Origin of the sequence: Agromyces aerolatus (assembly GCF_031432255.1) — a bacterium.
Classification (GTDB): Bacteria; Actinomycetota; Actinomycetes; order Actinomycetales; family Microbacteriaceae; genus Agromyces.
Map to the genome: position 1 here is coordinate 264,003 of NZ_JAVKGQ010000002.1, position 56,365 is coordinate 320,367.

The 56,365-nt window shown below is 69.8% G+C and carries 54 protein-coding genes, 2 tRNA genes and 1 other RNA gene (1 of these 57 running past the window's edge); 27 read left to right on the top strand and 30 right to left on the bottom strand.

Annotated features, from left to right (window positions below):
* On the top strand, positions 1-574 hold a 574-nt coding region (locus RH864_RS04110), incomplete at its 5' end, for a DUF7507 domain-containing protein (RefSeq protein WP_449224126.1).
* Positions 575-680: 106 nt separating this feature from the next.
* On the opposite strand, the gene dhaK is transcribed toward RH864_RS04110, so the two are convergent.
* The 6 genes from dhaK to RH864_RS04140 all read right to left on the bottom strand — a co-directional run bounded on the left by dhaK (position 681) and on the right by RH864_RS04140 (position 5,550).
* On the bottom strand, positions 681-1,676 hold the full coding sequence (gene dhaK, locus RH864_RS04115) for a dihydroxyacetone kinase subunit DhaK (RefSeq protein ID WP_310516241.1): 996 nt from the start codon (positions 1,674-1,676) through the stop codon (positions 681-683).
* A 20-nt stretch (positions 1,677-1,696) separates the two neighbouring features.
* The gene (gene dhaL / locus RH864_RS04120) at positions 1,697-2,341 is read right to left on the bottom strand and encodes a dihydroxyacetone kinase subunit DhaL (RefSeq protein WP_310516242.1); all 645 of its coding nucleotides are present in this window, start codon (positions 2,339-2,341) and stop codon (positions 1,697-1,699) included.
* Positions 2,338-3,135 carry an HAD-IA family hydrolase gene (locus RH864_RS04125; protein ID WP_310516243.1) on the bottom strand — a complete coding sequence of 266 codons (798 nt, stop codon included), beginning with the start codon at positions 3,133-3,135 and terminating at the stop codon, positions 2,338-2,340. Before RH864_RS04125 ends, dhaL begins: the two co-directional genes overlap by 4 nt.
* 2 nt (positions 3,136-3,137) lie before the next feature.
* The gene (locus RH864_RS04130; protein WP_310516244.1) at positions 3,138-3,998 is read right to left on the bottom strand and encodes a class II fructose-bisphosphate aldolase; all 861 of its coding nucleotides are present in this window, start codon (positions 3,996-3,998) and stop codon (positions 3,138-3,140) included.
* Between the two features lie 102 nt (positions 3,999-4,100).
* Entirely contained in the window at positions 4,101-5,384 is a 1,284-nt protein-coding gene (locus RH864_RS04135) for a GAF domain-containing protein (RefSeq protein ID WP_310516245.1), read from the bottom strand.
* Positions 5,385-5,468: 84 nt separating this feature from the next.
* A tRNA-Leu gene (locus RH864_RS04140) sits at positions 5,469-5,550 on the bottom strand.
* A 128-nt stretch (positions 5,551-5,678) separates the two neighbouring features.
* Between RH864_RS04140 and RH864_RS04145 the strand changes: the two genes are divergently transcribed.
* Genes RH864_RS04145 through RH864_RS04155 form a run of 3 tightly spaced genes read left to right on the top strand, consistent with a single transcriptional unit; the run spans position 5,679 to position 8,699 of the window.
* On the top strand, positions 5,679-6,902 hold the full coding sequence (locus tag RH864_RS04145) for a CpaF family protein (RefSeq protein ID WP_310516246.1): 1,224 nt from the start codon (positions 5,679-5,681) through the stop codon (positions 6,900-6,902).
* The gene (locus RH864_RS04150; protein ID WP_310516247.1) at positions 6,899-7,768 is read left to right on the top strand and encodes a type II secretion system F family protein; all 870 of its coding nucleotides are present in this window, start codon (positions 6,899-6,901) and stop codon (positions 7,766-7,768) included. Before RH864_RS04145 ends, RH864_RS04150 begins: the two co-directional genes overlap by 4 nt.
* Positions 7,769-7,775: 7 nt before the next feature.
* The gene (locus RH864_RS04155; RefSeq protein WP_310516248.1) at positions 7,776-8,699 is read left to right on the top strand and encodes a type II secretion system F family protein; all 924 of its coding nucleotides are present in this window, start codon (positions 7,776-7,778) and stop codon (positions 8,697-8,699) included.
* A gap of 989 nt (positions 8,700-9,688) precedes the next feature.
* On the opposite strand, the gene RH864_RS04160 is transcribed toward RH864_RS04155, so the two are convergent.
* Entirely contained in the window at positions 9,689-10,090 is a 402-nt protein-coding gene (locus tag RH864_RS04160) for an arsenate reductase ArsC (protein WP_310516249.1), read from the bottom strand.
* Positions 10,091-10,303: 213 nt separating this feature from the next.
* On the opposite strand from RH864_RS04160, the gene RH864_RS04165 reads away from it, so the two are divergent.
* The gene (locus RH864_RS04165; protein WP_310516250.1) at positions 10,304-10,654 is read left to right on the top strand and encodes a metalloregulator ArsR/SmtB family transcription factor; all 351 of its coding nucleotides are present in this window, start codon (positions 10,304-10,306) and stop codon (positions 10,652-10,654) included.
* A 341-nt stretch (positions 10,655-10,995) separates the two neighbouring features.
* Here the strand turns inward: RH864_RS04165 and RH864_RS04170 are convergent, their stop codons facing one another.
* On the bottom strand, positions 10,996-11,241 hold the full coding sequence (locus tag RH864_RS04170) for a hypothetical protein (RefSeq protein ID WP_310516251.1): 246 nt from the start codon (positions 11,239-11,241) through the stop codon (positions 10,996-10,998).
* A gap of 105 nt (positions 11,242-11,346) precedes the next feature.
* Positions 11,347-11,631 (bottom strand): hypothetical protein, encoded by a 285-nt coding sequence (locus RH864_RS04175; protein ID WP_310516252.1) that lies wholly within the window; start codon positions 11,629-11,631, stop codon positions 11,347-11,349.
* 208 nt (positions 11,632-11,839) lie between these two features.
* Between RH864_RS04175 and RH864_RS04180 the strand changes: the two genes are divergently transcribed.
* The 3 genes from RH864_RS04180 to RH864_RS04190 all read left to right on the top strand — a co-directional run bounded on the left by RH864_RS04180 (position 11,840) and on the right by RH864_RS04190 (position 13,719).
* The gene (locus RH864_RS04180; RefSeq protein ID WP_310516253.1) at positions 11,840-12,328 is read left to right on the top strand and encodes a hypothetical protein; all 489 of its coding nucleotides are present in this window, start codon (positions 11,840-11,842) and stop codon (positions 12,326-12,328) included.
* 91 nt (positions 12,329-12,419) lie between these two features.
* Entirely contained in the window at positions 12,420-12,584 is a 165-nt protein-coding gene (locus tag RH864_RS04185) for a hypothetical protein (RefSeq protein ID WP_310516254.1), read from the top strand.
* A gap of 46 nt (positions 12,585-12,630) precedes the next feature.
* Complete coding sequence (locus RH864_RS04190) at positions 12,631-13,719, top strand: fatty acid desaturase family protein (protein WP_310516255.1); 1,089 nt, start codon at positions 12,631-12,633, stop codon at positions 13,717-13,719.
* Between the two features lie 128 nt (positions 13,720-13,847).
* On the opposite strand, the gene RH864_RS04195 is transcribed toward RH864_RS04190, so the two are convergent.
* On the bottom strand, positions 13,848-14,084 hold the full coding sequence (locus tag RH864_RS04195; protein ID WP_310516256.1) for a hypothetical protein: 237 nt from the start codon (positions 14,082-14,084) through the stop codon (positions 13,848-13,850).
* Between the two features lie 199 nt (positions 14,085-14,283).
* Between RH864_RS04195 and RH864_RS04200 the strand changes: the two genes are divergently transcribed.
* Genes RH864_RS04200 through RH864_RS04215 form a run of 4 tightly spaced genes read left to right on the top strand, consistent with a single transcriptional unit; the run spans position 14,284 to position 15,812 of the window.
* Positions 14,284-14,460, top strand: a complete 177-nt coding sequence (locus RH864_RS04200; RefSeq protein ID WP_310516257.1) for a hypothetical protein — start codon at positions 14,284-14,286, stop codon at positions 14,458-14,460.
* Positions 14,379-14,852: a TadE/TadG family type IV pilus assembly protein gene (locus tag RH864_RS04205; protein ID WP_310516393.1), complete on the top strand. Its 474-nt coding sequence runs from the start codon at positions 14,379-14,381 to the stop codon at positions 14,850-14,852. The genes RH864_RS04200 and RH864_RS04205 overlap by 82 nt, the downstream gene beginning before the upstream one ends.
* Entirely contained in the window at positions 14,827-15,297 is a 471-nt protein-coding gene (locus RH864_RS04210; RefSeq protein ID WP_310516258.1) for a TadE family protein, read from the top strand. Before RH864_RS04205 ends, RH864_RS04210 begins: the two co-directional genes overlap by 26 nt.
* On the top strand, positions 15,294-15,812 hold the full coding sequence (locus tag RH864_RS04215; RefSeq protein ID WP_310516259.1) for a pilus assembly protein TadG-related protein: 519 nt from the start codon (positions 15,294-15,296) through the stop codon (positions 15,810-15,812). Before RH864_RS04210 ends, RH864_RS04215 begins: the two co-directional genes overlap by 4 nt.
* Before the next feature lie 12 nt (positions 15,813-15,824).
* On the opposite strand, the gene RH864_RS04220 is transcribed toward RH864_RS04215, so the two are convergent.
* The 10 genes from RH864_RS04220 to RH864_RS04265 form a co-directional block, all read right to left on the bottom strand.
* On the bottom strand, positions 15,825-16,667 hold the full coding sequence (locus RH864_RS04220; RefSeq protein WP_310516260.1) for an ATP-binding cassette domain-containing protein: 843 nt from the start codon (positions 16,665-16,667) through the stop codon (positions 15,825-15,827).
* On the bottom strand, positions 16,664-17,509 hold the full coding sequence (locus tag RH864_RS04225; protein WP_310516261.1) for an ABC transporter ATP-binding protein: 846 nt from the start codon (positions 17,507-17,509) through the stop codon (positions 16,664-16,666). Before RH864_RS04225 ends, RH864_RS04220 begins: the two co-directional genes overlap by 4 nt.
* Positions 17,506-18,369 (bottom strand): ABC transporter permease, encoded by an 864-nt coding sequence (locus RH864_RS04230; protein WP_310516262.1) that lies wholly within the window; start codon positions 18,367-18,369, stop codon positions 17,506-17,508. The genes RH864_RS04225 and RH864_RS04230 overlap by 4 nt, the downstream gene beginning before the upstream one ends.
* The gene (locus RH864_RS04235; protein WP_310516263.1) at positions 18,366-19,448 is read right to left on the bottom strand and encodes an ABC transporter permease; all 1,083 of its coding nucleotides are present in this window, start codon (positions 19,446-19,448) and stop codon (positions 18,366-18,368) included. Before RH864_RS04235 ends, RH864_RS04230 begins: the two co-directional genes overlap by 4 nt.
* Positions 19,449-19,537: 89 nt before the next feature.
* On the bottom strand, positions 19,538-21,127 hold the full coding sequence (locus RH864_RS04240; RefSeq protein WP_310516264.1) for an ABC transporter substrate-binding protein: 1,590 nt from the start codon (positions 21,125-21,127) through the stop codon (positions 19,538-19,540).
* 64 nt (positions 21,128-21,191) lie between these two features.
* Complete coding sequence (locus tag RH864_RS04245; RefSeq protein ID WP_310516265.1) at positions 21,192-22,916, bottom strand: hydantoinase B/oxoprolinase family protein; 1,725 nt, start codon at positions 22,914-22,916, stop codon at positions 21,192-21,194.
* Positions 22,913-25,030, bottom strand: coding sequence for a hydantoinase/oxoprolinase family protein (locus RH864_RS04250; protein ID WP_310516267.1), 2,118 nt, complete (start codon positions 25,028-25,030; stop codon positions 22,913-22,915). The genes RH864_RS04245 and RH864_RS04250 overlap by 4 nt, the downstream gene beginning before the upstream one ends.
* Positions 25,027-26,331: a metal-dependent hydrolase family protein gene (locus RH864_RS04255; protein WP_310516268.1), complete on the bottom strand. Its 1,305-nt coding sequence runs from the start codon at positions 26,329-26,331 to the stop codon at positions 25,027-25,029. The genes RH864_RS04250 and RH864_RS04255 overlap by 4 nt, the downstream gene beginning before the upstream one ends.
* Positions 26,331-27,536 (bottom strand): NAD(P)/FAD-dependent oxidoreductase, encoded by a 1,206-nt coding sequence (locus tag RH864_RS04260; RefSeq protein WP_310516269.1) that lies wholly within the window; start codon positions 27,534-27,536, stop codon positions 26,331-26,333. The genes RH864_RS04255 and RH864_RS04260 overlap by 1 nt, the downstream gene beginning before the upstream one ends.
* Positions 27,533-28,507: a dihydrodipicolinate synthase family protein gene (locus RH864_RS04265; protein ID WP_310516270.1), complete on the bottom strand. Its 975-nt coding sequence runs from the start codon at positions 28,505-28,507 to the stop codon at positions 27,533-27,535. Before RH864_RS04265 ends, RH864_RS04260 begins: the two co-directional genes overlap by 4 nt.
* 264 nt (positions 28,508-28,771) lie before the next feature.
* On the opposite strand from RH864_RS04265, the gene RH864_RS04270 reads away from it, so the two are divergent.
* The gene (locus tag RH864_RS04270; protein ID WP_310516271.1) at positions 28,772-29,809 is read left to right on the top strand and encodes a LacI family DNA-binding transcriptional regulator; all 1,038 of its coding nucleotides are present in this window, start codon (positions 28,772-28,774) and stop codon (positions 29,807-29,809) included.
* 45 nt (positions 29,810-29,854) lie between these two features.
* On the opposite strand, the gene RH864_RS04275 is transcribed toward RH864_RS04270, so the two are convergent.
* The gene (locus RH864_RS04275; RefSeq protein WP_310516272.1) at positions 29,855-31,150 is read right to left on the bottom strand and encodes an MFS transporter; all 1,296 of its coding nucleotides are present in this window, start codon (positions 31,148-31,150) and stop codon (positions 29,855-29,857) included.
* A 116-nt stretch (positions 31,151-31,266) separates the two neighbouring features.
* Between RH864_RS04275 and prfB the strand changes: the two genes are divergently transcribed.
* The 5 genes from prfB to RH864_RS04300 all read left to right on the top strand — a co-directional run bounded on the left by prfB (position 31,267) and on the right by RH864_RS04300 (position 35,764).
* Entirely contained in the window at positions 31,267-32,376 is a 1,110-nt protein-coding gene (prfB, locus tag RH864_RS04280; protein ID WP_310516273.1) for a peptide chain release factor 2, read from the top strand.
* A gap of 84 nt (positions 32,377-32,460) precedes the next feature.
* Complete coding sequence (gene ftsE, locus RH864_RS04285) at positions 32,461-33,471, top strand: cell division ATP-binding protein FtsE (protein ID WP_310516274.1); 1,011 nt, start codon at positions 32,461-32,463, stop codon at positions 33,469-33,471.
* Positions 33,468-34,379 carry a permease-like cell division protein FtsX gene (ftsX, locus tag RH864_RS04290; protein WP_310516275.1) on the top strand — a complete coding sequence of 304 codons (912 nt, stop codon included), beginning with the start codon at positions 33,468-33,470 and terminating at the stop codon, positions 34,377-34,379. The genes ftsE and ftsX overlap by 4 nt, the downstream gene beginning before the upstream one ends.
* Before the next feature lie 129 nt (positions 34,380-34,508).
* On the top strand, positions 34,509-34,985 hold the full coding sequence (gene smpB, locus RH864_RS04295) for an SsrA-binding protein SmpB (protein WP_310516276.1): 477 nt from the start codon (positions 34,509-34,511) through the stop codon (positions 34,983-34,985).
* 44 nt (positions 34,986-35,029) lie between these two features.
* Positions 35,030-35,764, top strand: a complete 735-nt coding sequence (locus tag RH864_RS04300) for a tyrosine-protein phosphatase (protein WP_310516277.1) — start codon at positions 35,030-35,032, stop codon at positions 35,762-35,764.
* A gap of 33 nt (positions 35,765-35,797) precedes the next feature.
* Here RH864_RS04300 and RH864_RS04305 read toward each other — a convergent pair whose 3' ends face one another.
* Entirely contained in the window at positions 35,798-36,454 is a 657-nt protein-coding gene (locus tag RH864_RS04305; protein ID WP_310516278.1) for an SIMPL domain-containing protein, read from the bottom strand.
* A gap of 159 nt (positions 36,455-36,613) precedes the next feature.
* On the opposite strand from RH864_RS04305, the gene ssrA reads away from it, so the two are divergent.
* Positions 36,614-36,982: a transfer-messenger RNA gene (gene ssrA, locus RH864_RS04310) on the top strand.
* A gap of 126 nt (positions 36,983-37,108) precedes the next feature.
* Complete coding sequence (gene mgrA / locus RH864_RS04315) at positions 37,109-38,161, top strand: L-glyceraldehyde 3-phosphate reductase (protein WP_310516279.1); 1,053 nt, start codon at positions 37,109-37,111, stop codon at positions 38,159-38,161.
* A 21-nt stretch (positions 38,162-38,182) separates the two neighbouring features.
* Here mgrA and hisN read toward each other — a convergent pair whose 3' ends face one another.
* The gene (hisN, locus tag RH864_RS04320; protein WP_310516280.1) at positions 38,183-38,998 is read right to left on the bottom strand and encodes a histidinol-phosphatase; all 816 of its coding nucleotides are present in this window, start codon (positions 38,996-38,998) and stop codon (positions 38,183-38,185) included.
* 103 nt (positions 38,999-39,101) lie between these two features.
* Between hisN and RH864_RS04325 the strand changes: the two genes are divergently transcribed.
* The 4 genes from RH864_RS04325 to RH864_RS04340 all read left to right on the top strand — a co-directional run bounded on the left by RH864_RS04325 (position 39,102) and on the right by RH864_RS04340 (position 46,433).
* Entirely contained in the window at positions 39,102-39,467 is a 366-nt protein-coding gene (locus RH864_RS04325) for a hypothetical protein (protein ID WP_310516282.1), read from the top strand.
* Positions 39,468-39,681: 214 nt separating this feature from the next.
* Positions 39,682-45,342, top strand: coding sequence for a peroxidase family protein (locus RH864_RS04330; RefSeq protein ID WP_310516283.1), 5,661 nt, complete (start codon positions 39,682-39,684; stop codon positions 45,340-45,342).
* Between the two features lie 304 nt (positions 45,343-45,646).
* A tRNA-Lys gene (locus RH864_RS04335) sits at positions 45,647-45,722 on the top strand.
* Between the two features lie 453 nt (positions 45,723-46,175).
* Positions 46,176-46,433: a hypothetical protein gene (locus RH864_RS04340; RefSeq protein WP_310516394.1), complete on the top strand. Its 258-nt coding sequence runs from the start codon at positions 46,176-46,178 to the stop codon at positions 46,431-46,433.
* Positions 46,434-46,939: 506 nt separating this feature from the next.
* Here the strand turns inward: RH864_RS04340 and RH864_RS04345 are convergent.
* The 6 genes from RH864_RS04345 to RH864_RS04370 all read right to left on the bottom strand — a co-directional run bounded on the left by RH864_RS04345 (position 46,940) and on the right by RH864_RS04370 (position 50,246).
* On the bottom strand, positions 46,940-47,206 hold the full coding sequence (locus tag RH864_RS04345; RefSeq protein WP_310516284.1) for a hypothetical protein: 267 nt from the start codon (positions 47,204-47,206) through the stop codon (positions 46,940-46,942).
* 145 nt (positions 47,207-47,351) lie between these two features.
* Complete coding sequence (locus tag RH864_RS04350) at positions 47,352-47,945, bottom strand: energy-coupling factor transporter transmembrane component T family protein (protein WP_310516285.1); 594 nt, start codon at positions 47,943-47,945, stop codon at positions 47,352-47,354.
* A 10-nt stretch (positions 47,946-47,955) separates the two neighbouring features.
* Positions 47,956-48,636 (bottom strand): energy-coupling factor ABC transporter ATP-binding protein, encoded by a 681-nt coding sequence (locus RH864_RS04355; RefSeq protein ID WP_310516286.1) that lies wholly within the window; start codon positions 48,634-48,636, stop codon positions 47,956-47,958.
* Positions 48,636-49,271 (bottom strand): biotin transporter BioY, encoded by a 636-nt coding sequence (locus RH864_RS04360; RefSeq protein WP_310516287.1) that lies wholly within the window; start codon positions 49,269-49,271, stop codon positions 48,636-48,638. Before RH864_RS04360 ends, RH864_RS04355 begins: the two co-directional genes overlap by 1 nt.
* Before the next feature lie 145 nt (positions 49,272-49,416).
* Positions 49,417-49,893 (bottom strand): hypothetical protein, encoded by a 477-nt coding sequence (locus tag RH864_RS04365; RefSeq protein ID WP_310516288.1) that lies wholly within the window; start codon positions 49,891-49,893, stop codon positions 49,417-49,419.
* 164 nt (positions 49,894-50,057) lie between these two features.
* Positions 50,058-50,246: a hypothetical protein gene (locus tag RH864_RS04370; protein ID WP_310516289.1), complete on the bottom strand. Its 189-nt coding sequence runs from the start codon at positions 50,244-50,246 to the stop codon at positions 50,058-50,060.
* 97 nt (positions 50,247-50,343) lie between these two features.
* On the opposite strand from RH864_RS04370, the gene RH864_RS04375 reads away from it, so the two are divergent.
* From RH864_RS04375 to RH864_RS04385, 3 genes are read left to right on the top strand one after another with little or no spacing between them, the layout of a single operon-like run.
* On the top strand, positions 50,344-50,934 hold the full coding sequence (locus RH864_RS04375; RefSeq protein WP_310516290.1) for a TetR/AcrR family transcriptional regulator: 591 nt from the start codon (positions 50,344-50,346) through the stop codon (positions 50,932-50,934).
* Between the two features lie 37 nt (positions 50,935-50,971).
* Positions 50,972-53,833 carry an MMPL family transporter gene (locus RH864_RS04380; RefSeq protein WP_310516291.1) on the top strand — a complete coding sequence of 954 codons (2,862 nt, stop codon included), beginning with the start codon at positions 50,972-50,974 and terminating at the stop codon, positions 53,831-53,833.
* Positions 53,830-55,827: a YhgE/Pip domain-containing protein gene (locus RH864_RS04385; protein WP_310516292.1), complete on the top strand. Its 1,998-nt coding sequence runs from the start codon at positions 53,830-53,832 to the stop codon at positions 55,825-55,827. Before RH864_RS04380 ends, RH864_RS04385 begins: the two co-directional genes overlap by 4 nt.
* A 106-nt stretch (positions 55,828-55,933) precedes the next feature.
* Here RH864_RS04385 and RH864_RS04390 read toward each other — a convergent pair whose 3' ends face one another.
* Positions 55,934-56,365, bottom strand: the 3' portion of a protein-coding gene (locus RH864_RS04390) for a sugar phosphate isomerase/epimerase family protein (RefSeq protein WP_310516294.1). Its footprint extends 429 nt past the window's final position; 432 of the gene's 861 nt are visible here — the last part of the coding sequence; its start codon lies beyond the right edge, outside the window; the stop codon is at positions 55,934-55,936.

Consider the following 56,365-nt stretch of genomic DNA (forward strand, 5'->3'; position numbering starts at 1 on the left):
CGACCGCGACGCCGGTGAGGTCGTGAACACCGCGACCACCACGGGCACGCCGCCGAGGGGCCCGGACGTGACGGACGTCGACGACCACGAGCAGCCGGTGCCCCAGGCGCCCGGCATCCAGCTCGTCAAGACCGGTTCGCTGACCGACCGCGTGATCTCGTACGAGTTCACGGTCACGAACACCGGCGACGTGACGCTCACCGAGGTCTCGATCTCGGACGAGCTCGCAGGCCTGTCGGAGATCGTGTTCGGTGAGTGGCCGGCCGAGGCCGGTGTGCTCGCGCCGGGCGAGTCGGTGACCGCGACGGCGACCTACCGGGTCACCGACGCGGACCGCGCGACCGGTTCCGTCACCAACTCCGCGACCGCCACCGGCCTCCCCCCGGCCGGCCCCGCGGTCACGGACGGCGACGACGTGACGGTGTCGACCCCGGCACCGCCGGCGAAGCCTGCGGCGCCCCTCGCCGACACGGGCTTCGACGGTGAGCGTCTCATCGGCGTCGGCGTGCTCGCCGCGCTGACGCTGCTCGCCGGAGCCGGTGCGCTGGTGCTCCAGCGTCGCGCTCGCGCCTGACGCGCCTGCGCCTGACGCGCCTGCGCCTGACGCACACGCGCTGAAGACGGAGACCCCCGCGGCTGATGCCGCGGGGGTCTTCGTCTGCCGTCGCGACCGCGCCGCCTCAGAAGATGCGCACGCCCGCCTCGGCCGGAGCCTCGAGCAGGCGCTCGATCTCGTCGTCGAGCTTGACGAGCGTGAGTGACGCGCCGGCCATGTCCAGCGACGTGCAGTACTCGCCGACGTAGCTGCGCGCCACCGTGATGCCGCGGCGCTCGAGCTCCTCGTGCGCGTGTCCATAGGCGACGTAGAGCTCGCTGATCGGCGTGCCGCCGAGCCCGTTGATCATGAGCGCGACCCGGTCGCCCTGCTCGTACGGCAGGTCGGCCACGACCGGTTCGAGCAGGATGTCGACGAGCTCGTCCGAGGGCACGATCTTGGCGCGCCTGCGGCCGGGCTCGCCGTGGATGCCCACGCCGATCTCGATCTCGTCGTCGCCGAGCTCGAACAGGGGCGAGCCCTTCGCGGGCGGGGTGCACGCGGTCAGCGCGAGTCCCATCGTGCGCGTCACCGAGTTCACCTTCTCGCCGATGCGGATGAGCTCGTCGAGGTCCGCGCCGGCCTCCGCGGCCGCGCCGACGGCCTTGATCACGAAGAAGTTGCCCGCCACGCCGCGGCGGCCGACGGTGTACGTCGAGTCCTGCACGGCGACGTCGTCGTCGATGAACAGCGTCCTGACCTTCACGCCGTCGGCCTCGCTCATCTCCTGCGCCATGTCGAACGCCATGCGGTCGCCCGTGTAGTTGTTCACGAGCAGCAGCACACCTTTGGGCGAGTTCAGGAGCTTCGTCGACTCGTACACATAGTCCATGGGCGGCGCTGAGAACACGTCGCCCGGACACGCGCCATCGAGCATCCCCTTGCCGACCGCCATGACGTGCGCGGGCTCGTGACCCGATCCCGAGCCCTGGATGATCGAGACCTTGTCGTCGCGCGGGGCATCCGATCGCATGATGAGGTTGTACGCGGGAACGTAGGTGAGCGTGTCCGGGTTCGCGAGCGCGAGTCCCTTGAGCATCTCGGGCACGAACTGCTGCGGGTCGTTGACGAACTTCTTCATGTGACTGTCCTCCACTGGTCTCAGGCGTTCGGGTTCCTGGCAGGCCATTCCGCGGCGATCGCCTCGGCGATCACGGCGATCGCGACCGCGCCGGCATCGGGCGACCCGATGCTGCGCTCGCCCGTGTACGCGGCGCGGCCTCGTCTGGCGATCATGGGCGTCGTCGCGTCGGCCGCACGTCGTGCGGCCTCGGCCGCCGCGACGAGCACGGCGCCGGACTCCTCCTCGGCGGCCAGGGCCGCCTCGATCGCGTCGGTCATCGGGGCGAGCGCGTCGAGCAGCGTCTTGTCGCCGAGCTCCGCGTTGCCGCGCGCCTTGATGCCCTCGATCGACGCCCGGAGCATCGCGACCGCGTCGGCGCCGGAGAGGTCGGTCCTGCCCTTCGCGACCGAGGCCGCCCTGAGGAACGCCGTCCCCCAGATGGGGCCCGACGTGCCGCCGATCCGGCTGCTGATCGCGATGCCGATCTTCTGCAGGAACGTGCCGATGTCGGTGCGGTCGTAGCCGTCCCAGTCCTTCAGCACGATCTCGAACCCGCGCGCGAGCGAGTAGCCGAAGTCGCCGTCGCCCACGACCGAGTCCAGGTCGCCGAAGTACTTCTCGTTGTCCACCGCGGTCTGCGCGATGGTCCGGACGACGAACTCGGTGTCGTCGACGCTCGTCATGGGTGCTCCTTGCCGGGCTGTGGGCGCTCGCGCGCGAGGATCCGTTCGAGGTCGGCGAGGCCCAGCTCGGGCCCAGGGACGAGGTCGAGCGGATCGGCGATGACCTCGGCGATCTCGGTGTCGTCGCCGAGCGACGACACCACGAGCGATGCGCCCGTGAAATCCTCGTCGCGCGTGTAGCTGCTGACGGTCACGAGCGTCCGGAGCCCGGCCGCGACGGCCGCCTCGACGCCGTTGCCGCTGTCCTCGATCACCACGGTCGTGTCGGGATCGGCGCCGAGCTCGTGAAGCGCGAGCAGGTAGATGTCGGGGGCGGGCTTCTTGCGCGGCACGATGTCGCCCGCGAACACCCGGAACCTGGCCGCGAGCTCGCGGCCGACCGCGTGTTCGAGCACGGCTTTCACGGATGCCTCGGCCGAGGTCGAGGCGACGGCGAGGCGCCACCCCGCGGCATCCGCCTGGCCCGCGAGACGTGCGATGCCGGGCCGCGCCGGGAGCGCGCCCGATTCGACCAGCTCGGTGTAGACGGCCGTCTTGCGGCGGTGCCACTGCGCGAGGACGTCGCGCTGACCGTCCTCGTCGGCCGGCAGGCCGTTCGCGGCGACGAACTCGGGCGTCAGCAGACTCGCCATACGCTCCTTGCCGCCGCCGATGCGGAGCTTCACCGCGTATTCGTCGTCGCTCCAGTGCACCGGCAGGCCGAACTCGGCGAACGTCTCGTTGAACGCGGGCAGGTGCCCCGTGCGCTCGGTGTCGGCGAGCACGCCGTCGCAGTCGAAGATGAGGGTCGGCATGATCACCAGGCCTTGCCCGCGCTGCCGAACGTTCCGGCCAGCGCCGTGGTCAGCGCGACGATGTGCGAACGCACATCGGCGAACAGCGACGGCGGATCCCACTTGTCCGCGGCCTCGGCGCCCTTGAGGAAGGCGAGGCTCGACCGCATGAACTCGATCTTCAGCGCGGTCGAGATGTTGACCTTGGCGCAGCCGCGCGAGATCAGGTCGTGGAACTGCGCGTCGGTCATGCCGCTGCCGCCGTGCAGGGCGATCGGCGTGCCGGTCGCCTCGACGAGCGCCGTCACCCGCTCGAAGTCGAGGTCGGGCGATGACGAGTAGACGCCGTGCGCGTTGCCGATCGAGGGTGCGAAGACGTCGACGCCGGTCTCCCGGATGAACGTGATCGCGGTGTCGAGACTCTGCCGCCGGGTCTCGGTGTCGCTGCCGATGCCGTCCTCGACGCCTCTGATCGTCTCGATCTCGCCCTCGACGTGTGCGCCGTGCCGGCGGGCCTCGGCGACGACCTCGATCGTCTGCCGCTGATTCTCCTCGACCGGGAGCGTCGACGCGTCGAACAGCACCGAGTTCCAGCCGCGCTCGAGACAGTCGGTGATGACCTGCCGCTCGGGGCAATGATCGAGGTGGAGGGTCACCGGCACGTCGATGCCGGCGGTCATCGACTCCCACATGCCGAACAGCACGTTCAAGCCGATGGACTTCACGGTCTTGACCGAGGTCTGCACGATCACGGGCGAACGGGCCTCGACCGCGCCCGCGAGCACCGCCTCGAGCGTGAGATCGTTCACGATGTTGATGGCGGGAACCCCGTACCGGCCCTCGAAGGCCCGGTCCACGATCTCGCGCAGTGAGACGACAGCCATGCGAACGCCCTCCTCGCCGTCGGGCTCAGGCTACGAGCGGGGCGCCGCCGCCGACAGGCGTGGTTTCCCCCACGCGGGATGGGGAGTTCCACGCCGGTGCGGTCAGTGCTGGTGCGCGTGCGACGCGGACCGGCTCGCGAGCATGGTGCGGTTCGCCGCGCCGGTCTTCCGCAGGATGGCGCCCACGTGCTTCTCGACGGTCCGCACCGAGATCCGCAGGTCGGCCGCGATGCGCTTGTCGGGCATGCCGCGTTCGACGAGCGCGCGGACCTGTTGCTCGCGAGGAGTCAGATGGTCGGCGTGCAGCTCGTCGGGGCCGTGCGCCGCCGCGAGCCGGCTGAGGACCTCGGCCGACATGAGGGACTCGCCGCGGGCCGCGGCGAGCACGGCGCGTGCGAGCTCACCGGGATCGGCTCCGTACTCGACGAACGCCACGGCGCCGATACGCGCCGCGCCGCGCACGCGCTCGTCGTCGAGGTCGTGGATGAGGAGCACGACGGCGGCGCGCGCGTCGGCGGCTCGCAGATACGACGTGAGCTGCAGTCCGTCGATGTGCGGCAGGTCGAGGTGGGCGAGCACGACGTGCGGGCGCAGGAGCGTGTACGCCTCGAGCGCCTGCGCCGCGTCACCGGCCTCGCCGACGACCTGGACACCGGGTTCGAGGCTGCCGAGCAGTCGCACGAGGCCGGCCCGGACGAGCGGGCTCTCGTGGACGACGAGCACGCGCCAGCGCAGGCGGGTCGCGATCGCCGCGGTCGCTGGCGGGAGGTGGAGCGCCGCTGCCTGCCCGAGGCCGAGCACCTCGCGCACGACCCGTTCGCGTTCGGCGAGCACGGCCGCCTCGCGCTCGCGGCGATTGACGAGCGCGTGCAACCGGGCGTTCGTGATGGCGATCGCGGCGTGTGTAGCGAACAACTCCACCAGCGTGACATCCGCCTCGGTGAACCGGCGACCGGGTTCGCGGCTGAACACGACGCAGCTGCCGATGATGGCCTCGCCCCAGCGGATGGGGACGCCGATCACGCCGTGCAGCGACGCGCGGTCGCGCGCGGCGATGTGTCCGCCGCTGACGTCGGCGTACTCGTCGAAGACCACCGAGCCCCGCGCACGCACGATCGCGCCGGTCACACCCTCATCGAGGGGGAACGTCTGCCCTGAGAGGCAGCCGACACCGAGGTCGACCTCCTTGCGGTACGTCCCGGCCACCTCGTCGACCGTGCAGATCGAGCCGCTGTCGCAGCCCAGGAGCTCCATGGTGTGCCTGAGGATGCGCTCGAGCAGCGGCTCGAGCGCGAACTGGCCGGCGAGGTCGGTCGCGAGCGCGGCGAGCGCCTCGAAGCGTGCGTCGTCGCCGGGGGACGGACGGGTACGTTCCAGGTGGGCCATTGCGACGATCCTCATCGATGGTCGGCACGGCGATTCGCCTGATCACATCATGCGCCACCGAGCGGCGCGCGCACCACCGAAGAGTGCGGAAGGAGGGACTTGAACCCTCACGCCCGAAGGCACAGGAACCTAAATCCTGCGTGTCTGCCGATTTCACCACTCCCGCGAGTGCCCGCCCAGTCTAGGCGGCGCGGCGCCACGCGACAGGCGGCAGCCCGACACGGTCGGCGCGGTCGGGCGCCCATTGTGGATAACTTCGGGGCGAGGCATCCGCTTCTCGGCATCATGGGGCGCATGTCCGATCCGGTCCGCAGCATCGCCGAGCAGGTGCGCACCCGCGTGCTGCGCGAGGGCGTCGACCTCGGCGGTGACGAGGCGCTCGCGGCGGACTACGCGCGTGACGAGGTGCGCCGGTACAACGAGCTCGCGCTCGGCGGCCGGCACGACGCGTTGGGCGACGAGGTCGCGGCCGAGCGCGAGGTCGTCGCGGAGCTCGCGGGCTACGGCGCACTCCAGCCGTTCTTCGACGACCCGAACGTCGAAGAGCTCTGGATCAACGGTCCCCGGCGCGTATTCGTCGCGCGCGAGGGCGTGCCCGAGCTCACGAACGTCATGCTCTCCGAGCACGAGGTGCGCGAGCTGGTCGAGCGGATGCTGCAGCACTCCGGCCGGCGGGTGGATCTCTCGTCGCCGTTCGTGGACGCGTCGCTGCCCGACGGCTCCCGCCTGCACGTCGCCATCCCCGACGTGACCAGGGAATGGGCCGTCAACGTGCGGAAGTTCCAGCAGCGCATCCGCACCCTGTCCCAACTCGTCGAACGCGAGGCGCTCAGCCGTGAGGCCGCCGAGTTCCTGCGCATGTGCGTGCTGGCCGGCGCCAACGTGCTCGTCTCCGGCGCGACGCACACCGGCAAGACCACCATGCTCAACGCGCTCATGTCGTCGATCAGGAGCCACGAGCGCGTGATCACCGTCGAGGAGACGTTCGAGCTCGACCTCGACGTGCGCGACCTCGTCGCCATGCAGTGCCGCCAGCCGAGCCTGGAGGGCACCGGAGAGATCACGCTCCGCCGGCTCATCAAGGAGGCGCTGCGCATGCGGCCCGACCGTCTGCTCGTGGGCGAGGTGCGTGAGGCCGAGAGCCTCGACCTGCTCATCGCGCTGAACTCCGGCCTGCCCGGCATGTGCACCATCCACGCCAACACGGCCGCCGACGCGCTCGCCAAGCTGTGCACGCTCCCGCTGCTCGCGGGCCGCAACATCGATGCCGCGTTCGTCGTCCCGACCGTCGCGAGCTGCATCGACGTCGTCGTCCATCTCGCGATCGACCGGCACGGGGTGCGCCGGGTCGAGGAGATCGCGGTGACCACGGGCAAGGTCGACGACGGCACGGTCGTGGCGGGCACAGTGTTCATGCGCCGGGGGCGCCGGCTCCGCGCGACGGGTGCGAGGCCCGAGCGGCTCAGCAAGCTCCGATTGGCCGGGTTCGACCCGGAGATCGTGCTGGCCCGTTCGTGAGCCTCATCCTCGGTGCCGCGCTGGGCCTCGGACTGCTGCTCACGGTCTCGCCCCTCGTCTGGCCGGCCTCACGCGCCGCGCCCCGTCGGCATCGGCTGCGCGTCCGATGGGAGGCGATGCGCGACGAGTTGCGACTCGCGGGGCTCGGGTCGGTTCCGGTCGTCGTGGTCGGCACCGTCGCCATCATCTTCGGTGCGGTCTCCGCCGCGATCGTGCACGCGGTGCTCGGCCTGTCCGCGCTCACGTTCGTCGGGGGCATCCTGGGCCTCGCGATCGTGCCGGCCGCGGTGCACGTGCGAGCACGAGCGCGTCGCGCGGCGAACCGCGCCGTCTGGCCCGAGGTCGTCGACCATCTCGTCGCCGGGGTGCGTGCCGGCATGTCGCTGCCCGACGCGATCGGCTCGCTCGCGACACTCGGGCCTGCGGCGACGCGCGCACCGTTCGCGGCGTTCGACGAGGAGTACCGGCGCAGCGGGGTGTTCGCGCCCGCCCTCGACGCGCTCAAGTCGCGGCTCGCCGACCCGGTCGCCGATCGCATCCTCGAGACGCTGCGCATGGCGCGCGAGGTGGGCGGCACCGAGATCGTCCACGTGCTGCGGAACCTGTCGACGTATCTGCGGGAGGATGCGGCGGTGCGGGCCGAGGTCCGTGCCCGCCAGTCGTGGACCAGGAACGCCGCGAAGCTCGGCGTCGCCGCGCCCTGGATCCTGCTCGTGCTGCTCGCGACGAAGCCGGAGACGTTGCAGGCGTACGAGACTCCCGCCGGCTCGGCCCTGCTGCTCGTCGGACTCGTGGTGAGTGTCATCGCCTACCGGGCCATGATCGCGCTCGGTCGCATCCCGGGGGAGCGGCGGTGGTTCCAGTGATGCGGCGGTGGTCCCGGTGAACAGCGCGGCCGCGCTCGCGATCGTCGCGGGTGCCGCACTCGGGCTCGGACTCTGGTTGGTCGTCGCGTCGGTCCCGCGATTCGGGCGGCCTCGGCTGATGCAGCGCGTCGCGCCCTACCTGGCGGATGTCTCGGACGTGGCCCGCGAGAGTCTCATCCGCCGCACGACCGACCCCGCGCCCGTGCTCGGGGTCGTCGCCGTTCCGCTCGTGCGGGGTGCACGCGGGCTGCTCGCTCAGCTGCTCGGCGGCGACGAGCTCGTGCGCCGGCGGTTGCGGCAGGCCGGGTCCGCCGCGGACGCGGACCGCTTCCGCGGCGAGCAGCTCGCGTGGGCGGCCGGCGCCTTCTGCGTGGCCTCCGCGGTCGTGCTCATGGCACCGTCCGCGCAGACCCTCCCCGCGCTCGCGCGCGTCATGGTGCCGTTCATCGCGGCCGCGTTCGGCGCCGCGTTCCGCGACTGGCTGCTGCAGCGTGCCGTCAGTCGGCGCCTCGCACGGATCAGCTCCGAACTGCCGACCGTGCTCGAGCTCCTGACCCTGAGCCTGACCGCGGGCGAGAACATCCTCGACGCGATCCGGCGGATCGCCCGCGCCGGCAACGGCGAGCTCTCCCGCGAGCTCGGCGACGTGGTGGCCGCGGTCGGCGCCGGTGTCCCTCTCCCGGTGGCGCTGCGTTCGCTCCGCGACGACCTGGGGCATCCGGCCCTCTCGCGCGCGCTCGACCAGGTCCTCGGCGCGCTCGAGCGGGGCGCGCCGCTCGCCTCGGTGCTGGCCGCGCAGGCCGGCGATGCACGGGCCGAGGCCAAGCGCACGGTCATCGAGCTCGCCGGGCGCAAAGAGATCGCGATGCTGCTTGCTACTCGTTTGGTTTCCGCTCTGCGCTTCGAAGAGTCTCGGGTCGATGCTGCCTGAAATCTTGATGGTCTCGGGAGCGCCGTTGCGTACGGCGTCGATGTAGACGCGAACGTCGAGAAGCTCGATGATGTCGCGTCGTTGGGCAGGAGGCATGTCCGCGAGCCTTCCCTTGGCCCTCTCGGCAAGTCGCGCCAGGTCGGTGAGCCTCTGGGCGCTCTCCTGCCGTTGAGCCTTCACGGAGGTCATCGCGGCGAGTCGCTCACGCAGGTCGGCCAGCTCGCCCTTGAAGCGTTCAACGCGGGCGTGGTGGTCAGCAGGGTCGTCGGCCAGGTACATGTCGTCCATAGCGCGAGACAGCGCACGCTCGATCTTCGCGGCCTGGCGTTCAAGCGCTGCGATCATCGAGCTGTCGTCCGTGAGGTCGGAGTCGTCGGGAAGCTCAAGCCACTTCTTCGCCATCGCTTCAAGTCGGGCAGGGTCGCCGAGCAGCGCGGCGATCTCACTCCAGACGGGACCATCGATCAGCTCCGCGCGGACCTCGCTGCACGTGCACTTCTCTTGACGTCACCAGCCAGGCCGCGGCGTTTGGTACCGTCGCGATCCTCGGCGCCTCGACCGCTTCCGACGGGCGGCTGACGATTCAAACGTCCTCGGCTGGCATTCCCAATATGTCGCTACGGGCCGACACGGTGGGTGGGTCCTCGAATCTCACTCTGGGCAGGGTAGGCGCTCGTGAGAACGGCAGGCATCTTCTGTCGTGGCGGGCTCCGGACGGCATGAGGAACGTATACGGCCGCTTGGACGGCGGTGAGCTCTCGATCGCCACCCTCAACCCAGGCGGAGGCATCCCTCAGGGCCGCGTCTCCACATCTGGGACGGTCGCGGGAGCGATGCCTCTGTGGAGCTTCGGCTACCACCGAGAGATCGACGACACGACCGACCGTGCGATTCACCGCTGGGTCGCGAACGCCTACGGCGTCCCGCTCGCCGCATGACAGACAGAAGCGCCCCCTCTCACCTTCGGGTGGGAGGGGGCGCTTTCGTCGTCACGCGCGGACGAGGGCTGTGAGCAGTGCTTCGACTCGGCCACGGATATCGTCGCGGATAACTCGAACGGCTGCGAGATCCTTGCCGGCGGGATCGTCCAACTCCCAGTCTTCGTAGCGCTTGCCAGGGAACACTGGACACGCGTCACCGCAGCCCATGGTGATTACTGCATCGGACTCGCGCACGGCGTCAACGGTCAGCACCTTCGGCTGCTCAGCGGTGAGGTCGATGCCGACCTCCCGCATCGCGTCGATGGCGACGGGATTGATCTGGCCTGCGGGCTCCGATCCCGCCGAGAGGACTTCGACGCGGCCCTCTGCGAGCTCACGCATGTAGGCAGCTGCCATCTGAGAGCGTCCTGCGTTGTGGACGCAAACGAACAGCACGGTGGGAGTTTGCATAGTGGTCCTCCAGGGGCGGGCTGGTCGCCGCCTTCCGGCGGCGACCAGCTGATGATCAGCAGCAGCCGGGTCCGCAGTACTCCTCGGAGCCGGGCGGGCAGATCGTCGGGTCACAACATTCGTTCATGACGTTACCTCCTCCATCGACCAACGTCGATGAATGGAGTATGAACGCATGCATCGATGATTGTCAATGTATGCCAAACTTGCCGCATGCCGACCGTTGAGCTCATCCCGATTCGCGACCTGCAGGCGTGCTGTTCGCCGATCACTCGCGCGGCGATCAGTGAGGACAATGCGCTGTCCCTCGCGCACGCCCTAAAGGCTGTGGCTGACCCAGCGCGCCTTCGACTGCTGTCAATGGTTGCCGCTCATGCCGACGAAGAAGCGTGCGTATGCGACCTCACGGAACCGCTGGGACTGTCGCAGTCGACCGTGTCGCATCACCTCAAGATCCTTGTGGATGCCGGCCTGCTCAGTCGCTCGAAGCGTGGCACCTGGGCGTACTACCGTCTGGTGCCCGGAAGCCTCGACTCGATCGCCTCACTTCTCGTCACCGTCTGAATCAGCCGGGTCGGGAATCGCCGCAACCAGTCGTCCGCCGTTCTCGCCGGCGGCTCTCCGGCCTGACTAGCGCGTGGCGGGTAGCTCGCCGGTAAATGGTCCTAGGCTTCCTGGCTCACCCGAGGCGCATGGCTCGTCGAGGGCCTGCGGGCCAGATGTCGTAGAACGCCGCCGGGTGGATGTGACTCGGGGGGCTGGGTCACGATCACCCTTTTCACCGTTGAGCGAGAGGGGCTTTGTCGTGCGGCTAGGCAGTGAGAGCGGCGCAAATCTGGTCTCGGCCGAGGCGTCCTCGGCGTCCGCAACTACAGGGCCGCGGTGCCCGGGGCTGGGGTGGGGCGTTACTCTTCGCCCGAGCCGTGTTGCCGGTTCCAGATGCGGCCCGTGGCCTGTTGCCATCGCCCTATCCGGCCTTCGTGCTCTCGGTCTGCCTGGTCTGCTTCGGCGCGGTTGCCAGCCTCTTCGGCGCGGTTGCCAGCCTCTTCGGCGCGTGATGACGTCTCGGCTGTCGGGTCGGCGCCATGCCAGTGCTCGTGTCGCGCGGATTCCCAACCCCGATCGTCGTCGCGGGTGTGCTTGTCGTCCATGTTCGGGAGCCTAGCTGCGCAGGATGTGGGTGTTCCCAGGTCAGGCGATGTCAACCGCGCGCGTCGCGGCGTCGTTCCCGTGGGCGCCGCCGCTCACGATCCTGGTCACATGTCGAGTTCGAAGTCCCAGGTGAGGTCCAGGGAGCTGAGAGGTCTCGATGCGGCGTCTGCGCCATCGGCCCCTTCGTCGTCTCGTTCGTAGATATCGATTCGCATTCGGGTGGCCTCGCCGACGAACACGCTCGTGGTGTGTCCCGGCTGGTACGGGAGGTCGACGAAGCCTCCGCCTTCATGAGCCACCTCGGTGATCTTCGCCTTGAGTGCTTCGACGTCCGAGTCTTGCGGCAGGTGATGGTCTCGGCCATCGACGGTGAGCGTGGAGAACAGCATGGAAGCCAAGTGTCCATGTGCAAACCCGCGAGCGAAAGGCGGTTGACTTCGGAACTCCACGGGTTGCCCCTTTCGAGGATGGGCCGGCAACGCGGGTCGTCGAGGTCGGTCTCGTCGGCCACAGTCTCACCACGTCGAGCGATGCAACCTCACAGCCACACCGGTGGGAGCTGGGAGCGCCCACATGTTGCGGACCTACGATCCGGAAATGAGTACAGATCAGAACAACGATGCACCGGCAGGCCCCTTCGAACGGGGAAGCGACTCATTTGAGCCGTTCGCCGTAAGCCAGATTCTCCTGAACGACCTACCGTCCGTGTTGGGCACGATCGACGCGCCCGAGCGGTACACTGTTACAGCGGTCTTCACTCGCCGCCCTCTGCCGCTGGAACTCGAACTCCTCGCCAGCCCCGCGACGCAAGCGTTGCTCTCCGACGCAGGCTACCCCTCGGTAGGGCTCACGACCGCGGACCGCCGCCTTTTCATCACGAACACGAACTTGAGCGAGCTTCGGCAAGGGCTCGCTCTCGTCATCGGGCGCATCCTTGACGGGATCGGGGCGCGCGCAGCTGAGACTCGTCGCTCGCAAGCTCGCGAGGCGGCCGAGCTTGCGAAGCGTGCCGCTGAGCGGGTCGAGCGTGTCGTCGCCGAAGCATCACAGATCGATTTCTCGCCCCACAATCCACACTACAACTGAGCTCGTAGGGTCGCCGGGCGCGGTGCTGCACGCAACATCGAAAAAGTCAAGGCGCAAGTAGTTCCCTCCCGGCCGCCGTACGCTCCGAGCTATGTGGACGCTGATTATCGTTCTGCTCGTCGGTTGGGCGATCCTAACGGTCGTCGGGTTCGTCTTCGAGGGTCTTCTGTGGCTCGCCGTGATCGGCCTCATCCTGTTCATCGGCACCCTGATTATCGGCATCATTCGCCAGCGCGTACGGACACCTCCCGCGTAATCGCGTCGGGCGATCCTCACGCGACACCCGCCAGAGATTGGGCATCATGAACTCCGACATCGTCCCTGCGCGCCAGGTGAGCGACCGCCCGCGGGACCATGTGCAGGCTTCCGCCTTCACCGATCTCGCTCGCCTCGTCAAGGACGCCGGACTGATGCGACGCCGGTACGGCTACTACTGGACGAAACTCATCGGCGTTCCGATCATCCTGGCCGCTTCCATTGTGCTCTTCATCTGGATCGGGGACACCTGGTGGCAGATGTTCACCGCGGTAGGCTTCGCGGTCCTGTTCACGCAGATCGCGTTCCTCGGCCACGACGCCGCTCACCGGCAGATCTTCCGGTCAGGCAAGTGGAACGATTGGACCAGCCTCGTTCTCGGTGGGTTCGTCGGGATGAGCTATGGCTGGTGGCAGCACAAGCACACCCGTCATCACGCCAATCCGAACCAGATCGGCGTCGATCCCGACCTCGACCTCCCGGTGATCGCGTTCACGCCCCAACAGGCTGCCCGCGAACGTGCAGCCGTCCTCCGCTGGCTCATCAGCCACCAGGGAGCCTTCTTCTTCCCAATCTTGCTGCTCGAGGGTCTCTCGTTACATGCCTCGAGCGTGCGGCGGGCGCTGTCCCGGGACCCCCTGCCGCACCGCCACGTCGAGATCATGTTCCTCGCCGTGCGCATCATCGGCTTCCTGGTGCTGGTGATCTCGGTGTTGTCACCCGCCAAGGCCGCGGTGTTCTTGGCGATCCAGCTCGGCCTGTTCGGCTTCTACATGGGGATGTCCTTCGCACCGAACCACAAGGGCATGCCCCAAGTACCGAAGGGACAGAAGCTCGACTTCCTCAGCCGGCAAGTACTCATGAGCCGGAACATCCGCGGCGGACGAGCGCTCGACATCGCGATGGGAGGGCTCAACTACCAGATCGAGCATCACCTGTTTCCGTCGATGCCTCGTCCTCACCTCCGACGGGCGGCGGCGATCATCGAGGCGTACTGCCGCGAACGCGAGGTCACCTACACCCGGACCACGCTCTTGCAGTCGTACGGGATCGTCTTCCGGTACATAAACCGAGTCGGCCTCGGTGAGCGCGACCCCTTCGAATGCCCCCTCCTCGTTCAGCGCGCGACGATCTAAGAATCCAAACAGCTCGACGACGCGGATAACGGCGATCTTCCGGGAGCGGTCGAACTGCAGCCACGTGTCGCGTTGGACCTGTCGAAGTTTCGGCTGCCAGTACCGCACAGCCTGAGAGTACGGCGCGCCTACGACGCCGGCGGGAGCCAATCGGGGTCAGGGTCGCGAAGAGACGGATCAGCGGGGATGTAGGCGCGGTAGGTGGTGTGCGGACCGGTCGGCGCCATATCGCCCTTACCGATCGGGCGAACGGTGTGGTCTTTCAGGTAAACCCAGTCGAGTTCTCGTTCGTGAAGCGACTCGGTAGCCTCCACGACTTCGACGACCCCGCGCCAATCGCGAGAGTGCAACACCACTTTAACCATGCTCTGATCGTATGTCGGCGGGCCTGACGCACGCTGACTGGGCGGGATAAGGCGGAGGCATTCAGTCGAAGTCAGCGAAGGCGCCAGCCTCATCTGCCCTGTTGCGGCACGTCGCGTTCGCCCTCTTCCCGGGCTACGCGGTCCTCCAGGCGGGGCTCTGACCCGACACGACCACACGCCATGACCGAAGGGATGCCTCATGAGACGACTGCTGGAGCGGCGACGCGACGAGCGCGGCGACGTGCCGGGCTGGGTGCTGATCACGCTGATGACCGCGGGGCTCATGATCACGATCTGGGTGCTCGCGGGGCCGGCGCTCACCCAGGTGTTCGAAGAGGCGATGGACAACGTGCTCAACCAGTCGTCGACGCCGTAGCGACGCGGCCGGAGCTCCGCGATGAGCGCGGCTCCGCGGTCGCCGAGTTCTCGCTCGTCGCCGTGCTGCTCGTGGCCCTCCTCCTCGCGGTCCTGCAGCTCGCGTTCGCGCTGCACGTGCGGAACACGCTGGCCGACGCGGCCGCCGAGGGCGCCAGGTACCGAGCGCTCGTCGGCGTGACCGACGCCGACGGGGTTCAGCGGACGAGAACGCTCATCGCGACCGCGCTCGGCGAAGCGTACGCGCGCGACGTCGCCCTCACGAGGTCCGGGTCAGGTGGCGACGAGGTCATCGAGGTGACCGTGCGCGCGCCGCTTCCGGCTCTCGGCCTGCTCGGCCCCGCGAACGCCATGGAGGTGACGGGGCGTGCGACCGTCGAACCGTTGGACTGATCGCGTCCGCGACCTGGGCGACGAACGTGGTGCGGCCGCGCTGGAGTTCCTGACGGCCGGGATCGTGCTGTTGGTCCCGCTGGTCTACGTCGTCCTTGCACTCGCTGCGGTGCAGGCCGGCACGTTCGCCATCGAAGGGGCCGCACGACACGCGGCCCGGGTCGCGGTGCTGGCCGCCGACGACGGCGCCGCGCGAGCGGCGGTCGAGCGCACCGCACGGACCGTGCTCGAGGACGCAGGCCTGGACGCCGGCGCCGCCTCGGTCGAGCTCTCGTGCGAACCCGAGGACGCGTGCGCGTCCGCCGGCGCCCGCATACGGGTGCAGGTCGCGGCGCTGGTCACCCTCCCGCTCGTGCCCGATCTGTTCGGTCTCGGTCTCGGCACCGTTCGTGTCGATGGCGTCGCGACGCAGACCGTTTCGAAGTACGCGGGGGCGGGTCGATGAGTGAGTGGCAGGCGTGCGGTCGGGCACGCGTCGCATGGCGGACACGGCTCGGCGACGAGACCGGTTCCACGCTGCCGCTGATCGTCGGGTTCGCCGCGCTCGCCGCCGCGCTCATCCTCGTGATCACCGCGGCCTCGTCGCTCTACCTCGAACGCAAGCGGCTCCTCACGGTCGCCGACGGCGCCGCGCTCGCCGCGGCCGAGGCGTGGTCGTTCGAGGCGACGGCCGGGGCGACGGCCGGCGGGACGAGGGAAGCGGCGGCGGCCGACGGCGAGGCCGCACCCGAGGTCACCTTCGACGCGGCCGAGCTCGAACGCGCGGTCTCCGACTACCTCGACGCGGCCGACGCCGCGGCGCAGTTCCACGAGCTCCGGCTCATCAGCGTGGAGAGCGCGGACGGGCGCGGCGTCGCGGTCGCCCTCGCCGCAAGCTGGCGCTGGCTGGGCGACGGCGGTCTCATCCCGGTCGCGGTGCCGCTCGAGGTCGTCGGCACCGCGCGCTCCATCATCCGCTGACCCGAGCCAGCATCACGAAGCCGCGCGCACGGTCGGCACCGGCGAGCCGGCTCCGACCTCCAGGAGGTGCTGGCGTCGCGCTCGCTCCACGACCGGATCGGGGATCGGCACGGCATCGAGGAGCGAACGCGTGTACGGATCCTTCGGGCGCTCGAAGATCTCCTCGCGCGTACCGGATTCGACCGCGACTCCGTGGTGCATGACGACGACCCGCTCGCAGAGATGACGAACGACCGCGAGATCGTGCGCGATGAAGAGCAGGGAGAGCCCGAGATCGCGTTGAAGGTCCTTCAACAGGTTGAGCACCTGCGCCTGTACCGAGACGTCGAGCGAGGAGACGGGCTCATCGCAGATGAGGAGCTGGGGACCCACCGCCATCGCGCGCGCGATGGCGATGCGCTGACGCTGGCCGCCCGAGAACGAGCGTGGATAGCGCTTGAGGTCGACCGCACCGAGTCCCACCTGTTCGAGGATCTCCACGACCCGTGCCCGGCGACGCGAGGCGTTCCGCTCGATCCCATGCACCAGCAAGCCTTCGCCCACGAGCTCTTCGACGGTCATTCTCGGGCTGAGCGAGGCGAACGGATCCTGGAAGACCATCTGGACGTCGCGGCGGATCCTGCGCTTGGTGGCCGACGATGCCCCGACGATCTCCGTGCCGTTCAACGTGACGCTTCCCCGGTCGGGATCGATCAGCCCGGCCACGCACCGCGCCAGGGTCGACTTGCCGGAGCCGGACTCGCCGACGACGCCGAGGGTGGCACCCGCGTCGAGGTCGAAGCTCACCGCGTCGACGGCCCGCCGTTCGCTTCCCGGGAACTGTTTGGTGACGTCCGTCACGCGCAAGAGCGTCATGCGACCTCCTCGTTGAAATCGTCCACCGACAGCAGGCGGCGGTCCGGATCGCCGTCGATCCGCGGCACGGCGCCGAGCAGCCCGCGCGTGTAGGGATGGCTCGGGCGGGCGAAGAGCTCGTCGACGCGGTTCCGCTCGACGACCGAGCCGTGGCGCATCACGACGACCTCCTCGGCGAATCCCGCCACGATCCCGAGGTCGTGAGTGATGAGGAGGATGCTCATGCCGCGCTCGTCGGCGAGGCTCCGCAGGAGCTCGAGCACCTGGGTCTGCACCCGGACGTCGAGCGCCGTCGTGGGCTCGTCGGCGATGAGGAGTTCGGGCTCCGCGATCACCGCGATCGCGATCACGACGCGCTGCCGCATCCCGCCCGAGAACTCGTGCGGGTAGTCGTCGAATCGGCGGGCCGCGTCGCGCACCCCGAGACGTTCGAGCAGTTCGATCCCCCGCTCGCGGGCCTCGCGTTTCGGCACGCCGCGGATGACGAGCGGTTGCATGATCTGCCAGCCGATGCGCATGACCGGGTTGAGCGAGGTCAGGGGGTCCTGGAACACCAGACCCACTTTCGAGCCGCGAACGGATCGGAGCGTCCGGTGGCCTGCGCCGATGAGCTCCTCTCCGTCGAGCGCGATGCTTCCCGAGTATCCGGCGTCCTGGTCGAGCTGGAGGATCGACCGCGCGGTCACCGATTTCCCGGATCCCGACTCGCCGACCAGGGCGACGCGTGCGCCGCGCTCGACGCGGAGGTCGATGCCGTGCACGACCTCCGCCCGGCCTTCGGCCGTCGGATAGGTCACCCTGAGGTCCGTGATCTCGAGCATCGCCCGATCGACACCGCTCATCGCGCCGCCCCTTCTCGTAGCGTCGGGTCGCGCTTGACCCGGATCCAGTCTCCGGCGAGGTTGAACGAGATGGCCGTGATGGCGATCGCGAGCCCGGGGAAGAGGAGGGACCACCAGCCGTTCGTCACGTTCCCCGCGGCCGCGGCGATCATCGCACCCCACTCCGGCGACGGAACCTGCGCGCCGACGCCGATGAAGGACAATCCCGAGATGACGAGCATGACGGCCGCGACGTCGAGCGTGACCTGCACGTACATGGCATCGAGCGAGTTGGGCAGGATGTGCTTGCGGACGAGGCGCCAGCGGCTCGCGCCGAGCGCGGTCGCCGCCTCGACGTACTCGGCGTGCTTGACCTCGCGTACGACCGAGCGGACGAGTCGCGCGTAGCCCGGCCACCAGGTGGCCGCGACCGCGATGACCGCCGACTCGAGCCCGGGGCCGAGCGCGACGGCGAACCCGAGCGCGAGGATGATCGACGGCAGCGCGAGCCCGATGTCGGTGATGCGCATGAGCACCTCATCGACCACGCGGTTGCCGAGGGCGGCGATCGAGCCGACCGTGATCCCGATGACGAGCGTGATGACGAGCACGACGCCGGTTGCCGAGAGCGTGATCTGCGCGCCCGCGAGCACGCGGCTGAGCACGTCGCGCCCGTTCAGGTCGGTGCCGAACCAGTGCGCCGCGCTCGGCGGCTCGAGGGCGGCGGCGAGGTCGACCTTGTACGGGTCGTACGGCGCGATGAACGGGCCGATGATCGCGATGACGATGATCACGCCGATCACCCCGAGGGCGATCCGGTCGACGATGGGCGTTGGACGTCGTTTGGTCTTCTGGACCGCGATGGCGACGGTGTTCGTCATTGGACGCCCCTGTTCATCTCGGGCTGCGGGATGCGGGCGGCGAGCACGGCCGCGCCCGGGGCCTTCCGGGTGAAGGTGCCGTCACGGAGCCGGGGATTGATGCCGAGCTGCACGACGTCGACGATGAGGTTCGTCACCACGAACACCACGCCGATCACGACGATCGAGCCGATGACGGCGTAGAGGTCGTTCTGCAGCACGGCGTTGACCATGTACGCGCCGATGCCCTTCCGGTTGAACGTCGATTCGACGAGCACGCATGCGCCCAGCATCCAGCCGAGCTGCATGCCGAGGATCGTGCTCATCGGGATGAGCGCGTTCCGCAAGCCGTGCCGGACGACGACGCGGAGCTCGCCCGCACCGGTCGACCTCGCGAGCGTGACGTAGTCCGCGTCCAGCGCCGTGATCATGCTCGAGCGCACGGTCCTCGCGATGACCGCGATGAACGAGGCGGACAGGGTCACGGCCGGGAGGATGAGGTGGACGAGGGCCGAGCCGAACGCGACCGGATCGCCCGTGAGCAGCGCGTCGATCGTCGTCGCCCCCGTCACCACGGGAACCTGCATGCCGAAGTCGAGCTGGCCGTAGAGCGGGAGCCAGCCGAGCGTCACCGAGAAGACGAGCTGGAGGAGCAGCGCGAGCCAGAAGACGGGAAGCGCGGCACCGAGGAGCGCCAGCAGGCGAGCGGCGATATCCGCGGCTCGGCCTCGCCGGTACGCCGCGAGCACGCCGAGCGGGACGGCGATCGAGACGTTGATCACCATGGCCGCGACCACGAGCTCGATGCTCGAGGGGAGGACCTGCGCGATGTCCTCGAGCACGGGCCGCTGCGTGAAGACCGAGTTGCCGAGGTCGCCGGTGAAGACGCGGCCGAGGAACGAGAAGAACTGGACGATGAGCGGCTGATCGAGTCCGAGCTGTTGCCGGGCTGCGTCGACCTGCTCTGCCGTGGCGTTCCGGCCCGCGGCGGCGCGGGCGGGATCACCGGGCAGGATCTGCACCATGGCAAACGCCATGACGAGCAGGCCGAGCAGGACGACGGCGCTCAGTACGAGGCGTTGCGCGAGATATCGGATCACGGCCGCCTCCTTCCTGGTGCGGTGCGGATGTTGCGGATGCTGCGACCACCGTGTGCGGTGACCGGCGGTCACCGCACGCGGTGGGGCGGCTATTCGGCGAGCGTGATGGCGTACACGTCGACCGTCTGGTGGTGCCAGGACCGGTACTTGAAGCCCTGCACCCGGTCGTTGAAGACCGCGACCGTCTGCGCGTTCGCGAGGTTCACGCTCGCGATGTCGTCGGTGACGAGGTGCTGCACCTCCTCGTACTGCTCGCAGCGGAGCTCCTGGTCGGAGGTGACCTGTGCGGCGTTCGTCAGCTCGTCGACGCGGGGGTTCGAGTACCCGCCCCAGTTCTGGCTTCCGATCATCGACGAGTTGAAGTTCTGGTACAGGATGGCGCTCGTGTCGGGGAACGCGGGGAAGGCGTAGATCATGCCGAGCTGCGGCCGGGTCTCGGGCTTGGACGAGAGCTCGACGTACTGCGGGTAGGTGATCGCCTGGAGCTCGAGGTTGACGCCGATCTCGGCGAGGTTCGACTGCAGCAGCGCGGCAGCCTGCTCCATCTCGGCCGTCGCCTCGAGGTACGTCATGGTGACGGTCGTGCCCTCGAGCCCGTTCTCGTCGATGATCTGCGTGGCGCGGTCGAGGTCGAAGGTGGGCACCTCGAGGTCGTCCGCCACGCACTGCATGCCCGCGGGCACGACGCCGTTCACGGTCTGTCCGGCGCCGACGAGGATCGACTCGACGTGCTGGTCGTAGTCGTAGGCGTGGGAGATCGCCTCACGGAGTGCAGGGTTCGACGTCACGGGGTCGTCCATGTTGAAGAAGACGTAGAGCACGACGTTCGAGTCGGCCTTGTCGACCGTGAAGCCCTCGTTCGATTCGAAGGTCGCCCATTCGCGCGGGGTGATGTCCATCGCGATGTCGACGTCGCCGTTCGTGAGCGCCGAGCTTTGCGTCGAGGCCTCCGTGAGGTACCGGAACTCGATCGTCTCGGCCTGTCCGTCGAAGCCGCCCCAGTAGTCGGGGTACTGCGTGAATCTCGCCGACTGGTTGGCGCTGTACTCGGCGAGCTCGTACGGGCCCGAGCCGGCGTCGTTGCTCGCGAGCCAGGACTGGCCGGAGTCGCTGCCCTCGTGTTCGGACACGAGCGCCGAGTTGAGAACGTAGACCCTGGTGAGGGCAGCGAGGAACGGGGCGTCCGGCTGGCTGAGGGTGATCGAGACCTCGGTCTCCGAGATCGCCTCGGATGAGGCGTACGCCGTGAGGAACGCGGCGACGCCGATGCCGATGTCCGAGATCCGGTCGAGCGTGTACACGACGTCGTCCGCGGTGAGCGGGGCGCCGTCGTGGAACGTGACGTCGTCGCGCAGCGTGAGGTCGATCTTCGTCCCGTCCTCCGACACCGTCCACGAGTCGACGAGCTCGCCGGTGAGCTCGATGTTCTCGTCGTAGGTGAGGAGGCTGTTGTACGCGGGGATCACGACCTCGTCGACCGTCGAGTTGTCGGCCTGGACCGGATCGAAGGTCGCCGGGACCTCGTTCTCGGCGATGACGAGACTCGACTCGCGTGCCGTGTTCGAGGTCGTGCTGCCCGGCGTGCACGCGGCGAGCAGCGCAGCGACGCCGATGACCGCGGCGATGGTGAGCGGCAGGCGGCCGCGACCCGGACGTGATCGCCGGGACAGGGATGACACGGTCTGAGTGTTCAACATCAGGACTCCCTTTTCAGTGGTGGTCGGTGGGGCATCGGGTGGTGCTTCAGATGGTGCTGCGTTGCGTGCGTGCCGGCGTCGGATGCGGGGTGCCGTCGGGATCGACGACGACGCCGTAGACGGCGGCCGCGGCATCCGGGCTGACGTAGCCGTCGAGGACGTCGGCGGCGACGGCGTCCAGCGGGCGGTCCAGCGGGTCGCCGTAGCCGCCCCCGCCGGCCGTGCGGTTGACGAACCGGTCGTCGGTCGTCATCGCGGCGCGATACATGCCGACGCGGAGCTCGCGGTCGGTTCCCGGCCACAGGACCATCTCGCTCGGCTCGGGCTCGAGCCCGCCTTCGAGCGCCCACGGGCGGGTCTTCGACTTCTTCTTCATCGAGAGCACCTCGCCGGGATCGACGTAGCGGACCTCGCGCAACACGCCGACGCCGCCCCGGTACCGTCCGGCACCGGCGGAGTCCTGGATGAGCTCGAGCCGCTCGTGGAAGATCGCGGCCTTGTGCTCGAGCACCTCGATGGGCGTGTTCCGTACGGTCGTCTGCGAGGGGTGCTGCTGGGCGTTGCCGCCGTCGTGGTCGTGGGACGCGCCCCACCCGATGCCCTCGTTGTTGCTCACGACGTAGTCGAGTCCGGTCCGGGAGTCGCGGCCGAGTGCCATGAATCCGGGCTCATCGCCGCCCGAGGAGGCGGGGATGGACTCGATCACCTGCGCGAGCGCCTTGTGGATGAGCTCGGTCGCGACGATCGCGCTCCACTGCGTGAACGTCGCCGACGGGTACTGCGCATTGAAGATGCTGCCCTCCTCGGCGATGATCTCGAGCGGCGCGAAGTGGCCCGCGTTCGCCGGTTCGTTGGGCGTGGTGAGGCTCTTGAACGTCGCCTTCACGATGCCCTCCGTCGATCCGATGGGCAGGTTGACGGGTCCCGCGACCGCGGGGGACGAGCCCGTGTAGTCGGCGGTGATCGAGTCGCCGTCGATCGTGACGGTCACCATGATCTCGATGAGGTCGTCGGTGATGTTGTCGTCGTCGATATAGTCGACGGCCGTCCAGCTCCCATCGGGAAGCGCCGCGACGGCCTTCCGGGCAACCGCCTCGCCGTGCTCGATCACCTGCCTGATCGCCTGATCGACCGTCGCGATCCCGAACTTGTTCCAGATCTGATGCAGGCTGCGCTCGCCGACGCGCAGGGAGGCGAGTTGCGCGTGGAAGTCGCCGAGCGTCAGCTCGGGCAGCCGCGAGTTGAACCTGATGAGCTCGGTGATGTCGCGGACGACCTCGCCCCGGTGCACGATGCGCGTCCCGGGGAAGATGAGCCCCTCTTGGTGCATGTCCGTCGAGTCGAGGACGTAGCCCGCGTCCTTCGCCCCGAGGTCCATCCAGTGCGCGCGCACCGCGAGGTAGGCGCTCGGACGTTCCCGGCCGTCGCTGAAGACGGGTGCGAAGAGCATGGCGTCGTACGCGTGCGCCCCGTTCCAGTACGGGTAGTTGAGCAGGTAGACGTCGCCCGGCTCCATGTTCTCGATGCCGATGTAGTCGCTCGCGAGCACGAGGGCCCGGTCGTTCGCGCCCAGGAAGTGGGTGATCCCGGATGCCTCGGCCATGAGCTGCTGCTCGGCGTTGTAGATCGAGATGCCGAAGTCGAGGACGTCGTAGATGACGGGGTTGAACGCGCTGCGGACGAGGGTCCTGCGCATCTGCTCCGCGGCTGAGACGACGTAGTTGCGGATGACCTCGACCGTGGCGCCGTCGAGTCGTTCGTGGGTGGTCATGCGAAGGCTCCCGTGGTGAGGTCGACGCCATCGAGGGCGGCGGTGAGCTTCGTCGAGTCGATCGACTCGACGGCGGGTGCACGGCGGATCGCAAGATGGCCGTACTCGTCGACGGTGAGCTCTTGATCGCCGAAGAAGACGGTCGTCGAGGTGCCCTCCTCGACGATGGCCGGCCCGCTGATCCGGTGGCCGGCGAGCAGCGTGCCGCGATCGTAGACGGCGAAGTCCGCCCAGGCGTCGGTCGCGACGTCGAACGCCCGCCGCGAGCCGGTGGGCTCGGCAGCCCGGTCCGCCTCGGCGATCCGCACGAGCGCGGGCTTCGGCTGCCTGCCGACCGCGCGCAGCCTGACGCTCAGGATCTGCCCGGACTCGTCCATCGCATGACCGTGTCGCGCGAGGTGGAGCTCGTTGAATCGAGCCAGCAGGTCTGCCGCGCTCTCGCCCGGCAGGTAGTCCACGGCGAGGGCGTGCTCCTGCCCGAGGTATCGGATGTCGAGCGATTGCGTGATGCCCCGCGCCGACTCGGGAACGTGCTGCTGCTCGAGGATCTCGACCGCGCGAGCGCGGAGCTCGGCGAACGTGGGCTCGAGCTCGGCGATGGCCTCGTCGGTGAGCGGCCGCAGCGAGGTCGCTGCGAACTCGTACTCGAGATCGGACATGAGCATGCCGAACGCCGAGAACGCCGACGGCACGCGCGGCACGAGGGTCGTGTCGATCTCCATCTCGCGCGCGAGCATGGGCGCGAGGAGCGGGCCCGCCCCGCCGAAGGCGAGGAGCGTGAACTCGCGGGGATCGAGTCCGCGTTCGATCGTGATCTCGCGCAGCGCCCCGACCGTGCGCGCGATCAGGATACGGAGGATGCTCGCGGCGGCCGCCGACTCGTCCACTCCGAGGGCGCCGGCGATCCGGTCGGAGATCGCGGCCTTCGCCGCCTCGGCGCTCACCTGCATCTGTCCGCCGAGGAACGCGTCGGGGTCGAGGTATCCGAGCGCGAACGAGGCATCCGTGACGGTGGGCTCGGTCCCGCCGTTCTGGTACGCGGCAGGTCCGGGCACCGCTCCCGCGCTCTGGGGCCCGACCTTGAGCAGGCCCTCGTCCATCCACGCGATCGAGCCGCCGCCGGCGCCGATCGTGCGGATGTCGAAGATGGGGATGAGGAGCGGGAGGCCGTCGATCTCGGCCTCGTGGATCTCGCTCGGCTTGCCGTCGACGACGACGCACGAGTCCACGCTCGTCCCGCCGACGTCGAAGGACAGGACGTTCTTGAGCCCGAGTTCACGTGCGAGGAAGGTGGTGCCGACGACGCCGCCCGCCGGGCCGGACAGCACCGTGGTGAGCGGCGCCTGCTTGGCGAGGTCGGAGGTCATCGCCCCGCCACCCGACCGCATGATGTGCAGCGGCCGGCTGAGCCCGCCCTCCGTGAGGCGGGTCTCGAGCGAGTCCAGGTAGTTGTTCAGCACGGGCCGGATGTACGCATCGAGCACGACCGTGCTCGTGCGCTCGTACTCGCGGTACTCACGCGTGAGGTCGCTCGAGATGGAGAACTGCACGCCCGGGAACTCCGCCCTGAGCACGTCGGCGGCACGTCGTTCGTGGACCGGGTTGGTGTACGAGTGCAGGAAGCAGATCGCGATGGATCCGAGCCCGTGCTGTTCGATGAGCTCCCGGGCCGCCTCGATGAGCGCCGCCTCATCGAGCGGGACCACCTCGGCGCCCTGCGCGTCGAGCCGGCCGGGGACACCGCGCCGGTGGCGCCGGGGCACGAGCGGCGCGGGACGCTGGTAGCTGAAGTCGTACATGTGCGACACCGGGATCGCGGCGCGAGCGATCTCGAGGAGGTCGCTGAACCCCTCGTTCGCGATGACGCCGACGTCCGCACCGTTCCGTTGCAGGATCGCGTTCAACCCGAGCGTCGTCCCGTGTGCGAACGACTCGATCGCGGCGATGTCGTCGACGAGGCCGTCGACGCTGCTGATCACGCCGCGCGCCGGCTCGTCCGGGGTCGTCGAGACCTTGTGGACGACGATCTCGCCCGTGGTGGTGTCGTACGAGATCGCATCGACGAACGTGCCGCCGATGTCGACCGCGACTTTGAGGGTGCGCGTCGCATTCATTGCCGTGCTCCTGTTCCTGAGGTTGCGAGGGCGTCGAGGTCGCTGCGCACCACTCGGCCGCCCTGGATGACGGTGCCGATCGTGCGAAGGGCAGAGACGGTGATCGTCGGGTCTTCGGCGGTCACGACGAGGTCGGCCGCGAGCCCCTCGGCGATCGAACCGAACCGGTCGGCTGCGCGAAGCAGCCGCGCCGCCTCCCAGGTTCCGGCGCGCAGCGCCGCGCCGACGGGCAGCCCGGCCTGCTCGAGCAGTTCCATCTCCTTGACCGCGCAGGACGTGCCGTCGTTCGGCTCACCGGGGAGGTAGTCGGTGCCCGCGACGATGCGGATGCCGTCGTCGTCGAGGTGGGCCGGATCGACGATCGCACGCCCGAACGCGCGCTGGATGCTCGCGAGGTGCGTGGGGTGCACGCGCATGGCGAGCTCGATCTGCCACTCGGTGAACCCGTGCGCCCGCATCCACTCGGGGCAGCTCGTGACGGACAACGTGGGCGTGAGGTAGGCGCGGTGCTCGGCCATCATCTCGACGGTGGCGTCGTCGAGGTCGTACCCGTGCTCGAACGCCGTGATCCCGACCGAGATCGCCTCGCGGATCGCATCGCCGCCGCCCGCGTGCGCGGCCACGTACGTGCCCTGCTCGGAGGTCGCGCGAACGACGGCCCGCATCTCGTCCCTGGTCATCTGGGCGCCGTTGAACGACTCGTCCGCGTGCGCGATCCCGCCCGAGATGAACACCTTGATGTGATCGGCGCCGGCTTCGAGCTCGGTGCGAGCCGCCTTCAGGAACTCGTCGTGGCCGTCCGCGTAGACGCAGGCCATGCCCTTGCCGTGTCCGCCCGTGATCCCGAGCGCCCGGCCCGACGCGAAGATGCGCGGGGCGTCGAGCCAGCCCTCGGCCACGGCCTGACGGATGACGATGTCGGCCTGGTTCTGCTCGTCGAGGGTGCGAACGGTCGTCACCCCGGCCAGCAGCGCATCGCGGGCGCGGCTGGCACCGCGCAGCGCGCTCGCTCCCGAGGTCTCGTGGACGTCGGTCTCGTCGAAGGGATAGACGATCGTGAGATGGGTGTGCACGGAGACGAGGCCCGGCACGAGGTAGCGGCCTCCGAGGTCGATGCTCGCCGCACCCGCGGGCGGGGGCGTGTCGGTGATCTCCCGGATGAGGCCGTCGAACACCTCGACGTTCGTGTCGCGACGGACGGTCGTGCGGATGACGTCGACGACATGACCGCCGACGAGCCAGAGGGACTCGGTCGAGCCGGGCATGCCGGGGGTAACCGGGCGGAGGTTCGTGTTGCGCATCAGTGGTCGGCTTTCTGCAGGGTGGGTGCGGGGGCGGGCACGCGAGGCGCCGCGGGCTCGGCCTCGTCGAGCAGGAGTCGATCGGGGCTGAGGTCGGCGACCTCGATCGTGGGGGGCTCGCCGATGATGAGCTCCGTCATGGTGCGTGCCCAGACCGGCGAGAAGGTGAAGGCGTAGGTCCCTCCCGTGACGAAGAAGCCGTCCGAGCCCGTGATCTCACCGATGACCGGCATCTCGTCCGGGGTCGCCGCGAGCGGGCCGGGCCAGGCGCGCGAGAGCGTCAGCTTCTCGACGGCCGGCACGATGCGGATGGCGTCGGCCATGTTGCCGGCCACGCTCTCCTCGCTGATCGTGGTCCGGCCGGCGAGGTCGAGCCGGCCCGCCGGCCAGCCGCCGCCCACGAGCACATTGCCGGTCGTGACCTGCTTGACGGAGAGTCCCCGGCTCACATGCTGGACGAGGTGGGGCAGGAAGCGCGGGGCGCGGACCGTCTCGTGCATCTGGATCGCGACGGGCGCCATTGCGAGCCGGTAGCCGGCCATCGCGCTCACCTGCTGGATCCACGGACCGGCGGCGTTCACGACCGCGGGCGCCGAGAACTCGCCGATGGTGCTGCGAACGGTCCAGCTCGATCCGGAGCGTTCGATCGCCACGACCGGGGCATCCGTGTACACGGTCGCGCCGAGGGTTCGCGCGGCGCTCAGATACGCGGGCGTGGCGAGGAGCGAGTTGGCGTAGCCGTCGAGCGCGCACCACGTCGCTCCACGCACGGACGGTCCGAGTTGCGGCATGGCGGCTCGTGCGGCCGTTCCATCGAGCACCTCGGTGGGAATCCCGGCGTCCGACTCCCAGAGCGACTTGGTGTGCAGCTCCTCGACGTCTTCGGCGGTCTCGGCGACCGTGAACCCGCCTGAGCGCACGAGGCCGACGTCGGCTCCGAGGCGCTCGCCGACGCCCTCCCAGAGCGTGCTCGCCTCGCGTTGGAAGGGGAGCAGTCGCGCGACGTTCACGGGCACCTGCTGATTCGGCCGACGCGAGTGCACGGCCTGGATGTGCAGGTTCCCTGCGGTGGTGCCCGATCCCTGCCTCCCGGGCAGCGATCGCTCGACGAGTACCGCGGTGAGCCCGCGGGCCGCGAGCTCGAACAGTGTCGCGGCGCCGAGCACGCCGCCCCCGATGACGATCACATCCGCGGTCCGCTTCACGGGCGCGCGCCTTCCTCGATGAGCTCCGCGAGGCGTCCGGCGCGCACGTGCAGTCCGCCGTCGAGGAGGACGCCGGCGATGGCCGTCAGCCGGTCGGGGTCCGACACGTCGAGGAGCGGTTCGCGGACGGGCCCTGAGGGCTGCTCGAGGAGCCGCATGGCGGCCTTCAGCTGCGCGATGGGTGAGGCGAACCGCCCGCTGTAGTCCGGATTGATCATGCGCCCGCTCACCGCGGCGTACTTGTCGACCCAGAATCGCGCGAGCTCCGCGTTACCCTCCCGGACCGCGTCGAAGAACGGCACCGCGTACGGCGCACCCACGCCGCCTCCGTCGATGGCCCCGTCGCCGCCGAGGCCGAGCATGACGGCGAGCCCCTTGCGGCTGGTGAGCGCTCCGAACACGCGTACCTCGCTGGAGACGGCCTGCACCGTGTTGACCATGGCGTTCCAGTCGCCCGTGCTGTCCTTGATCGCGACGACCTGCGGAAGCGCGGCGAGCCGCGACATGAGCCCGGCGGACTGCGCGAGGTCGACCGAGACGCCTCGCGGCCAGTTGTAGACCATCACCGGGAGGGGTGTCGCGTCGCCGAGGGCGCGGTAGAACTCGACGACCTCATCGGCGCTGGGATGGACGTACGGGGGAGGCGTCGCGAGCACGCCGTCGGCGCCGACGGAGTGGGCGTGGCGCGCGAGCTCGGCGGCTTCGGCGCCCGTGTACGCGGTGACGCCGACGACGACCGGGAAGGCGCCTTCGGCGGCTTCCACGGCGATCTCGGCGACGCGGTGCCGTTCGGAGGTCGACTGCGCGAACCACTCACCGGTGCTGCCGTTGACGAGCACCCCGTGCACGCCGTGCGAGCGGTAGAGGCGGATGAGCTCCGCGAGCCCCTGCTCGTCCAGGCGCCCGTCCGGGTGGAAGGGTGTCGGCGCTGCGGGCCAGTACCCGGACCAGTCGACGTCGTGGCGGTTCACGGGGCCTCCATTCACGGCAAACATCTGCGTTTTGTGCCATCGGTTGCACTAGTTTGCACAAGTTCCGCGAATCCGTCTAGTGCGAATTTGTCGTCCGGCCACGCGCGTTCTCGGTCCGCAATGCGCACGCTGCCCACGCGACCGTCCGGGATCACCGCGGATCCCGTGGAATCGATCGCACACGAACTCGATCTGCCGCTATGCTGTGCTCACCCGTGGGGAGCGCCGCGGGCCGACGCCTTGACCTCGTGAGGGAGGAGCCCGATGGCAGCGACGCTGCGCATGGTTGCCGAGGCGGCCAGCGTGTCGCTGAGCACGGCGTCTCGCGCGCTGCAGGGCTCGCCGCGGATCTCGCCGGCCACGCGGAAGCGGGTGCGCTCGGTCGCCGCCGACCTCGGCTATCGCCCGAACCATGCGGCGCGCGCACTCCGATCGCGCCGATCGCGGCTCGTCGGCCTCGTCCTCAACAACCTCGTGAACGTCTCGTTCCACACGATCGCCGAGGTGGTCCAGCGGAAACTCAGTGCCGAGGGATACCAGCTGATCATCTCCATCACCGACGGCGACCCGCGCGTCGAGAAGGAGTTGCTCATGACGCTCGTGGACCACGGCGTCGACGGGGTCATCGTGATCGGCAGCGGCCTGAACGCCGCGACGACGAACGAGTTCCTCGAGAGCGACATCGCCGTGGTGAACGCCATCCGGTCGTCCCCCGACAGTCGCGCCCCCACCGTGCTCGCGGGCGACCGCGACGGGGCGTACACCGCGGTGCGCTACCTCCTGGAGCTCGGACACCGCAGGGTCGGCTACATCGGCGGTCTCGACTCGACCGACTCGGGTCGCGAGCGCTTCCGCGGCTATCGTGAGGCGCTCGCGGACTCGGGGGTCGAGCTCGATGACCGCCTGATCTCGAAGGGGCCGTTCACCCCGACGTTCGGCGCCGACGCGATCGACGAGCTGCTGGCCGTACGCCCGGGCATGACGGCGCTCTTCGCGGCCAACCACGAGGCCGTGTTCGGCATTATGCCCGGCCTCGTCGCCGCGGACGTCGAGCTCGCTCGTGAGCTCTCGCTGATCTGCTACGAGGACATGCCGTTGCTGCAGATGTGGCAGACGCCCGTCACGGTCGTCGACACCGGCGCGGAGGAGATCGGGGCGCTCGCCGTGGATCTCCTGCTCGATCAGATCGATCTCGACGGGACCACGCGGGGGCCCGAGGGCGCTCCGCGGAAGGTCAACCGGACGTACCGGGTCGGCGCGCAGCTCGTCCAGCGCCAGTCGTGCGCTCCGCCGCGATCCTGACGGCCGGTCCGGCTGAGACGCCGACCGACGCCGGCGCCGCGTGGATCAGTCGTCCCCCTCCGGCGGCGACTCCTGCCGGCCGCGCCGCACGTGCGGCACGTACCGGGGCACCCAGCGCCAGAGCATGACGGCGCCGACGATCCCGAGCCCGCCGACGACGGCGCTCGCGGCCATGATCGACACGATCGAGGTGACCGCCGAGATGAGCAGGGGTGCGCCCGCCTGGCCGGCGTCGGCGATCGTGCGGAAGGCGCCGAGGAACGGCGCGGGGTTGCGCTTGGGTGCGAGGTCGGCGCCGAGGGTCATGATGATGCCGCTCGTGACGCCGTTCGCGACGCCGAGGAAGATCGCGAGGCCCGTGAACCAGGCGACCCGGTCGGGCAGCTCGTGCGTGAAGGCGAGGGCGATGTGACCTGCGGCCATGCCGAGCAGACCCGGGATCGCGCTCCAGAGCCGGCCGTACCGGTCCATGATCTGACCGCTCACGTAGAAGAGCGCGAAGTCCAGCGCACCCGAGACGCCGATCACGAGGGCCGCCTGCTCGGCGGGCATGCCGATCGACACCGACCACAGCGGCAGGATGACCGTGCGGCTCGCCCTGAGTGCCGACAGCAGGCCCGCCCCGGTGCCGATGCGGGCGAGCACGCCCGCGTGGGTCCGGATCGCGTGGAACACGCTCGCGGACTCGGCTTCGGCCTCGGCCTCGCCCGCGGTCCTCACCTCACCGGATGCTCCGCGCGCGACGCGTGCCGCACCGAACGTCTTCTCGGGGTCGGGCAGGAGCAGCAGGACCGCGACGACCGCGAAGCACGCGACGACGAGCACCCAGAACACGGCCTCGCTCGAGCCCGTCCAGGCGATGATGCCCGCAGCGACGAACGGCCCGATGGCCCAGCCGCCGCGGAACACGCCGCCGAGGGTGGACAGGGCACGTGCCCGGACGCGCGCCGGCACATACGTGGTCAGGAACGCGTGCCGGGCGAGCCCGAACACGGCGGTGGCGAGGCCGAGCAGGAACACGCCGACCCCGAGCGCGAACACCGACGGCAGGCCGAGGGGCACCAGCACGGCGATCACGGCGAGCATGGCCGCGCCGATCATGGCCGGCCGTTCGCCGATGCGCGCGACGAGCCATCCGGCCGGGAGGTCGGCGACGAGCTCGCCGACCATGAGCATGGCGGCGACGAGCCCGGCGACCGCGAGCGAGGCGCCGCGGTCGGCGGCGACGAGCGGGATGACGGGGATCATCGCGCCCTCGCCCAGCGAGAACACGAGTGTGGGCAGGTAGGCGGGGAGCACCACCGAGCGCCAGGAGAAGGGGGGCTGCGAGGGGGCACTCATCGTGCTCGACGCTACACCCGGGCGACTCGGCCTCCGGTCCGGCGCCGGCGCGGCCCGATCTCCCTCACGCCGCGGCGGCGATCGGCGGCGGTCCGCACGGCTAGGCTGTTCGGGACATGTTGGATGCAGACTTCTCGCAGGCGATCCAGGCCCTGCGCGCCACGTTCCGGGACATTCGCGCGGTCGTCGACGTCGACGCGCTCGAGGCCGACATCGCCCGGCTCTCCGAGGAGGCCGGTGCGCCCGACCTCTGGGACGACACCGCGAACGCGCAGAAGGTGACGAGCGCGCTGAGCCACCGCCAGGCCGAGCTCAAGCGCATCACCGAGGTCGAGGGGCGGCTCGACGACCTCGACGTGCTCGTCGAGCTCGCCGCCGAGATGGACGACGAGGAAGCCGCCGAGGAGGCGCGTCAGGAGCTCGCCGCGCTCGAGGGGGTCGTCGGTCAGCTCGAGGTGCAGACGCTGCTCGACGGCGAGTACGACTCGCGCGGCGCGGTCGTGACGATCCGTTCGGGCGCCGGCGGCGACGACGCCACCGACTTCGCCGAGATGCTCATGCGCATGTACCTGCGCTGGGCCGAGCGGCACAAGTACCCGGTGAAGGTCATGGACACGTCCTACGCCGAGGGCGCCGGCATCAAGTCGGCCACGTTCGAGGTCGACGTGCCGTACGCGTACGGCACGCTCTCGGTCGAGGCCGGCACGCACCGGCTCGCACGCATCAGCCCGTTCGGCTCGGCCGACAAACGCCAGACGAGCTTCGCGGCCGTCGAGGTCATCCCCGTCATGGAGGAGGCGCAGGAGGTCGACATCCCCGAGGGCGATATCCGCGTCGACGTCTTCCGGTCGTCGGGCCCGGGCGGTCAGTCGGTCAACACGACGGACTCGGCTGTGCGCATCACGCACATCCCGACGGGCCTCGTCGTCTCGATGCAGAACGAGAAGTCGCAGATCCAGAACCGCGCGGCCGCGATGCGCGTGCTGCAGACCCGCCTGCTGCTGCTCAAGCGCGAGGAGGAGGCGGCCAAGAAGAAGGAGCTCGCGGGCGTCATCACCGCGAGCTGGGGCGACCAGATGCGCTCGTACTTCCTCTACGGTCAGCAGCTCGTGAAAGACCTGCGCACGGGCTACGAGGTCGGCAACCCGGCGTCCGTGTTCGACGGCGACCTCGACGGCCTCATCGCGGCCGGCATCAAGTGGCGCAAGCGCAAAGACGACGACTGACGTCACGATTTCGATGAACGCAGGCACGATGAGGTGCGCGTCGTTCAGCCCGATTTCACCGCACACTGCTTAGGCTCGAACGCGATGATCCGCTTCGATTCCGTCACCAAGACCTATCAGGGTCAGGGCAGGCCTGCCCTGAACGACATCGGCGTGGAGATTCTGCGCGGCGAGTTCGTGTTCCTCGTGGGTGCGTCAGGCTCCGGCAAGTCGAGCTTCCTGCGGCTGATCCTCAAAGAGGAGAAGCCGACGAAGGGCTCGATCCACGTGCTCGGCCAAGACCTCGGCTCGATCTCGAGCCGCAAGATCCCGTACTTCCGCCGCAGCCTGGGCGTGGTCTTCCAGGACTTCCGCCTCCTGCCGAACAAGTCGGTCTACGACAACGTCGCGTTCACGCTGCGCGTGATCGGCAAGTCGCGCGGCTTCATCCAGTCGGCGGTCCCCGAGACGCTCAAGCTGGTCGGCCTCGACGGCAAGGCCAAGCGGATGCCTCATGAGCTCTCCGGTGGCGAGCAGCAGCGCGTCGCCATCGCCCGCGCCATCGTGAACAAGCCGCAGGTGCTGCTCGCGGACGAGCCGACGGGCAACCTCGACCCGGTGACCAGCGCGGGCATCATGACGCTCCTCGAGCGCATCAACGCGAGCGGCACGACCATCGTCATGGCGACGCACGAGGCCGGCATCGTCGACCAGATGAAGCGACGCGTGATCGAGCTGTCGGCCGGCGACATCGTGCGCGACGAGACCGAGGCCGGCTACGACGGCCAGACCGTGCGCGACATCGAGTACGTGCCCGAGCAGCAGCCCGACGCACCCATCACGGCCGTCGCGCCGAAGATGACGCCCGAGATCATGCGCGACGCCCCGCCGCTCTACGTCGAGCCCGAGGCGACCGACGACGTCACCGACGCCGCCGCGCAGATCACGGCCGCGGCGACCGGGCAGATCCAGCTCGACCCCGAGCAGCTGAAGCCGAAGGACGAGTCCGCGCCCGAGGCATCCGACCAGCTGACGCTCGCCGAGCGGCTCGGGCTGCGCGCCCCGGGAGGCCCCCGGCATGACGACCGCGACCAGGAAGTGGGGCCCACCTCATGAGGATCGGGCTCGTGCTCGCCGAAGCGGCGAACGGCCTGCGTCGCAACGCCTCGATGGTCGTGTCGGTCGTGCTCGTCACGTTCATCTCGCTCACGTTCGTCGGCACCGCCGCGCTCATGCAGCTGCAGATCGGCCAGATGAAGAGCTACTGGTACGACCGCGCGCAGGTCGCGGTGTACCTCTGCACCACGGTCTCGACGGCCGCGGGATGCATCGACGGCGAGGCGACCGAGGAGCAGAAGTCCGCGGTCGAGTCCCAGCTCGAGTCGGCGACGCTCGTGCCGTACATCGACGAGTTCTACTTCGAGGACCACCAGCAGGCGTACGAGAACTTCCAGCAGCAGTTCGAGGGCACGCCCGCGGCGGACTACGTCACGCCCGAGGTGCTCAACGAGACCTTCTGGGTGAACCTCGTCGACCCGTCGCAGTCGGAGGTGATCGCCGAGGCGCTCGCGGGGCTCGCCGGGGTCGAGCAGGTCGTCGACCAGCGGCGGTACCTCGACCAGATCTTCGACGTGCTGAACGCCGCGAGCTTCACGGCGATCGGCATCGCCGCGATCATGCTCGTCGCGGCCGCGCTGCTGATCGCGACCACGATCCGGCTCTCGGCGTTCTCGCGGCGACGCGAGCTCGGCATCATGCGCCTCGTCGGCGCCTCGAACCGGTTCATCCAGACGCCGTTCGTGCTCGAAGGCGTCATCGCCGGGCTCATCGGCTCGATCCTCGCGGGCGGCGCGCTCATCGCGATCGTGCACTTCTTCGTGCAGGGCTACCTCGCGAACTCGCTGTCGTTCACGTTCGTCGGACTCGGCGAGGCGTGGCTCGTGGTGCCGCTCCTGATCGCGGTCGGCGTGCTGCTCGCCGCGGTCTCCGCGGGGATCGCGATCCGCCGCTACCTGCGGGTCTGAGGGGTCTCGGTACGCATCCTCCTTCGTCGGTCGCTCCTCGACCGGCATCGGTGGGCTAGACTGAACGGCTGCCCGGGCTCCGCCCGAGGCATCCGTCAGTCAGCCGAACCAGCATCGAAGGAGCGCGCCGTGCCCAAGGAACGCGGTCAGAAGGTCGTCGCGACCAACCGCAAGGCGCGGCACGACTACACGATCGAGGACACCTACGAGGCCGGCCTCGTGCTCACCGGCACCGAGGTGAAGTCGCTGCGTGAGGGGCGTGCGTCGCTCGTCGACGGCTACGCGTTCATCGACGGCGGCGAGATGTGGCTCGACGCGGTGCACATCCCCGAGTACACCGAGGGCACGTGGAACAACCATGCCCCGCGCCGGAAGCGCAAGCTGCTGCTGCACAAGCAGGAGATCGTGAAGATCAGCCACCGCACGAAGGACGGCGGGTACACCCTCATCCCGCTGTCGATCTACTTCAGCGACGGCCGTGCGAAGGTCGAGCTGGCGGTCGCGAAGGGCAAGCGCGAGTACGACAAGCGGCAGGCGCTGCGCGAGCGGCAGGACAAGCGCGAGGCCGACCGGGCCATCGCGTCGAGGCGGCACCTGGGGGAGTAGCCTCGCTCGGGCGAGTTGTCAGACGCGGTCGGTAGGCTGCGCGGGTGACCCTCCACGCGCGCATCCCCGTTCCCGGCACGTACAACTTCCGCGACGTCGGCGGCCTGCCGGCGGCGACCGGGCTCGTGCGGAGCGGCGTGCTCTACCGGTCCGACGGTCTGCAGCGGCTGGGTGAAGGCGGTCGCGCGGCGCTCGCCGAGCTCGGAGTCGGCATCGTCATCGACCTGCGTGACGACACCGAGGCGAGATTCATGCCCGACGACCTCGACGGGCTCGACGTCGAAGTGCTCAGGCTTCCCGTGTTCGAGGGTTCAGGGGCTTCGCACGGCCCGAACGTGACGCTCGACGCGCTCTACGAGCGCATCGTGACGCAGCACGCGAACGTCGTGGTGAGCGCCATCCGCGAGATCTCGACGGCGGGCGACCGGGCCGTCGTGGTGCACTGCACGGCCGGCAAGGACCGGACCGGCATCGTGACCGCGCTGACCCTCCTCGCGGTCGGGGTCGACCGCGACGACGTCGTCGCGGACTACGCGCGGACCGAGGCGAACCTCGCGGGGGAGTGGCTCGAAGAGATGGTCGCGATGGTCGGCCGGTTCGGGGTGCCCGACGGCCCCGAGCTCCGGGTGCTGATGGGGGGCAGCCCGCCCGAGGCGCTCGAGCACGTGATCGCGCTCGTCGAGCGCGAGCACGGTTCGGCACGCGAGTACCTGCTCGCCTCGGGGCTCACGCTCGAGGAGCTCGCGACGCTCGAGCACCTGCTCGTCGAGCCGACCTGAGGCGCGGCTCGCGCGCACCCCGCGTCGAGGTCGTCAGGCGCTGAAGCGGGCGTCGACGGATGCCTCGATCACGAGGTCGGCCGGCGTGAGCTCGGTGACCGGGGCCTGCGGGCCGCCGAAGGCGGCGGCGCGCATCATGACCGCCTGCGGGGCCTGCGGCCCGGGGTGCGGCCCGAGCAGCCCGCGGTCGGCGAGCTCGACGGGCTGCGGCTCGCCGAGTCCGAGCGCGTCCGCATACACCCGGGCCTTCGCGACGGCGTCGGTGACCGCGCGGCGCTGGGCGTCCTCCTGCACCCGGCGGCGCGTGGCATCCGTCAATCGCCAGTCGACGCCGCCGACCGTGACCGAGTCGCGCTCGGCCACCGCACTCACCCATTCGGTGAGGCGAGCGAGATCCCGGAAGACGACCTCGACCTCGGCCCGGGCCTCGTGGATGAGCGGGAGCTGCCGGCCATCGGCGTTCCAGGGCCGGTGCGACCAGACGCGCAACTGCCCGGCCGACCACGCGTCGAGCGTGCCCGCCGCATCGAGGGACTTCACCTCGGCGAGCAGTTCGTGATGGCTGCCGCCCGACTGCTGGAGGATCGCGTCGCGGTTCGCGCCCGACGCGGTGACGATGAGCGTCACGGCGCCGAGCTCCGGGGCGATGCGGGTCTCGGCCTGGCCGGTGACGGTGATCTGCGTGCTCACGGTTCGCTCCTCGGGGTCGGGTCGGCGGCGGGAATGGCGCACGGGGCGCCGATGTTCTATTCTGTAAGGCCGCGCAGTTCGCTGCTGCGGTTGATGGCAACTCCACAGTGTGCGACGACGGCCCGCCATGATCTTGTGCAGACAAGACCTGGTGACCATGGGGATGATCGGTTTCGACATCGTCTGAGTAACCGCGAGAAGCGGGCCGAGGATGCAGGGTTATCTCGTGAACGCTCCCTGCGAAACAATAACTGCCAATAAGAAGCAGTCCGACTTCGCCCTCGCTGCCTAAGCGAGTCCGATAGTCCGTCAGTCCGGGTGGGTTCCCGCCCCGGTCGCTGGCGTCATCTAGGGAACTTGCTGCGCGCCGTCGCCTGAGCGGCGTGCGGGACTTTCTTCAGGCTGGGCCTGTCGACTCAGTTGCCTGTGGCAAGAGTCGGGGCCGAGCAGAACGCCTCACAGGATGCGCCCGGAGAAGGCGCGGGACCACAGCGATGGACGGGGGTTCGATTCCCCCCATCTCCACCCAAGGTCGTCGTCGCACACGAACCATCGGCGAAGCGGCCGCCCACGGGCGGCCGCTTCGTGCATCACCGACTGCCGCACCAGGTCGAAGCGTCAGTTCGTCATCGGGACCGCAGTAGCATTGCCCGCATGCCGTACGTCGCAGACGCCGCCCGATATGACCAGATGACCTACCGCAGATCGGGTGCCTCGGGGCTGCAGCTCCCGGTGCTCTCGCTCGGGTTGTGGCACAACTTCGGCGAGAACCGGCCGCTCGACGGGCAGCGCGAGATGCTGCGCCGCGCGTTCGACCTCGGCATCACGCACTTCGACCTCGCGAACAACTACGGACCGCCCTACGGCTCGGCCGAGGAGAACTTCGGGCGCGTGCTCTCGTCCGATCTCGCGCCGTACCGTGACGAGCTCATCATCTCGACCAAGGCCGGCTGGGACATGTGGCCCGGGCCGAACGGGGTCGGCGGCAGCCGCAAGTACCTCACGGCGAGCCTCGACCAATCGCTGTCGCGCATGGGGCTCGACTACGTCGACATCTTCTACCACCACCGGCCCGACCCCGACACGCCGCTCGAGGAGACCGCGGCAGCGCTCGACTCGATCGTGCGCGCGGGCAAGGCCCTCTACGTCGGCATCTCGTCGTACTCCTCCGAGCAGAGCCGCGAGATCGCCGGCCACCTCCGTGAGCGCGGCACGCCGCTGACCATCCACCAGCCCTCGTACTCCATGCTGAACCGCTGGATCGAGACCGAGGGCCTCCTCGACACCGCCGAGGACCTCGGCTTCGGCGTGATCGGCTTCACACCGCTCGCGCAGGGCCTGCTCACCGACAAGTACCTCCGCGGCATCCCCGAGCACTCGCGTGCCGCGGCGGGCACCTCGCTCGACCCCTCGATGATCTCCGAGCAGGCGGTCGAGCGGCTCCGCGGCCTCGACGAGATCGCCTCGGCCCGAGGCCAGTCGCTCGCGCAGCTCGCACTCGCGTGGGCGCTGCGCGACGAACGCGTGACGAGCCTCGTGATCGGCGCGAGCCGGGTGGAGCAGATCGAAGAGAACGTCCGCGCGCTCGACCGGCTCGAGCTCGCCGATGACGAGCTGGCCACGATCGACCGGCACGCGGTGGACACGGGGGTCGACCTCTGGGCCGACGCGCGTGGCGGGGGAGAGCTGCCCGACCTGCGCAGCTGAGCGCTGCGTGGGCGGGCCGCGTCAGCTCGGCTCGCGCAGCGCCGCGAGCACGGCCTCGTGCAGGTGGCCGTTGGTCGCGAGCGCGCTGCCGTGGTGGGCGCCGGGTGCGCCGTCGATCGAGGTGAACCGGCCCCCGGCCTCTTCGACGATCGGGATGAGGGCGGCGAGGTCGTAGGTCTTGACGTCGAACTCGCCGGCCAGGTCGATGAGGCCCTCGGCGAGCAGGGTGTACGACCACAGGTCGCCGTAGGCGCGGTCGCGCCACACGCGCTCCGAGAGCGCGAGCAGGCGGTCGAGGTATCCGGCGTCGCGCCACTGGGCGAGGCTCTGGAAGCTGAGCGAGGCGTCGGCCAGTCGGGCCACGTTCGACACCGCGATGCGCCGTGGCTCGGCGCCCGGGGCATCCGTCGTCCAGGCGCCGTGCCCGCGCGACGCCCACCAGCGGCGGCCGAGTGCGGGGGAGGAGGCGACGCCGACGACCGGCTCGCCGTCGACGGCGAGCGCGATGAGCGTGCCCCATACGGGGACCCCGCGCAGGAAGTTCGCGGTGCCGTCGATCGGATCGACGATCCACTGGCGAGTCGTCGAGCCTTCGGTGCCGAACTCCTCGCCGAGCACCCCGTCGTCGGGGCGGGCTTCGGCCAGACGATCGCGGATGGCGCGTTCGACCGCGAGATCCGCCTCGGTGACGGGTGTGCGGTCGGGCTTGGTCGAGACCTCGAGGTCGACGGCGCGGAAGCGCCCGAGCGAGATCGCGTCGGCGCGGTCGGCGAGGTCGAGGGCCAGGGCCAGGTCTTCGGCCGGTGCCGGGGAATCGGTGGGAGCGGTCACGTGCATCAACCCTAGCCAACCGGCACTGTTGCGTTCGGCCGGTCCTGGTGTACGGTGAGCGTCACTCAGCTCCATCCGACGGCATACCCGGCCGAGAGAGGCCTCAGCGATGAGGATCAGCCCGAAACGAGTCGTGCGCGCCCTGACGCGCAGGTCGGTCGCGCTCGCGACCGCGTCGCTCGTCGCGCTGCTCGCGCTCTCGCTCGCGGTCGCGCCGACGGCTCCGGTCGAGGCGCTCGCGATCGCCGGGCAATCGTGGATTCCCGGCGAGGTCCAGCACGAATCAGCCGATCGCGATGCACCGGCCGCGAGCGCCGGAGCGGTGGATGCCGACGATGCCGGAGACGATGCCGCCGATGCGCACAGCTGGCTGGTCTGGCGACTGGTCGCGCTGCGCGCCGGCGCCGCGCAGGCGCGCAGCCGGGGCATCCGTTCGGCCTTCGGTGCTGACCCTCGCGGGCCACCCGCCGTCTGATCCGCCTCGCTGCCGAGGTGACCGAATCGGGGTCCCTTGTCCCCCAAAACGAGGGTGATTCAGCTCTTAATGATTGACGCTCAGCTTTTTCGCGCCCAAAACTGTGCTCGATGGGGACGCACTACCCGACGAATCCTCATCGGAGCTGCGATACCCGTCGCGCCTCCGTCGCCTCACACCTACTCGGTACCCAGCCGATCCCGGAGGCACGGCAATGAAACCCACTGCACCGGCGCGCGCCCGCGCGTCGATCGAACGTTCAGAACCAGGGCGCCTCGCGCGTCTCATCCTCGCCATCACCACCGCGGTCATGCTCGTGGTCACGATGCTCGCGCTGCAGCCGGTCTCGGCCGCGCACGCGGTCACCGACGACGACCCGTCGTTCGTCCTCACGCAGAACGACCTCGAGTTCCTGCTCCGCCAGATCCAGATCTCCGAGTCGCACGCCGCGGGCAACCCGCTGCGCTGCGCGAACGACGAGGACTCGAGCGGCAAGTGCCTCACCGGCGACGCGCGCACGCTCGGCGTCCGCACGGTCGACGGCACCGAGAACAACCTGGTCCCCGGTCAGGCCGAGTACGGCGCCGCCGACCGGGCCTTCCCGCGCCTGCTCGAGCCCGAGTGGCGCCAGGCCGACCCGAACCCGGCGTTCCCCGGCACCGTGCCGCCGACGGGCCCTCCGGGCAACCCGCCCGCGGTCGTCGAGATGTGCGAAGAGGGGCTGACCTGCTACGCGCAGACCGACGGTATCGTGTACGACTCCGACCCCCGCACGATCTCGAACCTGATCGTGGACCAGACGGTCAACAACCCGGCGATCCTGAACCAGCTCGACGCGGGCACCGCGACGCGAGTGCCGGGCACCGACCGGGTCGTGACGCCGAACACGGCGCCCGACGAGGAGCTGTCGGCGCCGTTCAACACGTTCATGGGCTTCTTCGGCCAGTTCTTCGACCACGGGCTCGACCTCGTCGCCAAGGGCGGCAACGGGTCGCTGATCGTGCCGCTGCAGCCGGACGACCCGCTGTACGTGGAGGGTTCGCGCACCAACTTCCTCACCCTCACGCGGGCGACCCGCGTGGCGGACGAAGCGGGCAACCCGACCGGTGAGCACATCAACCTGACCACGCCGTACATCGACCAGAACCAGACCTACTCGTCGCACCCGTCGCACCAGGTGTTCCTGCGTGAGTACGACGCGGACGCCCAGACCACGGGTCATCTGCTCGAGGGCGTCGAGGGTGGCCTCGCCACCTGGAACGACGTCAAGGCGCAGTCGCGCGAGGTGCTCGGCATCGACCTCACCGACGCGGACCTGCTCGACGTGCCGCTGCTGCGCACCGACCAGTACGGGCACTTCGTGCCCGGGCCGGGCGGCCTTCCGCAGCTCGCGGTCGCCGACGAGTCCGCCGAAGGCGGCGTCGCGTTCATCGAAGGCGACACCAGCGCCCCGATCTCGACGGAGAACGCACTCGGCACCGGGCACGCGTTCCTCGACGACATCGCGCACGGCGCGACGCCCGTCGTCGGCCCGAACGGGCAGCTGCTGCCCCGGTACGACGCTGACGGCGAGCCCGTGCTCGACCCCGAGACGGGTGAGCCGATCCTCTCGGGCTACGACAACGTCGCGCTCGGCCGGCACTTCGTCGCCGGTGACGGCCGCGTCAACGAGAACATCGGCCTCACGGCGGTGCACCACGTGTTCCACGCGGAGCACAACCGCATGGTCGGTCAGATCGAGGCCGTGCTGAACGGCGACCGCCCCGAGCTCGAGAGCGGCAACCTCGAGGAGTTCGCCAAGGCGTTCCGTGGCGAGGCGCACGCGTTCCCGTCGCTGAAGGCCGGGCAGGAGCTGCCGCAGCCCGAGTCCGACGACTGGAGCTACCGCGAGCGGCTCTTCCAGGCGGCGAAGTTCGCGACCGAGATGCAGTACCAGCACCTCGTGTTCGAGGAGTTCGGCCGCAAGGTGGCCCCGTCGATCGATGCGGTCGTCTTCAACGAGAACAGCTACAACCCGGGCGTCGACCCCGCGATCTTCGCGGAGTTCGCACACGTCGTGTACCGGTTCGGGCACTCGATGATGACCGACAGCATCGGCCGTGAGGCCGTCGACGGCGGCACGCAGGACTTCGAACCGGTACCCCTGTTCGACGGCTTCCTGAACCCCGACGCGTACAACCACGGTGGCGACCTCACACCCGAAGAGGCCGCCGGCTCGCTCATCAACGGCATGACCGCCGAGGTGGGCAGCCAGATCGATGAGCACGTCGTCGACACGCTCCGCAACCAGCTGCTCGGCCTGCCGCTCGACCTCGCGACGATCAACCTGCTGCGGGCCAGGGACGTGGGCGTCCCGCCGCTGCAGGAGGCTCGCCGCACGTTCTTCGCGGAGACCAACGAGCCGAGCCTGCGGCCGTACGACAGCTGGTTCGACTTCGGCCAGAACATCAAGAACGGCAACAACTTCGGTCGTGGCGGTTCGAACGCGTCGCTGGTCAACTTCGTGGCGGCGTACGGCACGCACCCGACGGTCGTCGACGCGACCACGATGGAGGCGAAGCGGGAGGCGGCTGCGTTGCTCGTGAACGGTGCGCCGCTCGGCGAGGAGTTCATCCTGCAGTACGCCGGCATCGACCGGTTCGACACCGCGGCGAAGGTCTCGCAGCGGGCATTCCCGAACCCGGGCGTGCCGGTGGCGTACCTGACGAACGGGCACAACTTCCCAGACGCCCTCGCGGGCGGCGCCGCTGCCGCGGCGCAGGGCGGGCCCGTGCTGCTGACGACGAACACCCTCGGCGCCGAGATCCCGAGCGCGACCGCGGTCGAGCTCGCGCGACTCAAGCCCGAGCGCATCGTGATCCTGGGTGACCGGCACGCGGTGAGCGAACCGCAGCGCGCTCGGCTCGAGACGTACGCCACGACCGGAGTCGTCGACCGCATCGGCGGCGTCAACCGGTTCGAGACGGCGGCGCTCATCAGCCAGGAGTTCGCTTCGCCGGGTGTCGAGCGGGTGTTCATCACGAACGGGCTGAACTTCCCCGACGCGCTCGCGGGCTCCGCGGTCGCGGCGCGGGACGGCTCACCCGTGCTGCTCGTGACGCCCGACTCGATCCCGCCGGTGACGGCCGCTGAGCTCGAGCGGCTCGACCCTGACGAGATCGTGGTGCTCGGCGGGCTGCCCACCGTCAACGCGAGCGTCTACTCCGCACTGCGGAGCTACGCCCCGTCGATCAGCCGGCTCGCCGGTGAGAACCGCGTCGACACGGCCGTGGAGATCAGCAAGGCGTTCTTCCCGGACGGGGCCGAGGACCTGTATATCGCGACGGGGTACAACTTCCCCGACGCGCTGGCCGGCGGCGTCGCAGCCGGGCTCTCGGGCTCGCCGCTGCTGCTCGTCCACCCGGACGGTGCCTCGCAGGCGGTGCTCGACGAGATCGAACGGCTCGCGCCCTCGCAGATCCACGTGCTCGGCGACTACCCGTCGGTGCCGCAGGTCGTGCACACGCAGCTCGCGGAGTTCACGCCCGTCCCGCTCGACCCGCCCGCTGACCGCGTGGAGTTCATGCAGAGCACGGGTGCATGGGCAAACTCGGCGCCGGGTGTGACCACGACGGGTCTCGACCAGGTGGACTTCTGGATCGGCGGACTCGCGGAACGGCTCAACCCGTTCGGCGGCATGCTGGGCTCGACGTTCAACTTCGTGTTCGAGGCGCAGATGGAGGCACTGCAGTTCGGTGACCGGTTCTACTACCTGTTCCGGAACCAGGGTCAGCAGCTGTTCGCCGCACTCGAGGGCAACACGTTCGCGGACATCATCCAGCGCAACACGGACGCGTCGAACCTTCCGGCCGACGTCTTCGCGCTGCACGACCCGATCCTCGACCTCGAGAACCTGCCGGACCCGCGCCCCGCGGGGCTCATCCAGGAGCCGAACGGCACCTGGCGCTGGGACGGCGACGAGCACGTCGAACTCCACGGAACCGCGAATGCCGACCGCATCCGTGGTGACGAGGGCGACGACGCGCTCTGGGGCTATGAGGGCGACGATGTCATCGAGGGCGGCGCCGGCAACGACGCGCTCGTCGGCGGCAAGGGCGATGACATCATCACGGACTCGTTCGGCGATGACAACATCAAGGGCAGTCAGGGCAACGATGCGATCAACTCCGGTCCAGGAGTCGACCTCACGCTCGGCGGGCTCGGCGACGACTTCATCATGGGCGGCGGTGACTTCAAGACCATCTTCTCCGGACTCGGAAACGATGTGATCCTGGGCACCTCCGGCCGGCTGACGGTCTTCGGCGGCGAGCACGACGACTGGGTCGAGGGCTCGACGCACGCCGACCTGCTGCAGGGTGACAATGCCGACCAGTTCCAGAACGACGTGCTGGGCGGGAACGACGTGGTCATCGGTGGTCTCGGCAACGACGACATCGAAGGTGAGGGCGGCGACGACATCCTCGTCGGCAAGGCCGTCGGCACCGATCGGCATCTCGGCAACCTCGGGTTCGACTGGCTCACCTACTACGGCGAGTCGCTGAACGTGAACGCCGACATGTCGATGACGCGGGTCGTCCAGCCGAACAACCCGCTGCCGAGCCGGTTCGATCAGCTCGAAGCCCTGTCGGGCGGTGCCGGCAACGACACCCTCCGCGGTCCGCTCGTCGCACCCGACGACGTCGCCGAGAACGAGATCCCGCTGCACAAGGCCACGGAGGAGAGCCTCGACCTGATCGACGGGCTCGAGGAGCTGCTCCGGCCGACCGGCGCACCGTTCGACTACGCCGCACCGCTGCTGCGGGGCACGCCGGAGTCCGACACCGACGGTGTCCACAAGATCATGGTCGGCGGCCCCGGCTCCGATCTGATCGAGGGACGCGGCGGCAACGACTACCTCGACGGTGACGCGTTCCTCAGGGTTCAGCTCGTCGACACCGAGACGGGCACGCGCTACGACAGCGCAGCCCAGGTGCAGGCGGCGGTGTTCCGAGGCGACGTGAACCCGGGCCAGCTGGACATCGTCCGCGAGATCGTGATGGACCCGAACGCCGACACCTCCGTCGACACCGCGTTCTACCGGAACGCGTTCGCGTCCTACACGATCAGCGAGCTGCCCGACGGGTACTGGCGGGTCGAGCACACCCAGGTGCAGGAGGCTGAGGAGAGTGACGGCGCAGACGTCATCCGCGGCTTCGAGGTGCTCCAGTTCAGCGACGGCTGCGCCATGCTGAACGACGCGGGCACCGCCTGGGAGGCGTGCGAGGCGAGCGCTCAGGTCCTGCTCGACACCGAGAGCCCCGTGGAGGACGTGCCCGTCACGGCGACCATCACGGATCTCGAGGGCGCCGAGCTCGACACCACCGGATTCACCAACGTGCAGTACACGTGGTGGGGCGGCGAGGGCGAGAACGCCGGCAACGTCACCGAGTGGGAACAGCTGGCAGTGGTCACGATCAATGCCGGTCAGCCCGCGAGCCCGACGACCTTCACACCCGGCGACACCGCCGTCGGGCAGTTCCTGAGGGTCACGGTGTCGTACCTCGACGCCGGCGGCATCGCCCGGGTCGCGGCCTCCGCGCCCACCACCAACGTGGTCGAGAACGTCAACGACGTGCCGACCGCACCGACCATCATCGTCTCGCCGAGCGGTCTGATGACCGTGACGCCGCCGACCGATGGTGATGGCTTCAACGAAGACGACCCCGGATTCACCTACCAGTGGTTCCGCGACGGGGTCCTCATCGAAGAGGCCTCGGGGAACACCTATACGCCAGGCACCGCGGACTCGGGAGCCACGATCACCGTGACGGTCGGCTACACCGACCTGAACGGCACGGCGGAATCGGTGACCTCGCCAGGGGTCCTCGCCCCCTAGAAGGAGGACCCCGGAAGGGTCGGGGAGAGTGCAGGCCTGGCGGGCAGGCCGGTGCTCTCCCCGATCCGGACCAGCGCAGACCCACCCCAGCCCCCGAGAGGTCGGTTCGCGCAGTGGCGACCTGTCGGGTACGGACCCGGTCGATGCCCCACCGCATCGGCCGGGTTCCGTGCGCGTCCCGGCGACGATGAACGGATGCCTCGGGCGGGAGCCTTCGGCAGCGAAGCCGACGCTCGATTGGCACATTCCGAGATCGGCTGGTAACGTTGATCCCCGGCCCGGGGCGATGAAATCCCGGGCCGATGCACCTCTAGCTCAATCGGCAGAGCAACTGACTCTTAATCAGTGGGTTCAGGGTTCAAGTCCCTGGGGGTGCACCAGTTCTTTGTGTTACTTCGCCTGATGGGTGCCGTTTGGTATCCGGGTGATGGGTGACACGGTTTCGGTTGATTGGTGACACTGCCTTCGGGTGATGGGTGACACTCCCGGAACACGGCTTGGGAGTGACGTCCTCTCCACATCGGCTCGCGCTGACGGGTGCTCCACAGATTCTCTCCTTGACGCGCCGACAGCAAATCGTCAACATTAGGTTGACGATGCGCGAATTCTCCCGAGTGCACGAAAGCACGGCATCGACGACGCGGACATCCTCCATGCGTGGGTCAACGCGTGTCGTTTCTTCGAGATCGAGTACGACCATGAGCGGCGGTTGCTCGTCATCGGGCCGGCAGCCGACGGTGCGCTCCTCGAACTCATCGTCGTTCCGCTGGATCGTCCGACACGGATTATCCACGCCGATCGGCTTCGCCGAAGTTCTATGACGCATTGAGGTGATGCAAAGGATGAGTACGAAACAGCAGGGTGATATCGACGCATGGCTCGATTCACTCGACCCAGCGGAGATCGAGTGGAAAGACGCGGCCGGGCTGCGTCGACTGATCGCGGCTCAGGATGCGCTGGCCGCCGCGGAGCAGGAACTGCGGTCGGCGGTGCGCGATGCGCATGAGTCGGGGCTGTCATGGACCGCGATCGGCGGCATCCTCGGCGTCTCCAAGCAGGCTGCGCACCGCAAGTACGCGGACCCAGCCTGAATCGACGGGCGAAACGCGTCAGTCGTCGACGCCGCGGGCCGCGAGGGCCTCGCCCATGGCTCAGCGGCCACGGGCGGCTTCGATGCCGACCGGAGCGACTACGACTTCATCGTCGACTTCACGCCGGCGGCAACGCCGGGGCGGTCTCGCCCCGGCGTTGTGCTCGGTCTACGAGCTGCTTTCCATGGCCACGAATTCGCCATTCGTCAGCCGGAATCGCCGCGTGGTGCGGGACCGTTCTGATTCAGCGCATTCCATCATGTTCGTATATAACATACGGAACGCTGCGAGCTCCCGGGGGATATCTGGCCAAACCGAACCGGCAGTATGCTCTCGCTCTTGAATCGCGACCCGGAGTTCCGGCTCGCTAATCAAGAATTCGACCCGTTCGTCTGCGCGTTCACCCCGATCGATCGCCGGCCAGAGCACGCGGCCCGTCGAGGCGTCTGCGTCAACGCCCGGACGTTGTCGGAGATGTTCGAAGTAGCGCTCGAGGATCGATGTCGTCATGACCGTGGGAATGCGGTGATCACTTTGTTGTTCTTCGCGCCTACGGGCACGGTAACGGTGTAGGTTCGCGCGGTGGCCTTGCTGTTGTAGTTCTTGATCTGGACGACCGCGGAGTAACGGTAGGTGTCGTTTCCACCATCGTACGGAGCTGAGGCCGGTTGGCCGACCGCGCCGCTGATGGCCCAGAGGGCGAATTGTTGCCACGTGCCCCCGAGGCCGTACTTCGTGACGATGTTGTTCCAGTCTGAGCTGTGCTCAGACACAATGTGTCGCCAGCCGTAAGCCGTTGATGACCAGCGTTCGCGATGGAGGGAAGCGATGAAGCCCCCGGGCAGTCTCCCAGGCCTCTCGGAAGCAGGCCGCGCACCGGAAGTACGCGGACCCGGCCTGATCGACGGGCGAGACGCGTCAGTCGTCGACGCCGCGGGCGGCGAGGGCCTCGCCCATGGCGTCGGCGGTCTGCAGGGCGCGTACGACGACCGGGACGGCGATCGCACGGAGGGAGCCTTCGGCGCCGCGCGCCTTGCGCGCATCGAGGACGGCGCGAACGAGGTCGTACATGAGCGGCACGGCGCGGATGGTGAGCGCGAGCACGAGCCCGACCCGGTCGGCGTCGATGCGGCGGCCGAACGGCCGCAGCGCCGCGCGCATGGCGTCGAGGATGTCGCCGACGCGGGTCGTCAACGTCACCAAGGCCGCGAGTGCCACGCACACGAGCACGCGCAGCGCGAGCATGAGCGCGGCCTCCCAACCCTGGAAGATCCAGTTGAGCGCGCCCGCGAGCGAGACGATCACGACGATCGGCACGATCTGGGCGAACAGGAGGCGTGCGGGGATCCCGGCGACCGCGAACAGCAGCGCGGTCACGGCCGCGGCCCCCAGCATCCACGGCCAGGACGGCAGCAGCGCGACCCCGATCACGGCGAGCGCGAGCCCCGCGAGCTTCCAGCCCGCGGGCAGGCGGTGCAGCGGCGAGTCGCCGGAGGAGTACAGGCCGATCATGACGGATGCCTCACCCCACGAGTGCCCGGTAGGCGTCCAGCGACGCGGCGGGCGGGCCGTCGGCCACGATCCGACCCTCGTCGACCACGAGCACGCGGTCGAACGACTCGACCGACTCGAGCCGGTGCGTGACCAGGATGAGCTGTTGATCCAGCTCGGCGAAGTGCCGCTCGACGAGCAGCGAGTTGCGCGCGTCGAGCAGGGTCGTGGGCTCGTCGGCGACGATGATCGCGGGCTCCGCGACGAGCACGGCGGCGAGTGCGAGCAGCTGCTTCTGCCCGCCCGACAGGCGGTGCGCGGGCCGGTCGGCGAGCTCGGTCAGCCCGAACCGCTCGAGCGCGCGATCGACGCGGGCCGAGGCATCCGCAGCACTCAGCTTGAGCCGCCTGAGCGAGAACGCGACGTCCTCGCGCACCGTGGGCATGACGATCTGATGGTCCGGGTTGGTGAACACGAAGCCCACGCGGCGGCGCACGTCGCGGCCGTGTCTGGCGACGTCGACGCCGTCGACGAGCACGCGCCCGGACGTGGGGGAGACGAGGCCGTTCACGAGCCGCGCGAGCGTCGACTTGCCCGAGCCGTTGGCGCCGATCACGCCGATCCGCGGCTCGGTCAGCGTGAGCGACACCTCGCGCAGGACCTCGTGGTCGTCGTACCGGTGCGAGACGGCGTCGAAGACGATCTCGGGCATCAGACTGCGGTGGTGTCCGCGTCGGCCGCGCGGCGGCGCCACGGCCACTCGCGGGGCGTGATGAGTCCGGGCCAGGCGCGGTGGACCGCGGCCGCGACGCCCGCGGCGATGACGGCCTTCACGACGTCGCCCGGGAGGAACGGCAGCGCGCCGGCGAGGAACGCCTGGTCGAGCGGGAGGCCGAGGACGACCGCGAGCCACGGCACGCCGATGAGGTAGACGACCACGACGCCGCCGACGAGGCTCGCCACGAGCAGCGGCCAGAACTTCAGCCTCGGCGCCAGCCGCTCCGCGATCCAGCCGATGACGAACGCACCGGGGATGAACCCGATGAGGAACCCGCCCGACGGGCCCGCCAGCACGCCGAGTCCGGCGGCACCGCCCGCGAGGATCGGCAGCCCGGCGAGGCCGAGCGCGGCGTAGACCACGACGGCGAGCGCACCTTTGCGCGCGCCGAGCATGACGCCCGCGAGCATGACGCCGAGCGTCTGCAGCGTGATCGGGACGCCGAACCCGACGGGGATCGCGCCGGGGAGCGTGAGGCCGGCGATGAGCGCGGCGAAGACCGCGATCTGCGCAAGATCGCGAGCGGTGGACTTCGTCTTGCTCCGGGCCGGTGCAGGCGTGATCGTCATGATTCCCCTCGTTGGACACACGTTCGGGTGGATGCTCTGAGGATCACGCTAGGAATGAGCGATGGGTGGGTGCGCGAGGTCGCCCTACAAAGAACTCGCGTGGACTTTGGAACGGCGTCGCCCAGCGTCGCGGGCGGACGGCCGCTCAGGCGGCCGCGTCGAGCTCGGCGCGCTCGGTCTCGGCGGCATCGGCGAGGTCGGCGGATGCCTCGGGCGACGCGGTCTCGTCCGCCTCGGCCGATGCGCGCTCGCGGACCGGCTCGGCCTCACGGACCGGCTCGGCCCAGAGCACGAGCGGCGACGGGTTCCAGCTCAGCGCCATGGTGTCTTCGCCCTCGGGCACGACGACGGCGACGGTCTCGCGCTCGTCGAGGATCGTGCGCGTGATCTCGGAGGCGATCTGGTGCGTCACGACGGCGTCGAAGATCATGTCGGTGTCTTCGGGCGTCCGGCGGACGAGCGCCCATTGCCCGCTCGCGCCGATGAACTCGGCGAGCTTGGTGTTCACGAGTTCGAAGATGTGCTCGCCGCGAAGGTCTGCGGCCGAGGCCCGGGGTGCGGGCGCGATGATGGGAGCGGCTTCGGCTTCGAGCCGTGCGCGGCGACGCCAGCGGCGGAACATCGGCGGCCCCTCTCGGGTCAGCGGGCGGGCAGTGGAGGTGCTTTTACCACAGTCTTGTGTACCGACGGCCCCATTCGCCGCTGGACACGCCGCCGCCGCTGGACACGCCGCCGCCGCTGGACACGTCGCCGCTGGGACGCGGCCTTCAGGCGTGTTCCGCGCGGTCAGTCGAGCAGCTTCGCGCGCTCCGACTCGTCGGTCACGGTGCCGATCGCGATCGCGAGGCTCGCGGCCCACGAGATCCACATCAGGAGCAGTCGCCAGTCGCGTGGCCCGGCGAACGTGGCCCGGACGACGCCGATGCCGCTGAAGATCGCACTGATGACGGCCCCGCTGAACAGGTACTTGCGCATGCAACCACGCTACCGGTCGTCTTCGGCGTACTGGGAGTACGCCGGGAATCTGACCGATCGGACAGACTCTGACCGATCGGTCAACTAGCGTGGTCGCATGCCCTCAGACCCCCAGGTCACCTCTCGCGTGCGCGCCGCCGACGAGCTGCGCCAGGTCGCGCTCGAACAGTTCGCGACGGTCGGCTTCGCGGCGAGCTCACTCCAGCAGATCGCCGACCACGCCGGGTACTCCAAGTCGAGCGTGCTCTACCACTACGCCTCGAAGGAGGCGCTGCTCGAGGCCGCGATCGGCCCCGCCATCGATCTCCTCGAACGGCTGCTGCACGACTTCGTCGAGGCGGGGCGCACGCTCGAGGCACGTCGCGTCTTCCTCACGCAGTTCGTCGACTTCCTGCTCGGCAATCGGCTCGCCGTGCACACCTTCGTGAACCAGGGCCAGTTCCTCCGCGACATCCCCGTCATCGAGCGCGCGAACTCCGCGATCCGCGGGCTCGCCGACTCCATCTGCGACGCCGATGCGCCGCTCGCCGAGCAGATGCGCTTCGGCGTCGCGCTCGCGGGCGCGACCTACGCCCTCGTCGCCGACGAGACCTTCCTCGCCGACGAGCAGCGACGTCCCGACGAGGACGTGCGCGACGCGCTCGTCGCCGTGCTCTCCGAGCTCCTGCTTCCGGCCGACGGCCGCTGACCGATCAGCCCCTGACCGAGAAAGGCCCGACCGAACCGTGGCTCTCCTTCTTCACCGCATCGGGCGCTTCGCCTACCGCCGTGCCTGGCTCGTCATCGCGGCGTGGGGCGTCGCGCTCGCCGCGCTGCTCGGCGCGGGCATCGGTCTCGGCGGTCAGCTCCAGGAGTCGTACTCCATCCCCGGCACCGAGTCGCAGACCGCGATCGATCAGCTCGCCGCGGTCTTCCCGCAGACGGCCGGCGCCTCGGCGAAGGCCGTGCTCGAGGCCCCGGACGGGGAATCCGTCGACGACCCATCGGCCCGCGCCGCGATCGAGGCGATGGAGGCCGACCTCGAAGCGGTCGACGGCGTCGTCAGCGTGCTCGGCCCGTTCGACGAGTATGCGGGCGACCAGATCTCGGGCGACGAGCGCACCGCCTACATCCAGGTCCAGTTCGACGGTCCGACGACGGATGTCTCGCCCGAATCCCTCGACGCGGTCGTCGCGACCGGCGAGATCGGGCGCGACGCCGGGCTCGAGGTCGCGTTCGGCGGCGAGGTGTTCGAGGAGACGACGTTCGGCCTCACCGTCACCGAGGCGCTCGGCGTGCTGTTCGCCGGCGTCGTGCTCTTCATCACGTTCGGCTCGCTCGTGGCCGCCGGCATGCCGCTGCTCACCGCACTCGTGGGCGTGGGCGCCGCCTTCGGCGGCATCTCGATCGTGTCGGCCTTCACCACGGTGTCGAGCACCGCGCCCATGCTCGCGGTCATGATCGGGCTCGCGGTCGGCATCGACTACGCGCTGTTCATCCTCTCCAGGCACCGCACCCAGCTCGCACGCGGCGAGGATCCGGAGCAGAGCGCCTCCGAGGCCGTCGCCACCGCGGGTGGAGCGGTCGTGTTCGCCGGGCTCACGGTCATCATCGCGCTGCTCGGCCTCCTCGTCGTCGGCATCCCGTTCCTCAGCGTCATGGGCGTGGCCGCGGCGTTCGCGGTGTTCATCGCGGTCGCGGGTGCGGTCACGCTGCTGCCCGCACTGCTCGGCGTGCTCGGCCGACGGCTCGTGCCGAAGCCCGGCAGTCGCGCCGCCCGCCGTGCCCTCGCCGGTGACGAGGGCGGGAAGCGCACGCTCGGCCGCCGCTGGGTGGACACGGTGCTGAAGGCCCCCGTCGTGTTCGTGGTGCTCGTCGTCGGTCTGCTCGGCGCTGCGGCGATCCCGGCCGCGAGCCTCGACCTCAACCTGCCCGCGGGCAACGGCGAGCCGGGATCGAGTCAGCGTGAGGCGTACGACATGATCGCGGACGGCTTCGGGCCTGGCGCCAACGGCCCGCTCATCGTCACGGTCGACATCACGCAGACGACCGACATCTTCGACGACCTCGACGCCATCCGCGACCGGCTCGCCGACGTCGACGGCGTCGACTACGTCGGCCAGGGCATGCCCAACGAGACCGTCGACACCGCGATCATCCAGGTGATCCCCGAGAGCGCGCCCGACGACCCCGAGACCAAACATGTCGTGCAGGAGATCCGGGACCTCGAGCCGTCCATCACCGCCGAGTTCGGCACGCCCATCGCCGTCACCGGGTACACCGCGGTGTCGATCGACATCTCGCAGCGGCTGAACGACGCGCTCATCCCGTTCGCGCTCATCGTCGTCGGGCTCTCGATCGTGCTGCTGCTCATCGTCTTCAGGTCGGTCTTCGTGCCGATCAAGGCCGCACTGGGCTTCCTGCTCTCGGCGTTCGGCGCGATCGGAGCGACCGTCGCGGTCTTCCAGTGGGGGTGGGCGGCCGACCTCTTCCACATCGAGCCCGGCCCGATCCTGAGCTTCCTGCCGATCCTGCTGATGGCCGTGCTCTTCGGCCTCGCTATGGACTACGAGGTCTTCCTGGTCTCGGGCATGCGCGAGGAGTACGTGAAGACGAAGGAGCCCCGCTCCTCGATCGTGCACGGGTTCCAGCACGCCGCCCGCGTGGTGACGGCGGCCGCGCTCATCATGTTCTTCGTCTTCTTCGCGTTCGTGCCCGAGGGCTCGGGCGTGATCAAGGGCATCGCGTTCGCGCTCGCCGTGGGCGTCGCGTTCGACGCGTTCCTCGTGCGCATGACGCTCGTGCCGGCCGCGATGGCCCTCGCCGGCCGGGGTGCGTGGTGGCTGCCACGGTGGCTCGGCAGAGTCCTGCCCGACGTCGACATCGAGGGCGAGGGGCTGCGCGCCCACCTCGAGCAGGCCAGGTGGGCCGGTGCCAGGCGAGCCGCGGTGCTCGCCGAGGGCGCCGTGTTCGGGCTGCCGGACCGTCCGATCGGCCCCATCGACCTCGATGCCCCGGCCGGCGGCGTGCTGCTCCTCGCGGGTGAGCCGGTCGACCGGCGCATCGTCGCCGCGACGCTCGCCGGCCGGCTCGCGCCCGTCGAGGGCCGCGTCGCGGTGCTCGGCGAGCCGCTGCCGACCGGGGCATCCGCCGTGCTCCGCCGGGTCGCGATCGCCGAGATCGACGCCGACGCGACACGCAGCGTCGGCGACGTCATCGCGTCCCGTCTCGACGCGACTAGGCCGTGGTACCGGCTCACGCCGCCGACGGCGGCCGTCGACGGCTGGCTCGAGCGGCTCGCCGAAGCTCGCGGCGCCGGCATGCCCGCGATCGACCGCGACACGAGTGTCGCCGCGCTGGGCGCGCAGGACCGCGCGCTCGTCGCATTGACCGCGGCCCTCGCCGAGCGGCCCGCGGCCGTCGTCATCGACCTCGACGACGAGACGGGCGCCGACGCCGCGCCGTTCTGGACCTCCGCGGCCCGGCTCGTGCCGGCCGCCACCACCGTCATCGCCGGGGTCGAGCCCGGACATGACGCCGCACCGTTCGCGCCCCGCGGGCTCAGCTCCGTCCGCCTCGGCGCCGTTCTCCAGGAGACGATCCGATGAGCACCCGACTGCAATCCCTGCTCGGCCGCACGACACGGCAGCGCCGCACCCGGTTCGCCGTGCTGCTCGCGGCGGTCATGCTCGTGCCGCTCGCCGTGGCCGGGCTCGTGTCCGCCGCGCTCGGCGGTGCGGGCGACCGGCTCGAGACCATCCCGGCTGTCGTCGTGAACGACGACGAGATGGTCACCACGACCCTGCCCGACGGCAGCGAGCAGACCGTGCTCGCCGGGCGCCTGCTCGTCACCGAGCTCACGGGCGACGGCGGCGCCGGATTCGATTGGACCATCACGAACGACGAGGAGGCGGCCGAGCAGCTCGCGTCGGGCGAGGCCTACGCGGTGCTCACGATCCCGTCCGGGTTCTCCGAGTCGATCACGTCACTCTCGGGCGAGCATCCGACCAAGGCCGACCTCTCGATCCGCACGGACGACGCGCACGGCTATCTCGCCGGCGCCGTGGCGCAGTCGGTCGGCACGGCCATGAGCGCGACGTTCGGCCAGGCCATCACGGCGCAGTACCTCGAGGGCTTCTACGGCAACCTCGCCACGCTCGGCGGCTCGCTCGGCGACGCCGCCGACGGGGCGACCGAGCTGTCGAGCGGGGCCGGGTCGCTCGCCGACGGCGTCGGCCAGCTCTCGGCGGGCGTCGCGCAGGCGGCCTCAGGGGCGACGGATGCCTCGGCCGGGGCCGCGACGTATGCGGGCGGCGTGCACCAGTACGCCGACGGGGTCACGAGCTACACGCAGGGCGTCGACGGCATCGCGGGCGGGCTCGGGCAGCTGAGCACGCAGACGGAGAGCCTCGGCCAGCTCGGCTCGGGCATCTCCCAGTACGTCGGCGGGGTGAACCAGGCCGTCGGCCAGGTGCAGGGCGCGTTCACGGGAGTGGCGGCCGCGCTCACGCAGGTGAAGGAGCAGAACCCGGAGCTCGCGCCGGTCATCGACCAGGTGCTCGCGGGCCTCCAGGAACAGGCCGGACCGATCGAGGCCCAGCTGCAGCAGTTCTCGGCGGCCGGCACCGAGCTCGCGAACGGCGCGAGCGGCCTCGGCGGACTTCACGACGGCATCGCGCAGCTCGCCGGCGGCGCCGCGCAGCTCTCGGCCGGCTCCGGCGGCCTCCGCGACGGCGCGACCGGTCTCGCCTCGGGCGCCGACCAGCTCGCCGGCGGCGTCGACGAGCTCGCGGCGGGGCTCGGTCAGCTCTCGACCGGGGCATCCGCCGCCGCGACCGGCGCGACCCAGCTCGCCGACGGGACCACCCAGCTCGCCGAGGGACTCTCGAGCGGCGCCGAGGGCGCCGAGGCGCTCACCGGGATCGACGCGGCCGAGACCGCCGACGTCGTCTCGCAACCCGTGAGCGTCGCCTCGGAACGTGAGAACGAGATCGGGTCGATCGGCGAGGTCATCGGCATCCTGTTCGCGCCCATCGGGCTCTGGATCGGGGCGCTCGCGATGTTCCTCGTCTTCCGTCCGGTCACCCGCGAGGTGCTGCGCAGCACGTCCTCGACGGGAGGCATCGTGTGGCGCACGCTCGCGCGCGCCTCGCTCGTCGCGCTCGCCCAGACCGTCGCCATCGTGGCGTTGCTGCACACCGCGCTCGGCGTGTCCTGGTCGGTGCTGCCGCAGACGCTCGCGTTCTCGGCGCTCATGGCACTCGTCTTCACCGCGCTGCACGCGTTCCTCACGACCGCGTTCGGGCGGGCCGGGCTGCTCGTCTCGCTCGTGCTCGTGGCGCTGCAGATCGCGGCGACCGGCGGGCTCTACCCGATCGAGGTCGTGAGCGATCCGTTCCAGGCGATCAGCCCGTTCCTGCCGCTCACCTGGGCCGTGCAGGGCATGCAGGGCATCGTCGCCGGCGTCGGCGGCGGGGTCGTGGGCGGGGCCGCGGCCGTGCTCGCGCTGTTCGGACTCGCCGGCGTGCTGCTCACGTGGGCGGTGATGGCGCGCCGCCGAGGCATCCGCTCGACGGGATTGACCGCGGCCGCGCTCGGCTGACCCGCGCCCGTCGGTCGAGTAGGCGCGCCGGCGCCGTATCGAGACCCGGTGACCTGTCTGCGAGACTCCGGGTCTCGATACGCTGTGCTACTCGACCAGCGAAGGGTCAGCCGCCCTCGCCCGGCTGGAGCGTCTCGAGGGCGCGCTGCGAGCGGCTCGTCTCGCGCGGGCGGGGAGCCTGACCGAGATGCCGGCGCGCGAACTCGAGGGTCTCGCGCAGCAGGTCGACGCGGTCGTGCTCGGTCTTCGCCTTGCGCGTGTTGACCTCGGCGACGACCGAGCCGTCCCAGTCGCGTTCGGCGAGCAGCTCGAGCACCTCGGCGACGGGCTCGCGACCGTGCCCCGGCAGCAGATGCTCGTCGAAGATCTGGCCCTCGCCGATCGCGCCCGAACCGTCGCACAGATGGACGTGCCGCAAACGGTCGCCGAGGTCCTTCGCGTAGGCGAGGCTGTCGACGCCTGAGAGCGCGGCGTGCGAGAAGTCGAGCGTGACCGCGTCGCAGTCCATGACGCGCGGGTCCCAGCCGGGGGAGTACGC

Coding starts and splice junctions, on each gene's coding strand:
- dhaK (WP_310516241.1), bottom strand. CDS start 1,676: ATGAAGAAGTTCGTCAACGACCCGCAGCAGTTCGTGCCCGAGATGCTC.
- dhaL (WP_310516242.1), bottom strand. CDS start 2,341: ATGACGAGCGTCGACGACACCGAGTTCGTCGTCCGGACCATCGCGCAG.
- RH864_RS04125 (WP_310516243.1), bottom strand. CDS start 3,135: ATGCCGACCCTCATCTTCGACTGCGACGGCGTGCTCGCCGACACCGAG.
- RH864_RS04130 (WP_310516244.1), bottom strand. CDS start 3,998: ATGGCTGTCGTCTCACTGCGCGAGATCGTGGACCGGGCCTTCGAGGGC.
- RH864_RS04135 (WP_310516245.1), bottom strand. CDS start 5,384: ATGGCCCACCTGGAACGTACCCGTCCGTCCCCCGGCGACGACGCACGC.
- RH864_RS04145 (WP_310516246.1), top strand. CDS start 5,679: ATGTCCGATCCGGTCCGCAGCATCGCCGAGCAGGTGCGCACCCGCGTG.
- RH864_RS04160 (WP_310516249.1), bottom strand. CDS start 10,090: ATGCAAACTCCCACCGTGCTGTTCGTTTGCGTCCACAACGCAGGACGC.
- RH864_RS04165 (WP_310516250.1), top strand. CDS start 10,304: ATGCCGACCGTTGAGCTCATCCCGATTCGCGACCTGCAGGCGTGCTGT.
- RH864_RS04170 (WP_310516251.1), bottom strand. CDS start 11,241: ATGGACGACAAGCACACCCGCGACGACGATCGGGGTTGGGAATCCGCG.
- RH864_RS04175 (WP_310516252.1), bottom strand. CDS start 11,631: ATGCTGTTCTCCACGCTCACCGTCGATGGCCGAGACCATCACCTGCCG.
- RH864_RS04180 (WP_310516253.1), top strand. CDS start 11,840: ATGAGTACAGATCAGAACAACGATGCACCGGCAGGCCCCTTCGAACGG.
- RH864_RS04185 (WP_310516254.1), top strand. CDS start 12,420: ATGTGGACGCTGATTATCGTTCTGCTCGTCGGTTGGGCGATCCTAACG.
- RH864_RS04190 (WP_310516255.1), top strand. CDS start 12,631: ATGAACTCCGACATCGTCCCTGCGCGCCAGGTGAGCGACCGCCCGCGG.
- RH864_RS04195 (WP_310516256.1), bottom strand. CDS start 14,084: ATGGTTAAAGTGGTGTTGCACTCTCGCGATTGGCGCGGGGTCGTCGAA.
- RH864_RS04200 (WP_310516257.1), top strand. CDS start 14,284: ATGAGACGACTGCTGGAGCGGCGACGCGACGAGCGCGGCGACGTGCCG.
- RH864_RS04215 (WP_310516259.1), top strand. CDS start 15,294: ATGAGTGAGTGGCAGGCGTGCGGTCGGGCACGCGTCGCATGGCGGACA.
- RH864_RS04220 (WP_310516260.1), bottom strand. CDS start 16,667: ATGACGCTCTTGCGCGTGACGGACGTCACCAAACAGTTCCCGGGAAGC.
- RH864_RS04225 (WP_310516261.1), bottom strand. CDS start 17,509: ATGAGCGGTGTCGATCGGGCGATGCTCGAGATCACGGACCTCAGGGTG.
- RH864_RS04230 (WP_310516262.1), bottom strand. CDS start 18,369: ATGACGAACACCGTCGCCATCGCGGTCCAGAAGACCAAACGACGTCCA.
- RH864_RS04245 (WP_310516265.1), bottom strand. CDS start 22,916: ATGACCACCCACGAACGACTCGACGGCGCCACGGTCGAGGTCATCCGC.
- RH864_RS04250 (WP_310516267.1), bottom strand. CDS start 25,030: ATGAATGCGACGCGCACCCTCAAAGTCGCGGTCGACATCGGCGGCACG.
- RH864_RS04255 (WP_310516268.1), bottom strand. CDS start 26,331: ATGCGCAACACGAACCTCCGCCCGGTTACCCCCGGCATGCCCGGCTCG.
- RH864_RS04270 (WP_310516271.1), top strand. CDS start 28,772: ATGGCAGCGACGCTGCGCATGGTTGCCGAGGCGGCCAGCGTGTCGCTG.
- RH864_RS04275 (WP_310516272.1), bottom strand. CDS start 31,150: ATGAGTGCCCCCTCGCAGCCCCCCTTCTCCTGGCGCTCGGTGGTGCTC.
- prfB (WP_310516273.1), top strand. CDS start 31,267: ATGTTGGATGCAGACTTCTCGCAGGCGATCCAGGCCCTGCGCGCCACG.
- ftsE (WP_310516274.1), top strand. CDS start 32,461: ATGATCCGCTTCGATTCCGTCACCAAGACCTATCAGGGTCAGGGCAGG.
- ftsX (WP_310516275.1), top strand. CDS start 33,468: ATGAGGATCGGGCTCGTGCTCGCCGAAGCGGCGAACGGCCTGCGTCGC.
- mgrA (WP_310516279.1), top strand. CDS start 37,109: ATGCCGTACGTCGCAGACGCCGCCCGATATGACCAGATGACCTACCGC.
- hisN (WP_310516280.1), bottom strand. CDS start 38,998: ATGCACGTGACCGCTCCCACCGATTCCCCGGCACCGGCCGAAGACCTG.
- RH864_RS04325 (WP_310516282.1), top strand. CDS start 39,102: ATGAGGATCAGCCCGAAACGAGTCGTGCGCGCCCTGACGCGCAGGTCG.
- RH864_RS04330 (WP_310516283.1), top strand. CDS start 39,682: ATGAAACCCACTGCACCGGCGCGCGCCCGCGCGTCGATCGAACGTTCA.
- RH864_RS04340 (WP_310516394.1), top strand. CDS start 46,176: ATGCAAAGGATGAGTACGAAACAGCAGGGTGATATCGACGCATGGCTC.
- RH864_RS04350 (WP_310516285.1), bottom strand. CDS start 47,945: ATGATCGGCCTGTACTCCTCCGGCGACTCGCCGCTGCACCGCCTGCCC.
- RH864_RS04355 (WP_310516286.1), bottom strand. CDS start 48,636: ATGCCCGAGATCGTCTTCGACGCCGTCTCGCACCGGTACGACGACCAC.
- RH864_RS04360 (WP_310516287.1), bottom strand. CDS start 49,271: ATGACGATCACGCCTGCACCGGCCCGGAGCAAGACGAAGTCCACCGCT.
- RH864_RS04365 (WP_310516288.1), bottom strand. CDS start 49,893: ATGTTCCGCCGCTGGCGTCGCCGCGCACGGCTCGAAGCCGAAGCCGCT.
- RH864_RS04370 (WP_310516289.1), bottom strand. CDS start 50,246: ATGCGCAAGTACCTGTTCAGCGGGGCCGTCATCAGTGCGATCTTCAGC.
- RH864_RS04375 (WP_310516290.1), top strand. CDS start 50,344: ATGCCCTCAGACCCCCAGGTCACCTCTCGCGTGCGCGCCGCCGACGAG.
- RH864_RS04385 (WP_310516292.1), top strand. CDS start 53,830: ATGAGCACCCGACTGCAATCCCTGCTCGGCCGCACGACACGGCAGCGC.